52 protein-coding genes and 1 pseudogene (2 of these 53 only partly in view) are annotated in these 56,988 nt (G+C 70.6%); 35 read left to right on the forward strand and 18 right to left on the reverse strand.

All coding sequences use genetic code 11. The annotated features are described in order from the left end of the window. Both H4F70_RS08610 and H4F70_RS08615 read right to left on the reverse strand, forming a co-directional pair. Positions 1-450, reverse strand: the 5' portion of a protein-coding gene (locus tag H4F70_RS08610) for a DUF4411 family protein (RefSeq protein WP_182359843.1). The gene continues 12 nt to the left of window position 1, outside the view; the window shows 450 of its 462 coding nt (coding positions 1-450); the start codon lies at positions 448-450; its stop codon lies beyond the left edge, outside the window. Continuing rightward, complete coding sequence (locus tag H4F70_RS08615; RefSeq protein WP_182359844.1) at positions 447-1,580, reverse strand: XRE family transcriptional regulator; 1,134 nt, start codon at positions 1,578-1,580, stop codon at positions 447-449. The genes H4F70_RS08610 and H4F70_RS08615 overlap by 4 nt, the downstream gene beginning before the upstream one ends. A gap of 640 nt (positions 1,581-2,220) precedes the next feature. Here H4F70_RS08615 and H4F70_RS08620 point away from each other — a divergent pair. The 7 genes from H4F70_RS08620 to H4F70_RS08650 all read left to right on the forward strand — a co-directional run bounded on the left by H4F70_RS08620 (position 2,221) and on the right by H4F70_RS08650 (position 5,491). Beyond that, positions 2,221-2,751: a putative immunity protein gene (locus H4F70_RS08620; RefSeq protein WP_182359845.1), complete on the forward strand. Its 531-nt coding sequence runs from the start codon at positions 2,221-2,223 to the stop codon at positions 2,749-2,751. 83 nt (positions 2,752-2,834) lie between these two features. Next, on the forward strand, positions 2,835-3,077 hold the full coding sequence (locus H4F70_RS08625) for a type II toxin-antitoxin system Phd/YefM family antitoxin (RefSeq protein ID WP_182348256.1): 243 nt from the start codon (positions 2,835-2,837) through the stop codon (positions 3,075-3,077). Then, the gene (locus tag H4F70_RS08630) at positions 3,074-3,331 is read left to right on the forward strand and encodes a type II toxin-antitoxin system RelE family toxin (protein ID WP_182359846.1); all 258 of its coding nucleotides are present in this window, start codon (positions 3,074-3,076) and stop codon (positions 3,329-3,331) included. Before H4F70_RS08625 ends, H4F70_RS08630 begins: the two co-directional genes overlap by 4 nt. 248 nt (positions 3,332-3,579) lie before the next feature. Next, positions 3,580-3,813 (forward strand): FitA-like ribbon-helix-helix domain-containing protein, encoded by a 234-nt coding sequence (locus tag H4F70_RS08635; RefSeq protein WP_126986478.1) that lies wholly within the window; start codon positions 3,580-3,582, stop codon positions 3,811-3,813. Then, a complete protein-coding gene (locus H4F70_RS08640; RefSeq protein WP_182359847.1) occupies positions 3,810-4,235 on the forward strand; it encodes a type II toxin-antitoxin system VapC family toxin in 426 nt (141 codons plus the stop codon). The genes H4F70_RS08635 and H4F70_RS08640 overlap by 4 nt, the downstream gene beginning before the upstream one ends. Before the next feature lie 151 nt (positions 4,236-4,386). After that, positions 4,387-4,635, forward strand: coding sequence for a GNAT family N-acetyltransferase (locus H4F70_RS21140; protein WP_182359848.1), 249 nt, complete (start codon positions 4,387-4,389; stop codon positions 4,633-4,635). Between the two features lie 238 nt (positions 4,636-4,873). Next, complete coding sequence (locus tag H4F70_RS08650; protein ID WP_235681419.1) at positions 4,874-5,491, forward strand: class I SAM-dependent methyltransferase; 618 nt, start codon at positions 4,874-4,876, stop codon at positions 5,489-5,491. Here the strand turns inward: H4F70_RS08650 and H4F70_RS08655 are convergent. Together H4F70_RS08655 and H4F70_RS08660 are read right to left on the reverse strand one after the other, a co-directional pair. Beyond that, complete coding sequence (locus tag H4F70_RS08655; protein WP_235681420.1) at positions 5,469-6,764, reverse strand: MFS transporter; 1,296 nt, start codon at positions 6,762-6,764, stop codon at positions 5,469-5,471. The genes H4F70_RS08650 and H4F70_RS08655 overlap by 23 nt on opposite strands. Positions 6,765-6,859: 95 nt before the next feature. Beyond that, a complete protein-coding gene (locus tag H4F70_RS08660) occupies positions 6,860-7,204 on the reverse strand; it encodes a VOC family protein (protein WP_182359849.1) in 345 nt (114 codons plus the stop codon). Between the two features lie 182 nt (positions 7,205-7,386). On the opposite strand from H4F70_RS08660, the gene H4F70_RS08665 reads away from it, so the two are divergent. Beyond that, a complete protein-coding gene (locus H4F70_RS08665; protein ID WP_182359850.1) occupies positions 7,387-8,040 on the forward strand; it encodes a dihydrofolate reductase family protein in 654 nt (217 codons plus the stop codon). Here the strand turns inward: H4F70_RS08665 and H4F70_RS08670 are convergent. The 3 genes from H4F70_RS08670 to H4F70_RS08680 all read right to left on the reverse strand — a co-directional run bounded on the left by H4F70_RS08670 (position 7,979) and on the right by H4F70_RS08680 (position 9,350). Beyond that, positions 7,979-8,365 (reverse strand): hypothetical protein, encoded by a 387-nt coding sequence (locus H4F70_RS08670; protein WP_182359851.1) that lies wholly within the window; start codon positions 8,363-8,365, stop codon positions 7,979-7,981. The genes H4F70_RS08665 and H4F70_RS08670 overlap by 62 nt on opposite strands. Before the next feature lie 46 nt (positions 8,366-8,411). Continuing rightward, positions 8,412-8,822 (reverse strand): NUDIX hydrolase, encoded by a 411-nt coding sequence (locus H4F70_RS08675; RefSeq protein ID WP_182348265.1) that lies wholly within the window; start codon positions 8,820-8,822, stop codon positions 8,412-8,414. A gap of 111 nt (positions 8,823-8,933) precedes the next feature. After that, positions 8,934-9,350 (reverse strand): VOC family protein, encoded by a 417-nt coding sequence (locus tag H4F70_RS08680; protein ID WP_182359852.1) that lies wholly within the window; start codon positions 9,348-9,350, stop codon positions 8,934-8,936. 112 nt (positions 9,351-9,462) lie between these two features. Here H4F70_RS08680 and H4F70_RS08685 point away from each other — a divergent pair, with 112 nt between their 5' ends. Next, positions 9,463-9,762, forward strand: coding sequence for a thiamine-binding protein (locus H4F70_RS08685; RefSeq protein WP_182359853.1), 300 nt, complete (start codon positions 9,463-9,465; stop codon positions 9,760-9,762). Between the two features lie 20 nt (positions 9,763-9,782). Here H4F70_RS08685 and H4F70_RS08690 read toward each other — a convergent pair whose 3' ends face one another. Together H4F70_RS08690 and H4F70_RS08695 are read right to left on the reverse strand one after the other, a co-directional pair. Continuing rightward, positions 9,783-10,517 (reverse strand): PIG-L deacetylase family protein, encoded by a 735-nt coding sequence (locus H4F70_RS08690; protein WP_182359854.1) that lies wholly within the window; start codon positions 10,515-10,517, stop codon positions 9,783-9,785. Positions 10,518-10,556: 39 nt separating this feature from the next. Further along, positions 10,557-11,153: a histone deacetylase gene (locus H4F70_RS08695; protein WP_182359855.1), complete on the reverse strand. Its 597-nt coding sequence runs from the start codon at positions 11,151-11,153 to the stop codon at positions 10,557-10,559. Positions 11,154-11,268: 115 nt separating this feature from the next. On the opposite strand from H4F70_RS08695, the gene H4F70_RS08700 reads away from it, so the two are divergent. Both H4F70_RS08700 and H4F70_RS08705 read left to right on the forward strand, forming a co-directional pair. Then, entirely contained in the window at positions 11,269-13,284 is a 2,016-nt protein-coding gene (locus H4F70_RS08700; RefSeq protein WP_182359856.1) for an ATP-binding cassette domain-containing protein, read from the forward strand. Positions 13,285-13,348: 64 nt separating this feature from the next. Continuing rightward, positions 13,349-13,843, forward strand: a complete 495-nt coding sequence (locus H4F70_RS08705; RefSeq protein ID WP_182359857.1) for a nucleoside deaminase — start codon at positions 13,349-13,351, stop codon at positions 13,841-13,843. A 73-nt stretch (positions 13,844-13,916) separates the two neighbouring features. On the opposite strand, the gene H4F70_RS08710 is transcribed toward H4F70_RS08705, so the two are convergent. Then, complete coding sequence (locus tag H4F70_RS08710) at positions 13,917-14,852, reverse strand: cation efflux transmembrane domain-containing protein (protein WP_182359858.1); 936 nt, start codon at positions 14,850-14,852, stop codon at positions 13,917-13,919. A 112-nt stretch (positions 14,853-14,964) separates the two neighbouring features. Between H4F70_RS08710 and H4F70_RS08715 the strand changes: the two genes are divergently transcribed. The 18 genes and pseudogenes from H4F70_RS08715 (at position 14,965) to H4F70_RS08800 (ending at position 37,489) form a co-directional block, all read left to right on the forward strand. Continuing rightward, positions 14,965-16,317 carry a glutaminase gene (locus tag H4F70_RS08715; RefSeq protein ID WP_182359859.1) on the forward strand — a complete coding sequence of 451 codons (1,353 nt, stop codon included), beginning with the start codon at positions 14,965-14,967 and terminating at the stop codon, positions 16,315-16,317. A 99-nt stretch (positions 16,318-16,416) separates the two neighbouring features. Beyond that, positions 16,417-16,878: a hypothetical protein gene (locus H4F70_RS08720; RefSeq protein WP_372497574.1), complete on the forward strand. Its 462-nt coding sequence runs from the start codon at positions 16,417-16,419 to the stop codon at positions 16,876-16,878. A 236-nt stretch (positions 16,879-17,114) separates the two neighbouring features. After that, on the forward strand, positions 17,115-17,492 hold the full coding sequence (locus tag H4F70_RS08725) for an NADH-quinone oxidoreductase subunit A (RefSeq protein ID WP_182348273.1): 378 nt from the start codon (positions 17,115-17,117) through the stop codon (positions 17,490-17,492). A gap of 31 nt (positions 17,493-17,523) precedes the next feature. Further along, entirely contained in the window at positions 17,524-18,078 is a 555-nt protein-coding gene (locus tag H4F70_RS08730) for a NuoB/complex I 20 kDa subunit family protein (RefSeq protein WP_182348274.1), read from the forward strand. Then, a pseudogene (locus H4F70_RS08735) lies at positions 18,075-18,768 on the forward strand (NADH-quinone oxidoreductase subunit C). Before H4F70_RS08730 ends, H4F70_RS08735 begins: the two are co-directional and overlap by 4 nt. Next, on the forward strand, positions 18,768-20,078 hold the full coding sequence (locus H4F70_RS08740; RefSeq protein WP_182359860.1) for an NADH-quinone oxidoreductase subunit D: 1,311 nt from the start codon (positions 18,768-18,770) through the stop codon (positions 20,076-20,078). Before H4F70_RS08735 ends, H4F70_RS08740 begins: the two are co-directional and overlap by 1 nt. Continuing rightward, positions 20,075-22,264 carry an NADH-quinone oxidoreductase subunit NuoF gene (nuoF, locus tag H4F70_RS08745; protein ID WP_235681421.1) on the forward strand — a complete coding sequence of 730 codons (2,190 nt, stop codon included), beginning with the start codon at positions 20,075-20,077 and terminating at the stop codon, positions 22,262-22,264. The genes H4F70_RS08740 and nuoF overlap by 4 nt, the downstream gene beginning before the upstream one ends. After that, positions 22,261-24,753, forward strand: a complete 2,493-nt coding sequence (locus H4F70_RS08750; protein WP_182359861.1) for an NADH-quinone oxidoreductase subunit G — start codon at positions 22,261-22,263, stop codon at positions 24,751-24,753. The genes nuoF and H4F70_RS08750 overlap by 4 nt, the downstream gene beginning before the upstream one ends. Positions 24,754-24,767: 14 nt before the next feature. Then, the gene (gene nuoH, locus H4F70_RS08755; RefSeq protein WP_182360274.1) at positions 24,768-26,147 is read left to right on the forward strand and encodes an NADH-quinone oxidoreductase subunit NuoH; all 1,380 of its coding nucleotides are present in this window, start codon (positions 24,768-24,770) and stop codon (positions 26,145-26,147) included. Continuing rightward, entirely contained in the window at positions 26,140-26,670 is a 531-nt protein-coding gene (nuoI, locus tag H4F70_RS08760; RefSeq protein WP_182348278.1) for an NADH-quinone oxidoreductase subunit NuoI, read from the forward strand. The genes nuoH and nuoI overlap by 8 nt, the downstream gene beginning before the upstream one ends. Before the next feature lie 17 nt (positions 26,671-26,687). Then, positions 26,688-27,620, forward strand: a complete 933-nt coding sequence (locus H4F70_RS08765; RefSeq protein WP_182360275.1) for an NADH-quinone oxidoreductase subunit J — start codon at positions 26,688-26,690, stop codon at positions 27,618-27,620. Then, the gene (nuoK, locus tag H4F70_RS08770; RefSeq protein ID WP_182348279.1) at positions 27,617-27,916 is read left to right on the forward strand and encodes an NADH-quinone oxidoreductase subunit NuoK; all 300 of its coding nucleotides are present in this window, start codon (positions 27,617-27,619) and stop codon (positions 27,914-27,916) included. Before H4F70_RS08765 ends, nuoK begins: the two co-directional genes overlap by 4 nt. Before the next feature lie 70 nt (positions 27,917-27,986). Next, a complete protein-coding gene (gene nuoL, locus H4F70_RS08775) occupies positions 27,987-29,945 on the forward strand; it encodes an NADH-quinone oxidoreductase subunit L (RefSeq protein WP_182360276.1) in 1,959 nt (652 codons plus the stop codon). Continuing rightward, positions 29,942-31,564, forward strand: coding sequence for an NADH-quinone oxidoreductase subunit M (locus H4F70_RS08780; RefSeq protein ID WP_182359862.1), 1,623 nt, complete (start codon positions 29,942-29,944; stop codon positions 31,562-31,564). Before nuoL ends, H4F70_RS08780 begins: the two co-directional genes overlap by 4 nt. 5 nt (positions 31,565-31,569) lie before the next feature. After that, complete coding sequence (gene nuoN, locus H4F70_RS08785) at positions 31,570-33,201, forward strand: NADH-quinone oxidoreductase subunit NuoN (protein WP_182360277.1); 1,632 nt, start codon at positions 31,570-31,572, stop codon at positions 33,199-33,201. A 192-nt stretch (positions 33,202-33,393) separates the two neighbouring features. Then, the gene (locus H4F70_RS08790) at positions 33,394-34,719 is read left to right on the forward strand and encodes a hypothetical protein (protein ID WP_235681422.1); all 1,326 of its coding nucleotides are present in this window, start codon (positions 33,394-33,396) and stop codon (positions 34,717-34,719) included. Further along, the gene (locus H4F70_RS08795) at positions 34,716-36,137 is read left to right on the forward strand and encodes a lipase family protein (RefSeq protein ID WP_182359863.1); all 1,422 of its coding nucleotides are present in this window, start codon (positions 34,716-34,718) and stop codon (positions 36,135-36,137) included. The genes H4F70_RS08790 and H4F70_RS08795 overlap by 4 nt, the downstream gene beginning before the upstream one ends. Positions 36,138-36,166: 29 nt before the next feature. Then, complete coding sequence (locus tag H4F70_RS08800; RefSeq protein ID WP_220471791.1) at positions 36,167-37,489, forward strand: NAD(P)/FAD-dependent oxidoreductase; 1,323 nt, start codon at positions 36,167-36,169, stop codon at positions 37,487-37,489. A gap of 183 nt (positions 37,490-37,672) precedes the next feature. On the opposite strand, the gene H4F70_RS08805 is transcribed toward H4F70_RS08800, so the two are convergent. Continuing rightward, positions 37,673-39,370, reverse strand: a complete 1,698-nt coding sequence (locus tag H4F70_RS08805; RefSeq protein ID WP_182348282.1) for a fumarate hydratase — start codon at positions 39,368-39,370, stop codon at positions 37,673-37,675. Between the two features lie 212 nt (positions 39,371-39,582). On the opposite strand from H4F70_RS08805, the gene H4F70_RS08810 reads away from it, so the two are divergent. Beyond that, complete coding sequence (locus H4F70_RS08810; RefSeq protein ID WP_182360280.1) at positions 39,583-40,356, forward strand: CPBP family intramembrane glutamic endopeptidase; 774 nt, start codon at positions 39,583-39,585, stop codon at positions 40,354-40,356. 49 nt (positions 40,357-40,405) lie between these two features. Here H4F70_RS08810 and H4F70_RS08815 read toward each other — a convergent pair whose 3' ends face one another. The 6 genes from H4F70_RS08815 to H4F70_RS08840 all read right to left on the reverse strand — a co-directional run bounded on the left by H4F70_RS08815 (position 40,406) and on the right by H4F70_RS08840 (position 49,419). Next, positions 40,406-41,245 (reverse strand): lipase family protein, encoded by an 840-nt coding sequence (locus H4F70_RS08815; RefSeq protein WP_338064917.1) that lies wholly within the window; start codon positions 41,243-41,245, stop codon positions 40,406-40,408. 680 nt (positions 41,246-41,925) lie between these two features. Further along, positions 41,926-44,610 (reverse strand): multicopper oxidase domain-containing protein, encoded by a 2,685-nt coding sequence (locus H4F70_RS08820; RefSeq protein ID WP_235681423.1) that lies wholly within the window; start codon positions 44,608-44,610, stop codon positions 41,926-41,928. A gap of 122 nt (positions 44,611-44,732) precedes the next feature. After that, positions 44,733-46,175 (reverse strand): MFS transporter, encoded by a 1,443-nt coding sequence (locus tag H4F70_RS08825; RefSeq protein ID WP_182359865.1) that lies wholly within the window; start codon positions 46,173-46,175, stop codon positions 44,733-44,735. Between the two features lie 102 nt (positions 46,176-46,277). Beyond that, positions 46,278-47,549 carry a fatty acid desaturase family protein gene (locus tag H4F70_RS08830; RefSeq protein ID WP_182359866.1) on the reverse strand — a complete coding sequence of 424 codons (1,272 nt, stop codon included), beginning with the start codon at positions 47,547-47,549 and terminating at the stop codon, positions 46,278-46,280. An 83-nt stretch (positions 47,550-47,632) separates the two neighbouring features. Beyond that, positions 47,633-48,655: a GmrSD restriction endonuclease domain-containing protein gene (locus H4F70_RS08835; RefSeq protein ID WP_235681424.1), complete on the reverse strand. Its 1,023-nt coding sequence runs from the start codon at positions 48,653-48,655 to the stop codon at positions 47,633-47,635. Positions 48,656-48,702: 47 nt separating this feature from the next. After that, a complete protein-coding gene (locus tag H4F70_RS08840) occupies positions 48,703-49,419 on the reverse strand; it encodes an Rv1157c family protein (RefSeq protein WP_235681425.1) in 717 nt (238 codons plus the stop codon). Between the two features lie 537 nt (positions 49,420-49,956). Here H4F70_RS08840 and H4F70_RS08845 point away from each other — a divergent pair. Then, positions 49,957-51,225: a mannosyltransferase gene (locus tag H4F70_RS08845; protein ID WP_235681426.1), complete on the forward strand. Its 1,269-nt coding sequence runs from the start codon at positions 49,957-49,959 to the stop codon at positions 51,223-51,225. On the opposite strand, the gene H4F70_RS08850 is transcribed toward H4F70_RS08845, so the two are convergent. Next, the gene (locus H4F70_RS08850; protein ID WP_182359867.1) at positions 51,203-51,496 is read right to left on the reverse strand and encodes a 4a-hydroxytetrahydrobiopterin dehydratase; all 294 of its coding nucleotides are present in this window, start codon (positions 51,494-51,496) and stop codon (positions 51,203-51,205) included. The two genes, H4F70_RS08845 and H4F70_RS08850, sit on opposite strands and share 23 nt — an antisense overlap. Before the next feature lie 168 nt (positions 51,497-51,664). Here H4F70_RS08850 and H4F70_RS08855 point away from each other — a divergent pair, with 168 nt between their 5' ends. From H4F70_RS08855 to typA, 4 genes are all read left to right on the forward strand, one after another. Continuing rightward, positions 51,665-52,810: a thiamine ABC transporter substrate-binding protein gene (locus tag H4F70_RS08855; protein ID WP_182359868.1), complete on the forward strand. Its 1,146-nt coding sequence runs from the start codon at positions 51,665-51,667 to the stop codon at positions 52,808-52,810. Further along, complete coding sequence (locus H4F70_RS08860) at positions 52,807-54,510, forward strand: ABC transporter permease (RefSeq protein WP_235681427.1); 1,704 nt, start codon at positions 52,807-52,809, stop codon at positions 54,508-54,510. The genes H4F70_RS08855 and H4F70_RS08860 overlap by 4 nt, the downstream gene beginning before the upstream one ends. Beyond that, positions 54,494-56,197, forward strand: coding sequence for an ATP-binding cassette domain-containing protein (locus H4F70_RS20975; RefSeq protein WP_182359869.1), 1,704 nt, complete (start codon positions 54,494-54,496; stop codon positions 56,195-56,197). Before H4F70_RS08860 ends, H4F70_RS20975 begins: the two co-directional genes overlap by 17 nt. A 267-nt stretch (positions 56,198-56,464) precedes the next feature. Continuing rightward, a protein-coding gene (gene typA / locus H4F70_RS08870; RefSeq protein WP_182359870.1) for a translational GTPase TypA crosses the window boundary here: on the forward strand, positions 56,465-56,988 show its beginning. It continues 1,378 nt past the right edge of the window; 524 of the gene's 1,902 nt are visible here — the first part of the coding sequence; its start codon is at positions 56,465-56,467; its stop codon lies beyond the right edge, outside the window.

The following is a 56,988-nucleotide window of genomic DNA, read 5'->3' on the forward strand; positions in this document are numbered from 1 at the left end:
GCCTTGTGCCTTGACGAATCCGAAAAACTTCATAGTGGCTACCCCATGTTCCAATGCAACATTGGGGATCCTCTGGTTCCGGTCCGGGGTATTGGGTCCCTTTAGGTTCTCCTCGGTAACCACCACCCGTTGCTCTTGAAGTCCATGGGCAATGACCCAGGGGTCGGCATCGTTCTGTGTTCCGCTCACCCACTCGGGGTGGGCCTGAGTGATGTTGGCCACGGTCAACACCTCATCTTGATGCGTTGCGCATAGGAACCCGTGGAGATTCTTTGCCCAGGTGTGGAGGTCGTCGTCACCTCGCTCCAACTCGCGGAGGACTGCTTCGCAGATGCAGGCCTCTCCCTGGCTCACGAGGTCTTCGATTGAAGCCCATAGTGACGGGAAGATGTCGCGGGGGTAGAGCCGCTCCATGTTAATGAGAATGTTTGAATCGAGGGTGTAGCTCACTGGGTACTCCCCTCAGTCCGGTAATACTCCTCAAACATCTGTCTGACCATGGGAATTCGTGCGTTCAGGAGGTAACTGGCGTCCATCCAGTCAACTCGGGAGTCCTCCACGGCGCGCGCCACGGTTCCGATATATGTACTGCCAAGGTCTCGGTAACGCACGCGCCAGGGGGCAGGCCCGCCGGTCTTTGCCTTCTGGTCCGCTCGGCTCTTGGCCCAGACCGCGTCACTCTCCTGCCAGATGAGTTCCAAATCGCCGTCATCGATTACATCCAATGTCCGGAGGCGGATGCCTGCGGCCAGGAAGCTGACCTTGAAGCGCGCCGCTACCTTGGATGCTAGGTCGCTGGGCTCTCCATCCAATGTTCGCACCAACGCCGTGACCTGCTTGTAGGGCATGAGGAAGTTCGCCGCGAACGCATTAGCGATTGCCTCTTCATTCACATCCTCATCCAGATCGCACAGCCCGCTGGTTCTGTTGGCAAGGTGCGCTACCTCATGGAAGAGGGTGAAAACTTTGCCGTTGTTGGAATCGGATCCGTTAAGGATGATTACGGGCAAGGAATCGTGCTGGATGGACAGGCCTCGGAATGTGCTGAGAGGCACCTTCGTCGTCTGGAACACGAGGTAGCCATGGTGCTCCAGCAGTCCTCGCCAAAAGTTCAGTACCTGGTTCTGGCCATTTTCGGGGGGGACAAACTCTTCGCGGAGGCCGAGATGGGTACGGAGCTCGCTGGCACGCTTGCGGTAGGTGTCCCAAGTGATGGAACCCACTCGGGCTGTCTGCTCCGGCGCTCCCTGGAGATCTAACACTGTGTCGCGGTGCTGCTCCGCGCGACGCATTTCGCGCGCAAGAAGGGGGGGAAGGGGTTCCGCTCCACGCCCACGAAAGTCAGGGGTCTGTGGAACGTCCGTGGACGTTGGTGGAGGAGCGAAGAAGAAGGCCATTGTCCGGTCCAACTTCTTAGCAATCTTCTCTAGCTGCTTCAAGGTCGGCTGCTCGTCGCCGGACTCAAACGCAAGTGTCCGTTCGAGGGTTGTGCCAGCGGCGCTGGCCACGTCCTGGGCATCCAGGTGCATGACGGAGCGCGCCCAAGTCAGTGTGGCCCCGTTGATGGGTGCGCGTGCCATGGCGTTGCTCCTCCCTGAGTGACGGTGAGCGGCGGCAGGTCGAGTCTGAGTAATCTTGTCCCAATCATATGGTCAGGCACTGACCCTCAAGTGCTATCTGTCCGACGCCCCCTTCGTGTCAACGCTAGCGTCGCTGATGACTGTCGTTGCGGAGCATGGGGCGATCCTGCGCCGGTAGTCCCGGCGATGCCGCGTGGGATCATGGACCCATGGCTACTGATGACGCCGAGCGCACGCGGAAGATCATCCGCTGTGAACACTGGTCTGAGGAGCTTGGCCGCTTCGGCGGCTGGCACCACCACGAGGGTCCTCACGCGTGCGACTGGGGAACCACGATGGCGAGTGTCCGTACTGGGTCAGCGTTGGCGGTAGGCCAAACCTCCCGTCTCGGTAGAGGGAGTCGTGTAGCCATGCCAAGCCTTCCAGTGGAGCGCCCGCTGGTACGCTCACGACTCTGCCATGACCCCGGCTGATAGCTTGATTCCTGGTCATGTGGCAGCCCATCGGACAGCCTTAGCACCAAAGGTTTCGCAATCACCGGAACGCGGTGGAGTTCCGGTTCAACGTGTGAGTCGGGCTCCGGGTCGTCGTCCGTCCGTCGTGACCCCGGTGCGGTGATCGTGCCGAATATGCTCATTGCATGGCGTCGATTCAGACCTTGAGCGATTCGGACCGGCGGGTGCTCGCTCGGTGGGCGCTGTCATGCGCTGAGCGAGCGCTTCCGCAGTTCGATGCTGACGCTGCGGCGCACGCTGAGATCTGCGATGCGGTGGACCGTACCCGTGCCTACAGCGCCGGGGAGAGCAGCGCCGGCGAGGAGATCAAGAAGCGTTTGGTCGCTGTGAAGGCGGCCAAGGCCGCGACGACTCCGGCCGGTGCTGCCGCAGCGCGGGCGGTGGGTCAGGCGGCCGCGGTCGCGCACATGGGGGCCCACGCGCTGGGGGCTGCCGCCTACGCTGCCAAGGCCGTCTCGCTGGCTCACCCGGATCGACCGGAAGCCGTGCAAGAAGAAGTGCGATGGCAGGTCGCGAACCTCACAGATCGTGAGCGTGAGGCGCTGCGTCGGCTCCCGTCTCTCGGGGCTGACTCGTCTGGACCGCTCGGGGAGGGTCTTCTGTCGCGTGGCGTGCTCGGTTCAGTGATCCGACAGATCCAGGCGGATATTGGGTAGCGATCGCGCACGGAGCCTCGGGCAGCGTCAGCAGTGATGTCTCCGCCCTCCCGAGAATGTACATTTCGGGGTACTCTTGAATCATGGAGATCACCGCAACCAAGGCGCGCGACCAGCTCGGTCGGCTCATCGACCGGGCGCACAGCGAGCCCGTCTACCTCACTCGCCACGATCGGCGGGTGGGCGCGATCGTGGATGCCGACACCCTCGATCGGCTGATGGAAGCGGCCGAGGAACTCGAGGACATTGCGGCCTATGACGCGGCGAAGGCCGAAGGTGGGGAGAGCGTCACACTCGATGAGCTCCGTCGCGAGCTCGGCCTGTGACCTATACGGTTCGAATCGCGTCCGCCGCACGTCGTCAGATCCGCAAGCTCCCGCGTGACGGTCAGGAGCGAGTCAGTGCCGTACTTGTCCTGCTGGCTGACGAGCCTCGGCCGCCAGCGTCGAAGAAGCTCACTGGCCGTGACGCCTGGCGCGTTCGTACGGGGAACTGGCGAGTCATCTACGAGATCCACGATGACGAACTCCTCGTCATGGTCGTCGCGGCGGGGAACTGGCGTGACGTCTACCGAGGCTGACGAGCCTCTGGATCGGGATCGAATGTCGGAGACCAGTGTCATGAACCAGAGGTTGGTCCGTGCCGGAACGCGGTGGAATTTCGCTTTAACGTCTAGCGTTATTGACGCTCTCGATCGTTGATCCGAGCATCGCCCCGGTTGCCTCGTCATGAGGGGACCGGGGCAGTGTCGTACTAGAGGGTCCTCGCCTGTAGCAAGGTTGCGACGCACGCTGATATCATAATTGATATCAGGGGAGGTGGCCGTCGATGTCATCCATCATCGTTCGCGGTCTCGACGACGCCGTGAAACAGCAACTCGCCGCGCAGGCGAAGGAGCACGGTCGGTCCATGGAAGCCGAGGTTCGCGCCATCCTTACCAAGGCTGCACGCAGGCCGCACATCGGAATCGCTCTGCTGGCTGCCGCGCAGGATGTCGGTGGAGTCGAAGATCTGCCGATTCCGGTGCGCGATGACGTCGCGCGGGCGGTGGACTTCGAGTGATCATTCTCGACACGAACGTGATCTCGGAGATCTTTCGACCGCTGCCTGAGCCACGCGTGGTGGACTGGCTCGCGTCCCTGGAGGGGGACGTCGCGATTACGTCCGTCACGCTCGCGGAGCTCTTGGCGGGTGTGCGACGGTTACCGGATGGTCAGCGCAGGGGTGAGCTGACCAGGCGCATCAACGCGGCGCTCGCACCGTACCGGGGCGGCCGCGCTGTGCTGCCGTTCGATGACGTGGCGGCCGACCGCTACGCCGACGTGCTCGTGGCTCGAGAGAGCACGGGAGCGCCGATCAGTACCGCCGACGCGCAGATCGCCGCGATCTGCCTGACGCACGGAGCAACCTGCGCTACGCGCAATGTGCAGGACTTCCAGCACACCGGCGTCGAACTGGTGGACCCGTGGAAGGTCGACGCGTGAAGCACCATTCGATCGAGATCCTCGCCCACCAGGAACGCACTGAGGCCGATCTGGGTGAGCTTCGACAGCTCTTCGACGGCGAGTATCTCAAGGAGTTCGGAGGGGGGATCCACAACAGCCCTACGGCTACGCGTCACATGATGTCCACGTTATGGCGCGGATCGAAGGTCGCGTCGTCGGCCACGTGGGATGGGCGCGCCGCGAGATCGCTGTCGGTACGGAGATCGTCGCGATCGCGGGAGTAGGCGGTGTCTTGATCTCCGCTGACGCGAGAGGGCTGCGTCTCGGGGGTGAACTCATGGGGTGTGCAGAGCAGTCGATGCGCGATCGCGGCCACCTCGCGTTCGGCTACCTGGGCTGTCGAGAGCAAGTCGTCCCGATCTACGCTTCATGTGGTTAGCATCGGATCTATGCCCGCGAGAAGTCGCGGCCACCATCGCTGAGTGGTCGCTGACTACCGGCGAGCCGGAACGTCCACAGGCTCACCCCGGCCGCGCAACGGGATCTGTCTTCGATCGAGGACTTGACCGCAGCGCGCTGGATCGTCGGTCAGGGGGAAAGAGACATCCGCGAGATCCAGGCGTCGGTCGAGCGGGCCGTGCGCGGAACCTCGCTCCGCCGGAGAGGAAGCGTTCCCCGTGCCTGATACACGAAGTGTGGTCCACGCGGTGCGCACTGCCTACGGGGCACGCGCCCAGGAGTACACGGAGCTGCTCGGTGCGATGGAGTCGATTTCGCTGAGCGACGTGGCGGCGATCAACGGCTGGGCCCGCCACGTCGACGGCGCGATTCTCGACGCGGGCTGCGGCCCCGGACACTGGACGAAGCATCTGCGTGATCGTGGCGCCGACGTCGTGGGTGTGGACATGGTCCAGGAGTTCGTCGAGCTTGCACGCGCGCGGTTCGCCGGCGTGCCGTTCAGCGTCGGCCGTCTCGAGGCACTGCCGGTGGAAACGGACGCACTGACGGGCCTGCTCGCGTGGTACTCCGTGATCCACAGCCCGCCGAGCATCGCCGCGGAGATTCTCACCGAGTTCGCACGATGCCTCAGGCCCGGGGGTTCCCTCCTACTCGGGTTCTTCACGGGTTTGCGGTTCGAACCGTTCGATCACGCGGTGGCCACCGCCTACTTCTGGCCGGTCGATGCAATGGCACGGCTATTGCGAAGCTCAGGATTCGACGTGGTGGACGTCCAGACTCGGGAGGATCCCGGCGTGCGGCCGCACGCGGCCATCACCGCCGAGTTCCGCGGCTGATCGTCCGGACATAGGGCGCCCTGCGCACCAGCAGGACGGGGATGAGCGCAAGCGCGAGTACGCCTCCGCCGAGCGCCAGCCCTTGGTAGCCGGTGGAGGACATGACGATCCCGGACATGGTGCCGCCGCCCGCCCCGGACAGTGCGATGAGAACGTCGATGGTGCCCTGCGTCCTGGGCCGGTTCTGCGGAACAGTCGCGTCGACCACGAGCGCGGTCCCGGAGACCAGGCCGAGGTTCCAGCCGAGACCGAGCAGCATGAGTGCGAGGATCAACAGGCCCAGGGAGTCGCCCGGGGCGGTGGCCGCGACGATCCCGGCCAGCAGCAGCGTGACCCCCGAGGCGATGGCCATCGGCATGCGGCCGAGCTTGTCGACGAGGGTGCCGGTGACGAGCGAGGGCAGCCACATCGCCCCGATGTGCATGCCGATGACGAGCCCGACGGCCGCCAGATCGAAATCGTGCGCACGCATGTGCACGGGTGTCATCGTCATGATCGCGACCATGACGAGCTGGGTCAGCACCATGACCGTCGCGCCCGCATACGCGCCGGGCCCGACCCGGGGCGTCGTCCCCGCGGCGGCCGCACCGTCACTGTCGTCCTCCGCGCCGACCTCGGCGATGCGCCGCGCGAGCAGGTACGGGTCGGGGCGCAGGAACACGAAGAGCACCAGCCCGGCGGCGACATAGGCGGCGGCGGCCAGGATGAACGGACCCGCGAGTGTGGGCACGCCCAGGGCGTCGGCGAGGCTGCCGAGCGGGTCGATGAGGTTCGGCCCCGCCACGGCGCCGACGGTAGTGGCGACCATCGCCATGCTGCTGCCGAAGCCGCGCCTGTCGGGAGGGGCGAGATCCGCGCCCGCGTAGCGCGCTTGCAGGTTGGTCGCGGTCCCCGCCCCGTAGACGAAGAGTGCGACGAACAGCAGCGGCACATTGCCGGCCATGGCTGCAATCACGACACCCAGCGCGCCGATTCCGCCGGCGATGAATCCGAATGCCAGGCCGAGGCGGCGGCCGAAGCGCTGCGTGGAGCGCCCGACCAGGAACGCGGCCAGTGCGGACCCGAGAGTGAACAGCCCCGTCGGAAGCCCCGAGAGCGTGTCCGAGCCGAGCATGTTCTCCGCCAGCAGCGCGCCCACCGAGATGCCCGCGGCGAGACCGGCCCCGCCGAGGATCTGGCTGATGACGACGACGGTGAGGGTCCGCTTGTGCACTCGCGCGCGCTGGGCCTCGGCTGCAGCGGCGCGCTCGGAGAGGAGCGGATCAGTATACACCGGAATCGGTCTCCTTGCTCACGCGACGGCGCGATGAGCGCGCTGGCGACGTCGACGGTAACCCAGTGGGACGAAGGCGATCCAGGCGGAGTCGTTCAGACGTGGGTCCCGACGTTGACGACGCGTCCCGACGTGTCGCGGTAGAAGAACCGGCGCACGCCCCACGGTTCCGTGGACAAGGGGTGGACGATCTCCAGCCCCGAGGCCACGGCGGCGGCATGGGCCGCCTCGACGTCGTCGACGAAGACGGAGACATCGGGGTTGACGGGTGCGGTCGCTTCGGTGGTCATCAGACCGATCTGCCTGCCGTCGTCGTCGGCGAGGAACGCGATCCACCCCATGTTCATCACCACCCGCATCCCGAGGACGGATGCGTGCTCGGCTATCGCGGTATCGACGTCGTCGACGGTGAGGATGGGCGCGATCCGTTCGACCTTCATACGTGCAACGGGAGCATCCCGAAAGCGCCCGGTCAAGAGGCACGCACTTTTGTACCCGCTTTTGCATATGGCGCGGGGTGGTGACGCTGCTACCGTGGATTCCGCGCGCCCCGCACCGGCGTGTGAGCGCGGTGCCCGAGCCTCCGCCGACGGGCGGCTCGGGCGAGGAGGTCCGATCCGCCATGGGAACCCTCAGCTACGCGGCGACTGTGTCCATCGACGGCTACGTCGCCGACTCCGACGGCGACTTCCAATGGACCGCCCCGGACGATGCGGTGTTCGCCGCCCATCTCGAGCGTATCGCCGGCGTGTCCACCGAGGTGCTCGGGCGCAGAACGTACGAGTTGATGGGATTCTGGGACACCTATCCGGACTCGGCGGACAGTCCTGCGGCGGAACGGGAGTTCGCCCGGCTGTGGCGGGACATCGACAAGGTCGTGGTGTCGTCGACGATGACGCCGGAACTGCTCACCTCCGAACGGGCCCGCATCACGCCGACGGTGAGCCTGATCGAGCTGCAGCGGATCGTGGAACGGGCAGAAGGCGCGGTCGAGGTCTTCGGGCCCACCACGGCGGCGGAGGCGATCCGTGGGGGGCTCATCGACGACTACCACCTCTTCGTGGTGCCGAGGATCGTCGGCGGCGGCCTTCGGGCTCTGCCTGACGGCGTGCGACTCGACCTGAGGCTCGCCGAACACCGGGTCTTCGACGGCGGCGTCACCTACTCGCGGTACCGGCGCGGCTGCGCCGGCCCGCGGCCCGCGCACCGGTCGATCATGACCGCGAAGCGAGCCCGCGGCGCACAGCGTCGAGCGTCGTCTCCGGAGAATCGTTGAAGCAGAACGGGACGCCCGGCTGAATGGCGGCCACCGTGTTGACGACCCGCTCGAACACGAGCGTGTACTCGTGCGACGTCCGCAGTCCCGATCCGATCTCGACCACGTCGAACGGTTCGGCGTCGACGATCTTCCGCACCGTCGACTCGGCGGCGTCGACGTCGTCGGGTAGCACGCACATCGTCACATCGACACCGGCGTCACGGAGCGCCGCCTCGGCCTCGCCGAGGCGGGCGCGCAGCGCGTCGGCATCCTGGCCCGGCCACGGCGAGAAGTCGATCACGTCCGGGTCCATCCCGATCTGCAGCACTCGGGCACGGGGCATTTTTTCACCGTACGGGCTGGGACCACATCAATCCAGGGGCAAGTGGCTACCGAGGCCCATCGGCCGCAAGGAGCAGAGCGGGAAACACTGCGTCGCGAAGGAGCGGGGCGATCCGCCGGCTCCGTTCCCGCGGGTCGATCCACTCGATCCGGTCGATCTCCGCCCGTGGGGAGGAGGCCTCCACCCAGGGGTGTTCGAACACGGTGGCGACGACTGTGCATCCGGGCTCGTTGGCCGCCGGAGCTGTGAACGTGTCGATCGGCCGCAACGCGTTCTCGTGGAGGTCGACCCCGAGCTCTTCCGCGGCCTCGCGCACAGCAGCCTGTTGCGGCGACTCGCCTGGTTCAGGCTTTCCGCCGGGGAACATCAACTGGTCCGTGCCGCGTTTGCGCACGGTGAGCACCTCGCCGGAGTCGTTTCTGATGACGACCGCACTGACAGTGATCCGCCGTGGCATGGTGGCTCCTTCCTCCGCGACCTGGTCGAGTATGCACGGCGCGCCGAGTCGGCCGTCTCTCGGTGCTCCGCGCAGCGTCGACCACCGGGGACGACCGGCTCGGGGCCGCAGCTATGCCGGCGCCACCACCGACCACTTCACGCCGAACCGGTCGACCACCTGCCCGTAGGTGTCGCCCCACGGTGCCACCTCGAAGGGCATCGCGACCTCCCCGCCCGTCGCCGTCACTTTCGCGATGAATGCGCGGCCGTCGTCGGCGGAGTCCATCTCGAGCAGGAACGAGTACACCTCCGAACGCAACGGGGGGTTGTCCGAGCCCATGGCGTCCCCGCCGCTGATCGCGATGCCAGGGGCAGTGAGCTTGGCGTGCGCGACGGCCTCGGGGGGAGGCGTGAACGGCAGCCCGTCGAGGTCGGCGCTGCCGTAGGTGAGCAGTTCCAGTTCGCCGCCGAAGAGCTCTTCGTAGTAGGGGAAGGCCTCGGCGGCATTGCCGGGAAAGCTGATGTAAGTGCTGCTGGAGAGCGACATGGCGCACCCTTCGTCGAGTAGTCCGTGGAGAGCGGTTCTCCTGCCAGGTGCTGACCGGGCCTCGCCCGGAAACTCATCGCCGGCGGTTCCCGCGCGTGCGTAGCCTGGGGGCATGTTGTTCGCATTCTCCGTGGCCCCCACCGTCAGCGACGCAGAGGACGGCTCGGTGAGCGAGGCGGTGGCCGCCGCGATCGGGGTCGTGCGCGCGTCGGGGATCCCGCACCGCACCGACTCCATGTTCACGGCGCTCGAGGGCGAGTGGGATGAGTGCATGGCCGTGGTGAAGAGGGCGTGCGAGGTGGTCGGGGAGTACGGCCCACGGGTGAGCCTGGTGCTCAAAGCGGACCTGCGCCCCGGCCGCACCGGAGAACTCGACGGCAAGGTGGCCAGGGTCGAGCGGCTGCTGGAGTGAACACGGGCTTGAAGCCGGTGTCACCCCATCCGGAAGGCACGTACCGGCAGCGCCCGCTCGACACCGGCCGCGGCACCGCCGTCGGTGGTGATCCCGGTGATCATCTCGCCGGGGGCCATGTGGTCGGGGAGCGCGGCCAGGTACACCCTGTGCGCCTCCAGCGACGCGATGCCCTTGGCGACGGACTCCTCGCCGAGCGGGATCGCGTGCGTCGCTCCGGGCCCGGGGACCAGTAGCCACTTCGTCGACCATGCGTCGAGCCCGCCCTCGGTGATCTGGTCGCGGAAGACCCAGGGGTTGTCCGCGTCGCGGATCGCGTCGATGGTGGCGATGCCCGTGTGGCGGTGGTCCACGTGGTTGAGTCCCCAGCCGGGTTCCAGCTCCCAGGTCTGCCCCATGATGGCGTCGGGCCGGAACTCGCGGATGCGTCGTGCGATGGCTTCGCGCACGGTGTGGTCGGCAGGGACGAGCCCGTCGGGGAAGTCGAGGATGGTCACATCGTCCACGCCCACGATGGCGCAGGCGTCGCGCTGCTCTTCGGCGCGCAGCGGCCCGACCTCCTCCGGCGGCCTGTCGCGGATGCCGGCCTCGCCGGCGGTGATGAGCAGGTAGGCCACCTCCACGCCGCGGGAGCTCCACTCGGCCACCGCTGCCGAGCCTCCGTACTCCATGTCGTCGGGATGGGCGACGACGCACAGCACACGGTGGATGTCGGCGTCGTCGAATACCTCGAGTGGTGCGTGCGGAGCAGTCATGGGCTCAACATACAGGCGGGTCGGGTGCGTCGGCAGTGATCAGCGTGGCTGCTGCGGGACGCGCATGCGGAAGTACTCGTCGCTGCGTGCACGGTCCCAGCCGCGCGACTCGCGAAGCCCCTGCGCGAGGGTCGCCAGGTAGGGCTCGCCGGGCGCGGCATGCGGTACGGCGGCACAGGCCTGCGATGCGGTGATGGTGAGCATCGGCGTGCCGTCGAGGCGGCCGACCTCGATGACGGTCTCGTAGTGCCCCGGTCCGGAGGCGTGCCGCCCGCCGGGGAGCCCGGCGAGCACTACGGCTTCCAGCGGGTCGTCGGGCTGCGGCCGCCGGTGCATCTCCTGCGCGGCGATGTCGACGAACTGTCCCACGGTGACCAGGAAGGCCCGGGCCGGTGTGGGGCCCGGAGTGTCGTGGTCGTAGAAGGCCATCCCGCCGCCCCACGTGCGCGATTCGCCCGCGAAGTAGACGCGCCCCGGGAGTGTGACGGGCGCATCGCGCACCGGTGGGGTGCGATCGCGTGCGCCCACGTGGTGCACGCGGCCGCCGCGGGGTCGGCCGCCCTCGAGGTAGCACCGCAGCCGGGCGGCGCTCATGTTCGAGCCGTAGCTGACGTACCAGATCAGATCCTGTGCCATCGCCGCCATTGTGCCCGCCGCACGGTGTCCCGCACGCGCGGCCGGGTAGTGGTGGGGCGCGGCCGGTCCCGTACATAGGGCGCGGCGGCCGGGCGGACGGGAGTAAGGTTCGTCCATGGAACCTGACCCGGGCGCTGATCCTGACCCGGGAGCAGGGCCGTCCGGTCCCGAGCGCGTCATCGTGCTCGGCGGGGATCGGGTGCGGATCGGCCGCGGCACGGACAACGACGTGGTGATGCACGATCTGACCGTCTCCCACCGGCACGCCGAGTTGCGTCCGCGCCCGGGGGAGGGCTCCGGCTTCTGCTACGAGATCGTCGATCTGCACACCGACGGCGGAACCTACCTCAACGGCGGCCCCGTGGACCGGGCCCTCGTCCGCGACGGCGACGTGATCGGCATCGGGTACGCCACATTCGTCCTCGACGGCACGCGCCTGGCGGAGTTCGACGATGCGGCGGGGGTGTGGCTGGAGGTCGAGGGGCTGGTGGTCACCGCCGCAGACGACGGCCACCGCCTGCTGGACTCCGTGTCCTTCCCCGTCCCCGAACGCTGCCTGGTGGGCGTGATCGGACCGAGCGGTGCGGGCAAGTCGACGCTGCTCAGCGCCCTCACCGGCCAGTTGGACGTGGATGAGGGGCGCGTGCTCTACGACGGCCGCGATCTGCACCGCGACTATGCGGAGCTGCGCCACCGCATCGGCGTTGTGCCGCAACAGGACATCCTGCACGTGCACCTGCCGCTGCGCCGGGCGCTGGGCTTCGCGGCCCGCCTGAGGTTCTCGCGCGACACCACAGCGGCGGAGCGTGACCAACGCGTGGACGCGGTGATCGCCGCGCTCGGCATCACCGGCCGTGAGGAGCAGCGCATCGTCACGCTCTCCGGCGGCCAGCGCAAGCGGGTCAGCGTTGCGCTGGAGCTGCTGACGAAGCCGTCGCTGCTGCTGCTGGACGAGCCGACGTCCGGGCTCGACCCGGGCATGGACCGGTCGATGATGATGCTCCTGGCGGAGCTGGCGCACGAGGGCCGCACGGTCATCGTGGTGACACACAGCGTGCTCAACCTGCAGTTCTGCGACCGGCTGCTGGTGCTGGCGCCGGGCGGCCGGGTGGCGTATTACGGGCCGCCGGAGCGGACGCTGCGATTCCTCGGCTTCGACTCGTGGCCGGAGGCGTTCGACGCGTTCCAGAACGACGGGGCCCGCGACTGGGCGGGGGAGTACCGCGGCTCGGAGATGCACGCCGGCTACGTGAGAGGCCCAGGGGGGCGCGGCGAGGGCGCCGCGGTGGGCGCGCCGGAGCGCCGGCTCACGGTGCGCAGATGGATCGGACTGGTCCGCACACTCGTCACTCGCTATGCGGCGGCGATCGCGTCGGACCGGACGTTCCTCGCGATCATGGCGGCGCTGCCGATTGTGCTCGGCGCGATGGCCAGGGCGTTGGCGGGCGGGGCCCTCGACGCGGAGCACACGGTGAACACGGTCCTCATCATCTGCGTCGGCGCGGTGCTGACGGGCACGGCCAACTCGGTGCGCGAGCTGGTGAAGGAGAGACCGATCTACCGCCGTGAACGCGCGGTGGGGTTGCCGAGGTCCGCGTACCTCACCTCCAAGGTGCTGGTGCTGGGGACGATCAGCGTCGTCCAGGCGCTGGTACTCACCGCGGTCGCCCTGGCCGGGGTCGAGGTCGACCCGCGGGGCTTCGACGGCGTGTGGGGGCAGGTGCATCTGGAACTGCTCATCATCGCGGCGGCATTGGCGTTCACCGCGATGATGGGCGGGCTGGTCGTGTCGGCGCTGGTGGGTCGCGAGGAGGTGACGATGCCGCTGCTGGTGCTCATCGCCATCGTGCAGGTGATCTTCTGCGGTGCACTGCTGCCGTTGTATTCGATCCCCGGGCTGGCGGAGATCTCCTGGTTCGTCCCTGCGCGGTGGGCGCTCGGCGCGATGGCCGGCACGCTGCACCTGCAGGAGCTCCTGCCCGGCAAGTTCGGCGACGACCCGCTCTTCGGCTCCGACGTGGGCTCGTGGGTGATGGACGTGGGCGTCCTCGCGGGGTTGTCGGTGACGGCGGGAGGCGTGGTGTACTGGTTGTTGCGCAGGCAGGAGCCTGCGGTAATGCGGCGCAGATGATCGCGGTCGGTGCGGATGATGCGGATGACGGACGGCTGCCGGATCCGGTGATGGAGGGGCTGACATGACGGACGTGGACGCGGACGACCTGCGGCACCTGCGGCGGTGCGTGCAGTTGGCCGCCGAGGCGGTGGACGCCGGCGACGAGCCGTTCGGGTCGGTGCTCGTCGGAGCGGACGGCGTGGTGCTCGCGGAGGACCGGAACAGGGTGTCAGGCGGCGACGCCACGCAGCACCCGGAGTTCGCGTTGGCCCGCTGGGCGGCGCGGAATCTCCCAGCGGAGCGGCGCGCCACGGCGACGGTGTACACCTCGGGCGAGCATTGCCCCATGTGCGCGGCCGCGCACGCCTGGGTGGGCCTGGGCCGGATCGTCTTCGCCACGTCCACCGGGCAGCTCGGCGGGTGGCTTGCGGAGCTGGGCGTGCCGGCGCCTCCCGTGGCGCCGCTGCCGATCGCGCAGGTGGCGCCGGGAATCGACACCGTTGGTCCCGTGGAGGAGCTGGCAGGGGAGATCCGGGACCTGCACGCCCGCGCACGCGGGTCGTCCGCCCGGAACTGAGGGCCGGGGACCGCGGACGGGGCGGACACGACGGTGCCCGCCCCTCCGTGGATCACCGGCTTTCCGACCGCGGTCAGCCGAGCAGTCGGCGATCGAGAGTGATGATGACGCTCGCGACCACGTCGTAGTCGAGTGCGGACAGTTCGGCATGGATGTCCGTTCGCACTTCGTCCTCGTCGGTGATGTCCCAGTCGCGATCCGTGATGGCGAAGCCGACATCGACGTAGAGGCGCCGTCCGAGTTTGGTCGCGCGCACCAGCGGGGCGGGCAGGCTGAAACGGTCCTGCACGCGCCGTGCCGTGGCGGAGACGGCGTCGGCGATGTGCGGTGGCGGTGCCGCCTCGAGCAGTTCGCGTCCGCCGTCGCGTACGAGCCCGAGCGCGGTGGGCAGCAGGGCCATGGATGCGACCAGGACCAGGGCGGGGTCCAGGTAGCCGGCGGCGGTCGCCATCCCGCGCGAGGTGAGGACGATCCCCGCGACGCCCCCCGCAGTGACGACGCCGCTAAGGCAGGCGCCCGCACGCCACGAGACCAGCTCGGCGCGTGCCAGGGGGGAGGCCTTCGCATAGTGCGAGAGAACGGCGGTCATGGCGAGGCTGACGATGGTCGCCATCGCCCCGTACACCGCGACGACGGTGCCGGCGGGGTCTGTGCCGCCGGCGGCCATCGTCGCGGCGGCGCTGCCGGAGCCGTATGCCAATGCCCCCAGCAGTGCCGCGCCTTGCACGGCGACCGCCAGCGGGGTCGCGGCGTGACGGCCGTAGGGGAATTCGGTCGTAGGGCTCGACGCGGCCACGCGCGATGCGATCACGGAGACGAGCACGAGCAGGATGCCCGCCAGCGTGACCATGCCGTCGAAGAGCACGACGTCTGCTCCGGTGACGACGCCTGCGGCCACCCCTGCGAGGCCGACTCCTCCGGATCCGAACATGCTCAGCAGCAGCGCCCTGGCCTCGGTGCGCGGGGTGGACGCCACCGGCGGTCGAGGAGGGGACGGCACTCCGGTCATGACGCGGATACTAACGGGTACATAGCCGCCCGCGGCCGGAAAGGCGGACCCCACCGTGTGGCCGGAGAACGGGGACAGCGCGCCGACCGCGCTGCGGCGATAGTCTCGGCGCATGCGTTCGCCGATCCACGACTACCTGACCGAGCTCCTGCAATCGTGCGCGGTCGTCGAAGGCGGTGCGCCCGCCTCGTATATCCCCGAGCTCGCAGAGGTGGACCCGACGTTGTTCGGGATCGGCCTCTCTGCCGTGGACGGCGCGGTGTACTGCGCGGGAGACGCGGACGTGGAGTTCACGATCCAGTCGATATCCAAGCCGTTCGTCTACGGTTTCGCGCTCGAGGACCTGGGCCCGGAGATGGTGTGGGAGGCGGTGGACGTGGAGCCGTCGGGCGACGCGTTCAACGAACTGTCGCTGGAGCCGGAGACCGGCCGGCCGATGAATCCCATGATCAATGCCGGTGCGCTGGCCACCCACGCGTTACTGCTCCCCGGCGGAGGGGTGGACGCGCGCGTGGAGCGGATCCGCGCTGGCTTGTCCGCTCTTGCGGGGCGTGAGCTGGAGATCGACGAGCAGGTCTACCACTCCGAGATGGAGACCGCGTACCGCAATCGTGCGCTGGCCAACATGCTGCGCAGCGCGGGCAATGTGGATCTGGAGCCACTGCAGCTGGTCCGCGGCTACACCCGGCAGTGCGCAGTGCGGGTGACCACCCGTGACCTGGCGACCATGGCCGCGACGCTGTCGAACGGCGGGGTGCAGCCCAGGACCGGCGAGAGGGTGTTCTCGGCGCGCGTGGTACGCCAGGTGCTCACGATCATGACGACCTGCGGGATGTACGACTCGGCCGGCGACTGGCTCTCCACCGTGGGCATCCCCGCGAAGAGTGGCGTGGGCGGCGGCATCATCGGGGTGCTGCCCGGCCAGGCGGGGATCGCGACGTTCTCGCCGCCGTTGGACACGCACGGCAACAGTGTGCGGGGGGTCGGCGCGTTCGAGCGGATGACCGAGGACATGGGACTGCATCTGATGTCGGTGCCGCCGCCGGCCCGCTCGGTGCTGCGCGACGACGGCGAGGTGACGACGGCCGATGGTGGCCGGGTGGGCATCTATGCGCTGCAGGGCGCCATCCAGTTCGCCGGCGCGGAGTGGATCGCACGGCACCTCGAACAGTTTCCGCCGGAGTCGCCCACGGTGGCCTGGGACCTCTCGCGGACCTACTCCGTCAACAAGGTGGCGCGCAGGCTGCTGCTGGAGATCGCACGCGGGCTCGAGGACGACGGCCGTACCGTAGTGCTGATCGACCCGGACGGGGTGATCGCGGATCCGGTGATCGGCGAGGGGCGGCGGCTGCGCGTGGTGGATTCGCTGGCGGGGATCGTGGGGGAAGAGGCCCTGCGCGTGCCCGCGTTCTACACGAGCCCCAGTGTGGACACCCCGACGCCCGACGTCACCACGGTGGAGTAGCCGGAGGCTCGCACGGCGCGCCGGCGGGGAATAGCGAGGGCCTCCGCCGGTTTCGGTATTCGGGTCGGCGATCGCCGTTGCGTGGGTAGCATCGGCGGCGTGAAGTGGAAGCGCGGCGCACGGGCCTCCGCCTGCGGCGCAACGGACGCGGTCGCGGGCCGGCGCCCCGCACGCGTGCTGGTCTATAGCAGCGACCACACCACGCGTGCCGCGGTCGTGGACGCGATCGGCGCCCGGCCGTCCCCCGATCTGCCCGAGGTCGACTTCCTCGAGGCCGCCACGGCGCCGATGGTGCTCCGGCACATGGATGCGGGCGGCGTAGACGTGGTGATCCTCGACGGTGAGGCGTCGCCGGCGGGCGGGCTCGGCCTGGCGCGTCAGCTCAAAGACGAGATCGACCAGTGTCCGCCCGTGCTGGTGCTGCTGGGGCGGCGTGCAGACGCCTGGCTTGCCGAATGGTCGCACGCCGAGGCGGCGGTGGTGCATCCGCTGGACCCTTTCGACGTCGCGGACGCGGCGCTGCGGCTGCTCCGCTCGATGGTCGGCTCCGCGGCCGACTGATCCCCGCGGACGCGCCCGTCCGCCCTCCGCACACGCCGTGCCGTGGAAAACGAAACACGTCGGCAGGGTTCGTGAGTAGGGTGAGTTTCACGTCACAGGTGAGTCCCGGGTCACAGTGTTGATCCGCCTTCCGCGCAATCCGGACCTCGCGGGCGCGGATCCGCCGGAGGAGCGGAATCTAGTGCGGCCCAGGGATTTCCGGTGAGTTGCGGCGGAGCGAGAGGAGCTGTCGGACGATGAACGCATACGTGCCGATCCTCGTGATCGGGGCCATCGCGCTCGCCTTCGCGGTGTTCTCGGTGGGCGTGGCCTCCTTCATCGGCCCGCGGCGCTACAACCGGGCCAAGCTGGAGGCCTACGAGTGCGGCATCGACCCCCTCTCGCATCAGTCCGGCGAACCGGGCGCGGCGGCGGGCCAGCGGGTGTCGGTGAAGTTCTATCTGACGGCCATGCTCTTCATCATCTTCGACATCGAGATCGTGTTCCTCTACCCGTGGGCGGTGCACTTCGACGCGCTCGGGTACTTCGGGCTCGCCGCGATGGCGCTGTTCGTCGTCAACGTCTCGGTGGCCTACGCGTACGAATGGCGGCGCGGCGGGCTCAAGTGGGCGTGACCGGGATGGGAAAGGACGGAGGCGTCTGCTGATGGGACTCGAGGAACAGCTGCCCAGCGGAATCCTGCTGTCGACCGTCGAGGCGGTGGCGGGTTATGCGCGCAAGGGCTCACTGTGGCCGGCGACCTTCGGGTTGGCCTGCTGCGCCATCGAGATGATGGGCACCGCGGCAGGCCGCTTCGACATCGCCCGCTTCGGCATGGAGCCGTTCCGCGCGTCGCCCCGGCAGGCGGACCTGATGATCGTCGCCGGGCGGGTCAGCCAGAAGATGGCCCCGGTGCTCCGGCAGGTGTACGACCAGATGCCCGAACCCAAGTGGGTGCTGTCGATGGGCGTGTGCGCCTCGTCGGGCGGGATGTTCAACAACTACGCGATCGTGCAGGGCGTCGACCACGTGGTTCCCGTCGACATCTACCTGCCGGGCTGCCCGCCGCGCCCCGAGATGCTGCTCAACGCCATCATCACGCTGCACGAGCAGATCGGCCGCATGCCGTTGGGCGTGCACCGCGAGCAGGCGGTGCGGGCCGCGGAGGAGGCGGCGCTCGCCTCGCCCACCACGCTCGAACTGAAGGGGAAGCTCCGTTGACCGGCGGGCGGCTGCCCGGCGGCGCGACCGGCGGGGGCATCGGGGCGGAGCGTCGTGGGCTGTTCGGCGTGCGCGGGTCCGGCGACACCTCGGCTACGGGCGGTTGGTGCGCAGGGTGCCGGAGCCGCCCGCCGCCCGGCGCCCGTACGGCCGGTGGTTCGCGACGCGGCCGACGCGCTCGCCGCGGGCCTCGAGCGCGTGGGGGGCGCGTTCGACGACGCGGTGGAGGCCGCGACGACGGAGTTCGGCGAGCTGACGCTGTATGTGCGCCGCGACCGCCTGCCGCTGGTGGCGCAGCTGCTGCGGGACGACCCGGCCCTGCGGTTCGAGCTGTGCCTGGGAGTGTCCGGCGTGCATCACCCGGAGCAGGCGGGGCGCGAGCTGCATGCCGTCTACCACCTGCTGTCCATCACGCACGATCGGCGCGTGCGCCTGGAAGTGGAAGCGCCCGATTCCGACCCGCACGTGCCCACGCTGACGGGTGTCTATCCGACCACCGACTGGCACGAACGCGAGACATACGACTTCTTCGGCCTCATCTTCGACGGGCACCCTGCCCTGACCCGGATCGAGATGCCCGACGACTGGGAGGGGCATCCGCAACGCAAGGACTATCCGCTGGGCGGCATCCCCGTCGAATACCACGGCGCGCAGATCCCTCCCCCCGAGTCGAGGAGGTCCTACAACTGATGTCCGACGGGGCGACCACGCACAAGTCCGGTCCCTTCACGTCCGCCGGCGGTGATTGGGACGAGGTGGCGGACGCGATCCGCGACTCCGGCGACGAGCACATCGTGGTGAACATGGGCCCGCAGCACCCGTCCACGCACGGCGTGTTGCGGCTGATCCTCGAGCTCGACGGCGAGACGGTGGTGGAGGCGCGGTGCGGGATCGGGTATCTCCACACCGGGATCGAGAAGAACCTCGAGTTCCGGAACTGGACACAGGGCGTCACCTTCGTCACCCGCATGGACTACTTGTCGCCGCTGTTCAATGAGGCCGCCTACTGCCTGGGGGTGGAGAAGCTCCTCGGCGTCTCCGGCGACATCCCCGAGCGCGCGAACGTGCTGCGGGTGCTGCTCATGGAGCTCAACCGGATCTCCTCGCACATGGTGGCCCTGGGAACCGCAGGCATGGAGATGGGCGCGGTGACGGTCATGGTCTTCGGGTTCCGTGAACGCGAGCTGGTCATGGACGTCTTCGAGGAGATCACCGGACTGCGGATGAACCACAACTACATCCGCCCGGGCGGGGTCAGCCGGGACATGCCGGAATCCGCGGTGCCGCTGATCCGCCGACTCATCGAGACCCTTCCCGGCCGGATCGATCAGCTCGAGAAGCTGCTCACCGACAACCCCATCTGGCGCGGCCGCAACGAGGGCATCGGATACCTGGACCTGGCCGGGTGCATGGCGCTCGGCATCACCGGGCCGGTGCTGCGGTCGACGGGGCTGCCGCACGACCTGCGCCGCAGCGAGCCTTACTGCGGGTACGAGGCCTACGAGTTCGAGACCGTGACCGACCGCGGCTGCGACTGCTTCGGCCGGTACCTGATCCGCATCGGCGAGATGCGCGAGTCGCTCAAGATCATCGAACAGTGCCTGGACAAGCTGCGACCGGGGCCGGTGATGATCGAGGACAAGAAGCTGGCGTGGCCCGCGGACCTGCAGGTGGGCGACGACGGCATCGGCCAGTCCCGCGAGCACGTGCAGCACATCATGGAGTCGTCCATGGAGGGCCTGATCCACCATTTCAAACTGGTGACGGAGGGGTTCCGGGTGCCCGCGGGGCAGGTGTACACGGCGGTGGAGTCGCCGCGCGGCGAGCTGGGGGTGCACATGGTCTCCGACGGCGGCACCCGTCCGTACCGGGTGCACTTCCGCGACCCGTCTTTCACGAATCTCCAAGCGGTGGCGGCGATGTGCGAGGGCGGGATGGTCTCCGACGTCATCGCGTCCGTCGCCAGCATCGACCCGGTGATGGGGGGTGTGGACCGATGACGATCCAGCACCGGTCCTACGTGGACCGTTCCGCGGCCGCGGCGCCCGCCGGCGCCGCCCCGCCGGGGCGCAGCTCCTACGCCAGCGGCTCCGCACCGATGCGCGGGCCGGTGCCGGTGCGCATCGGGCGCGCGGCCTCCGAGGACGGCCGGCTGGTCAAGCCGGGCGCGCGCGAAAGCTACGACGCGCAGACCCTGCAGCGCCTCGACGCGGACGCCGCGACGATCATCGCCCGCTACGCCGACCCCGCCGCCGCGGATCCCGGGGGCGGCATCGTGCCCGAGCGTTCGGCGCTCATTCCGCTGCTGCACCTGGTGCAGTCCGAGGACGGCCACCTCACGCCGGCGGGCATCGAGTTCTGCGCCCGCCACCTGGGCCTGGCCGCCGCCGAGGTCACCGCGGTGGCGAGCTTCTACTCGATGTACCGCCGCAACCCCACCGGCACCTACCTCGTGGGCGTGTGCACGAACGCGCTGTGCGCCACGCTGGGGGGCGACGAGATCCTCGCGGCGCTGCGGCGGCACCTCGGCGTGGGCGCGGGCCCCGGCGACACCACGGACGACGGTGCCGTCACCGTCGAACCCATCGAATGCAACGCGGCCTGCGATTTCGCCCCCGTCATGACGGTCAACTGGGAGTTCTTCGACGACCAGACGCCGCGCTCGGCGATCGACGTGGTCGACAGGCTCCGCGCGGGGGAGACCGTGACCCCCACGCGCGGTGCGCCGCTGGGCGATTTCCGTGCCACCTGCCGCACGCTCGCAGGGTTCGCCGATGAACGGCCCGGCGCCCTCGCGGCGGGCGGCGCCGCCGGGCACGCGTCCGTGGCCGGGCTCCGGCTGACCCGCGACGGCGACGGTGCGGGGACGACGAGCCTGACGCCGGTGCTCAGCGAGGGCTGGGACGACGAGGCCCCCTGGACGCTGGACGGATACCGGGAGCGCGGGGGGTACGAGGGCCTGCGCGCCGCCTTGGCGATGACGCCCGACGAGGTCGTCACGACGGTGAGCGACTCGGGCCTCCGCGGGCGTGGCGGCGCGGGATTCCCCACCGGACGCAAGTGGTCGTTCATCCCCCAGGGCCCCGGGCCGGACGGCCGCACCAAGCCGCACTACCTGGTGGTCAACGCCGACGAGTCCGAACCGGGCACGTGCAAGGACATCCCGATGATGCTGGCCAACCCGCACGCGCTGGTGGAGGGGGCGATCATCTCCTGCTACGCCTTCCGCGCGCAGCGCGCGATCATCTACCTGCGCGGCGAGGTGGTACCGGTGCTGCGCCGCCTGCGCGCCGCCGTCGATGAGGCCCACCGGGCCGGGTACCTCGGCGGCGACATCCTGGGCAGCGGCTTCGATCTGGAGCTGATGGTGCACGCCGGGGCCGGCGCCTACATCTGCGGCGAGGAGACGGCCCTACTGGACTCGCTCGAGGGCAAGCGCGGCCAGCCGCGGCTGCGCCCGCCGTTCCCCGCGGTGGAGGGGCTGTACGCCTGCCCCACCGTGGTCAACAACGCCGAGTCCATCGCGTCGGTGCCCGCGATCCTGCGCCGCGGCGTCGACTGGTTCCGCTCCATGGGCAGCGAGAAATCGCCGGGCTTCACGCTGTACTCGTTGTCCGGCCACGTAGCGCGGCCGGGGCAGTACGAGGCGCCGATGGGCATCACACTGCGCGAACTGCTCGACTACGCGGGCGGCGTCCGGGACGGGCGGCGGCTCAAGTTCTTCACCCCCGGCGGATCGTCCACGCCGATCCTCACCGCCGAGCACCTGGACCTGCCGCTGGACTACGAGGGCATGGCGGCGGCCGGTTCGATGCTGGGAACCAAGGCGCTGCAGATCTTCGACGACACCACGTGCGTGCTGCGCACCGTGCTGCGCTGGTCCGAGTTCTACAAACACGAGTCCTGCGGCAAGTGCACACCGTGCCGTGAGGGCACCTATTGGCTGGTGCAGCTGATGGAGCGGCTCGAGGCCGGGCGCGGCACGGAGGAGGACCTGGACAAGCTCCTCGACCTGTCCGACAACATCCTCGGCCGCGCGTTCTGCGCGCTCGGCGACGGCGCCACCAGCCCCATCACCTCGTCGATCCAGTACTTCCGGGACGAATACATCGCCCACCTCACGCACGGCGGCTGCCCGTTCGACCCGGCCGACGCGACGGTCTACGGCGGGGGTGATCGGGCATGACGGCACCGCACGACGGCGCGGGCGGCGGCGACCGCGCTCCGACGGTCACCCTCACCATCGACGGCCGAGAGTTGACCGTGCCGAAGGGCACGCTGGTGATCCGCGCAGCCGAGACCATCGGGGTCGATATCCCGCGGTTCTGCGACCACCCGCTGCTCGACCCGGTCGGAGCGTGCCGGCAGTGCCTGGTGGACGTGGAGGGGCAGCGCAAACCGCTCGCGTCGTGCACCACCGTGGCCACCGACGGCATGGTGGTGCGCACGCAGGCGACCTCGCCGGTGGCGGACAAGGCGCAGCGCGGGGTGATCGAGTTCCTGCTCATCAACCACCCGCTGGACTGCCCGGTGTGCGACAAGGGCGGCGAGTGCCCGCTGCAGAACCAGGCACTGGAGCACGGTGACCCGGAAACGCGCTTCGGCCTGGTCAAGCGCGAATTTCCCAAGCCGATCAACCTGTCCGCACAGATCCTGCTGGACCGTGAACGCTGCGTGCTGTGCGCACGGTGCACGCGGTTCTCCGAACAGATCGCGGGCGACCCGTTCATCGACATGCTCGAGCGGGGCGCGCTGCAGCAGGTGGGGGTATACGGAAAACAGCCGCTGGAGTCGTACTTCTCCGGCAACACCGTGCAGATCTGCCCCGTCGGGGCGCTCACCGACGTGGACTACCGATTCCGGTCGCGCCCCTTCGATCTCGTGTCCACGCCATCGGTGTGCGAACACTGCGCGTCGGGCTGCGCGCAGCGCACCGATCACCGGCGCGGCACCGTCCTGCGCCGGTACGCCGGCGAGGACCCGGACGTCAACGAGGAATGGAACTGCGACAAAGGCCGGTTCGCCTTCGCCTACACCGCGGAGCCGGACAGGATCACAGGTCCGCTGGTGCGCGGAGACGACGGAAGACTGGCCCCCGCCTCCTGGCCTGCGGCGGTGCGCGCCGCGGCCCGGGGGCTCGCGGGGGCGGCGGCCGCGGGCGTGCTCGTGGGCGGGCGCAGCACGTGGGAGGACGCCTACGCCTACGCCAAGTTCGCGCGGGTGGTGCTGGGCACCGACGACATCGACCACAGGGTGCGCGTGCACAGTGACGAAGAGGCGGACTTCCTGGCGGAGCGTGTCGCCGGGCGCCGGCTCGAGGTCACCTACGCCGACCTGGCCGCGGCCCCCGTGGTGGTGCTCGCAGGGTTCGAGCCGGAGGAGGAATCGCCCATCGTGTACCTGCGGCTGCGCAAGGCCGCACGCACGCGGCGCATGCCGGTCTACTCGCTCGCGCCGTTCGCGTCGGCCGGTCTGCGGCGGATGGACGGGCGGCTGCTGGAGACGGTCCCCGGCCGTGAGGCCGTCGTGCTCGACGGCATCGCGGCGGGCGCCTACGACGACGTCGGCACGCTGCTGCGCAGCCCGGGGGCGGTGATCCTCGCCGGCGAGCGGCTGGCGTCGGCGCCGGGCGCCTTCACCGCCGCCCGCCGCCTGGCCGATGCCACGGGCGCGCGTCTCGCCTGGATTCCGCGGCGCGCGGGCGAGCGCGGCGGCGTGGAGGCGGGGACCCTGCCGGGCCAGCTTCCGGGCGGCCGCAGGCTGGCCGAGCCCGAACACAGCCGACGGGTGGCGGAGACGTGGGGGGTCGACGAACTCCCCGCCGGCCCCGGCCGGGACACGGCAGGGATCCTCGCGGCGGCACACGCCGGCGACATCGACGCGCTGCTGGTGGGCGGCGTGGACCCCGACGACCTGCCGGACGCGTTCGGCGCCCGCGATGCGCTGGCGCGGTGCGGATTCGTGGTCAGCCTGGAAATGCGGCGCACCGCGGTGACCGACGTCGCGGACGTGGTGCTGCCCGTCGCGCCCGTGCAGAACAAGGCGGGGACGTTCCTCGACTGGGAAGGCCGGGGCCGACCGTTCGACGCGGCACTGCCGGAGCCGGGCCTGCTCTCCGACCTGCGGATCCTGCACGTCCTCGCAGGCCGGATGGGGGTGGACCTGGGACTGCCGCACGTGGCGGCCGCGCGCGCCGAGATCGCGGCGCTGGGCACAGCGAAGCGGGGCGCCGCGACGCGGGGTGCCGAGAAGCAGGGGGCTGCGGCACAGGGCGCTGCGGGCCCGGACGCGGGCCCGTCGACCGCTGCGCGGGCGAGCGGTGAGAGGGCCGGGCGCGGAGTCGACGCGCCGGCGGCGGGCCAGGCGGTGCTGTCGACGTGGCGGATGCTGCTGGACAGGGGAGCGATGCAGGACGGGCGCCCCAACCTCGCGGCCACGGCACGCCGCCCGGTGGTCCGGTTGTCCGCGGTCACGGCCCGGGAGATCGGCGCGGCCGACGGCGACGCGGTGACGGTGACGACCCCGCGCGGTGCGGTGACGCTGCCGCTGGCGGTGACCGCGATGCCCGACCGCACAGTGTGGCTGCCGATGAACTCGCCCGGCAGCGCCGTCTACTCCGCGTTGGGCGCGGCGTCCGGCAGCGTCGTCGGGATCGAGGGAGGAGGTGCGGCGTGACCATCATCGCGGCCATGGCCGCCGATGCGGCGCGGGTACGCGCGGCGGACGAGTTCACCGACCTGTCCGACTTCGGCCGCGACCCCTGGTGGCTGATCCTCGCCAAGGCGATCGTCGTCTTCGCGTTCCTGGTGCTCACCGTGCTGGTGGCCATCTTGATCGAGCGCAAGATCATGGCCTACATGCAGAACCGGGTGGGCCCCAACCGCTGGGGCCCGTGGGGTTCGCTGCAGAGCCTCGCCGACGGCATCAAACTCGCGCTCAAGGAGGGCATCGTCCCGGCGATGGTGGACCGGCCGGTGTACTTCCTGGCGCCGATCATCGCGGTGGTGCCGGCCATCATGGCTTTCGCGGTGATCCCCTTCGGCCCCGCAGTGTCGGTGTTCGGGCACAGCACGCCGCTGCAGCTCACCGACCTGCCGGTGGCCGTCCTCTACATCCTCGCCGTCACGTCGGTGGGCGTGTACGGGATCGTGCTCGCCGGGTGGTCGTCCGGATCCACCTATCCGCTGCTGGGCGGGCTGCGCTCGACGGCGCAGGTGATCTCCTACGAGATCGCGATGGGACTCACCTTCGCGGCGGTCTTCCTGGCCGCGGGCACGCTGTCGACGTCCGGGATCGTCGCCGCGCAGGGGCGCTTCTGGTACGTGCTGCTGCTGTTCCCGTCGTTCGTGATCTACCTGGTGTCGATGGTGGGCGAGACCAATCGCGCGCCGTTCGACCTGCCCGAAGCCGAGGGCGAGCTGGTCGGCGGTTTCCACACCGAGTACTCGTCGCTGCGCTTCGCGATGTTCATGCTGGCCGAGTACATCAACATGACCACCGTCTCGGCGCTGGCGATCACGATGTTCCTGGGCGGGTGGCAGGCACCGTGGCCGCTGAGCCTGTGGGCCGGTGCCAACAGCGGCTGGTGGCCCGTGCTCTGGTTCGTCATCAAGATCTGGCTGCTGCTGTTCCTGTTCATCTGGCTGCGATCCACACTGCCCCGGTTCCGCTACGACCAGTTCATGAACCTGGGCTGGAAGGTCCTCATCCCCGCGGCGCTGCTGTGGGTCATGCTCGTCGCCGCCTACCGGGCGCTGCGGGACGACGGCAGGGACGGTGCGGCCATCGTGCTCATCGTGTGCGGGATCGCGATAGCGATCGCCGTCGCAGTCGGAGTGCGCAGGCATTTCGCGGCCGCGCGAGCCGAGGTGCGGGCGGGTGGTCCACCGGATCCGGCCGGGCCGCCGGGCGCCGGTCCGGAGTCCGGAGGCTTCCCCGTGCCGCCGCTGCCCGAACAGCGCGGCGGCCGGGCGCTGACCGGCCGGGCCGAGGGCGGTCCCGGCTCCGGCGACCGTCGTGGACCCGGTGGCGGGGACTCCGAGAACCGGAAGGAGAGCAGCGATGTCTGACCTGGGCGGGATGTTCGAAGGCCTCGGCGTCACCTTCGCGACGATGTTCGCGGAGCCCAACACCGAGTTCTATCCGGAGGAGAAGCGCACGTTGGCCGCCGGATACCACGGCCGCCACCAGCTCAACCGGTACCCGGACGGGCTGGAGAAGTGCATCGGCTGCGAGCTGTGCGCGTGGGCGTGCCCGGCCGACGCGATCTACGTGGAGGGCGCCGACAACACCGACGAGGAACGCTATTCGCCGGGGGAACGCTACGGCAGCGTCTACCAGATCAACTACCTGCGCTGCATCGGATGCGGTCTGTGCGTCGAGGCCTGTCCCACGCGGGCGCTGACGATGATCTCCGACTACGAGATGGCCGACACCGATCGCGGCTCGCTCATCTACGGCAAGGACCGTCTTCTGGCGCCGCTCGAGGAGGGGATGGAGCAGCCGCCGCACCCGATGGCCCCCGGTGCGACGGACGAGGACTACTACCGGGGCGCAGTCGGCCCCGCGGACGGGCCGGAGGCGCAGCGGTGACCCCCGGCCAGGCCGCGGTGCTCGCCGCCGGGACGGGCGGCGCCGGATCGCCGGCCGGCGACGTCGCGGCCACCACCTCCACGGGCGAGGCTGTGCTGTTCTGGATTCTCGCCACCGTCGCGGTGATCGCCGCGCTGGGCGTCGTGGCGTCGTCGCGTGCCGTCTACTCGGCGTTGTTCCTGGCGCTGACGATGATCATCATGGCCGTGTTCTACATCGCCCAGGGGGCGCTGTTCTTGGGCGTCGTCCAAGTGGTGGTGTACACGGGCGCGGTGATGATGCTGTTCCTGTTCGTGCTCATGCTCGTGGGCATCTCCTCCGAGGAATCGCTGGTGGAGACGCTCAAGGGGCAGCGCGTGGCGTCGATCCTGGTGGGGATCGGCTTCGGGGCGCTGCTGGTCGGCGGCATCGGACACGCCGTCGCCGCCATGGGGCCCGGCGGCACCGGCGCGCCCGGCCCGGGCGGCGACGGACACGTCGACGCGCTCGCCGAGCTCATCTTCGATCGCTACCTCTGGGCCTTCGAGCTCACCGGGGCGCTGCTCATCACCGCGACGGTGGGCGCGATGATCCTGGCCCACCGCGAGCAGCTCGGACCCGTGCGCACTCAGCGGGAGCTCTCCCGCGAGCGGATCCGCACGGGGCGGCACGTCACCCCCATGCCCCCGCCGGGCGTCTACGCGCGCAACAACGCCGTCGACTCGCCGGCCCGGCTTCCCGACGGGACCTATTCGACGCTGTCGGTCAGCCCGGCCCTGCGCGCCGGGCACACGATCGTCGGCCCGCGCCCCGGCGTCGAGGCGGGCCCCGCGGCGCCCCCGGCCGCATCCGCCGGCGAGTCCTCCGGCAGGGCGCGGGCGGTGGACGGCGCGACCAGGGCGCTGGACGGACGTGCCGGGGACGAGCGCTACGGGGACGAAAGCGACGGGGGACGGGGGCCGGCGTCGTGAACCCCGACAACTACCTGTACCTGTCAGCCATCCTTTTCACGATCGGCGCGGTGGGCGTGCTGGTGCGGCGCAACGCCCTGGTGGTGTTCATGTGCATCGAGCTCATGCTCAACTCCGCCAACCTCGCGTTCGTGACGTTCTCACGCCGGCTGGGCAGCCTCGACGGGCAGGTGCTGGCCTTCTTCACCATGGTTGTCGCGGCGGCCGAGGTGGTGGTGGGCCTGGCGATCATCATGACCGTGTTCCGGACGCGCCGCAGCACGTCCGTCGACGAGGCCGACGAGCTGAGGGGGTGACGGCACGATGACGGTGATCGACTCCGCAACCGGCGACGGCGCGGCGGTGGCCGCGGGCCTGGCCGGCGGGATGTCCGGCGGCGCCGCGTCGGTGCTGTGGCTCGTGCCCGCGCTACCGGCGGCGGGCGCGCTGCTGCTGCTCGTGGTGGGCCGGCGCAGCGACCGGTGGGGCCACCTGCTCGGCTGTGCCACGGCGCTCGCGGCGTTCGGACTGGGCCTGGCGCTGTGGGCGCAGATGCTCGGCCAGGATACGGCGGCGCGCACTGCGGACCAGGACCTGTTCAGCTGGGTTCCGGTGGCGGACTTCCACGTCGATTTCGGGCTGCTGCTCGACCCGCTTTCGCTGTGCTTCGTGCTGCTCATCACCGGTGTGGGATCGCTGATCCACATCTACTCGATCGGCTACATGGCGCACGGCCCCGACCCGGCCGGCCGGTTCGCCGGGGACGCGCCCGGGCGGCGGCTGTTCTTCGCCTACCTCAACCTGTTCCTGGCCGCGATGCTCGTGCTCGTGCTCTCCGACAACTACCTGGGGCTCTACCTGGGCTGGGAGGGGGTGGGCCTGGCCTCGTACCTGCTCATCGGGTTCTGGCAGTACCGGCCCACCGCGGCCACCGCTGCCAAGAAGGCGTTCGTGGTCAACCGCGTCGGCGACATGGGGATGGTCATCGCCATGATGATCATGTTCGCCGTGGTCGGATCGGTCGGTTTCGGCGACGTGTTCGGGGCGGCCGGCGCCATGGGCGAGGGCACGCTCAACGCGATCGGCCTCATGCTCGTCGTCGCTGCGTGCGCCAAGTCCGCCCAGGTGCCGTTGCAGTCGTGGCTCGGCGACGCGATGGAGGGCCCCACGCCGGTGTCGGCGCTGATCCACGCCGCGACGATGGTCACGGCGGGCGTGTACCTCATCGTGCGTTCCGGCCCGATCTTCGACCTCGCCGAGGGGGCCCGCACCGCGGTCCTCGTGGTGGGGACGGTGACGGTGCTCTTCGGCGCCGTGATCGGCTGCGCCAAGGACGACATCAAAAAGGCGCTCGCCGCGTCGACGATGAGCCAGATCGGCTACATGGTGCTGGCCGCGGGGCTGGGCCCGGCCGGCTACGCCTTCGCCATCCTGCATCTGCTCACACACGGATTCTTCAAGGCCGGGCTGTTCATGGGCGCCGGCTCGGTGATGCACGGGATGCACGACGAGGTGGACATGCGACGGCTCGGCGGCCTGCGCACGGCCATGCCCATCACGTTCATCACCTTCGGTCTCGGATACCTCGCGATCATCGGAATACCCCCGCTGTCCGGGTTCTTCTCCAAGGACAAGATCATCGAGGCCGCCTTCGCCCACGGCGGCGCGGCGGGCACGGCCTTGGGCGCGGCCGCGATCGTGGGCGCCGGGCTCACCGCGTTCTACATGACGCGCGTGATGCTCATGACCTTCTGCGGCGAGCGGCGCTGGCAGCCCACGCTCAAGGAGTCCACGGGCGAAGTGAGCATGCCCGAACCGGAGGAGGCGCCGTCGTCGATGACCGTGCCGATGATCGTGCTCGCGCTCGGGTCGATCTTCGCGGGCGGGCTGCTCACCATCGGCGACAGGCTGGAGCACTGGCTCGAGCCGGTGGTGGGCACCGCGCACGCAGAGCCGCCGATCCCCGTCTGGGCGATCACGGTGATCACACTGGCCGTGGTGCTCGCCGGCGTCGGCGCCGCCTACCGCGCCTACGCGCTGCGGCCGGTGCCCGTGACCGCGCCCGCCGACGTCTCCGCGCTGACGACGGCGGCCCGCAAGGACCTCTACGGCGATTCCTTCAACGAGGGCGTGTTCATGCGTCCCGGCGCGGCGCTCACCGACTCGCTCACCGTGGTCGAACGCGGCGGGATCGACAGGTTCGTCGACGCATGCGCGGCAGCGGCCATGGCGCTGTCCCGCGCGGCCCGGAGGGTGCAGACGGGGTTCGTGCGCGGCTACGCGCTCACCATGTTCGCGGGCGTCGCGATAGTGCTGGCCATCGTCGTGCTGGGGAGGGTGTGGTGAACGGATTCCCCTGGCTCACAGTGCTGTGGGCGCTGCCCGCGGCGGGCGCATTCGGCGTGTTCGCGGTGCCCCGCGGGCGGCCCGCCGTGGCCAAGGCGGTGGCGCTGGCCGTCGCGGTGGCGACCTTCGCCGTGGCCGTGGTCGTGGCGGTGGGCTTCGACACCGGCGGGGCGCGCTACCAGTTCGTCGAGCAGCACGAGTGGATCCGCTCGCTCGGGGTGGGCTACCACCTGGGCCTCGACGGCATAGGCCTGGCGCTGGTGCTGCTCACCGCAGTACTGGTGCCGCTGCTGCTGCTCGCCGGCTGGCACGACCCGGGCGCAGGAGGCCGCCGGGCGCACACCTACGTGGCGCTGGTGCTGGCGACCACGGCCATGGTGATGATCTCCTTCACCGCGCTGGACGTGTTCCTGTTCTACGTGGTGTTCGAGGCGATGCTGGTGCCGCTGTACTTCCTCATCGGCGGCTACGGGCAGGACGCGCGCGAGGCCGGCGCGCGCTCGCGCGCCGCCGTGCGGTTCCTGCTGTACAACCTGCTGGGCGGCTTGATCATGCTGGCAGCGGTGATCGGGCTGTACGTGGCCACGGCCGGCGACGACAGCCCGTTCGCCTCCGGCACCTTCGACCTGCCCGCCATCGCGCGGGCGGTCTCCTCGGGGGATCTGGCGATCTCCGCCCCGGTGGCCAATGCGCTGTTCCTGGGCTTCATGTTCGCGTTCGCGGTCAAGGCGCCGCTGTGGCCGCTGCACACCTGGTTGCCGGACGCCGCCGTCTACACCACGCCCACCGTCGCGGTGCTGATGATGGCGGTGGTCGACAAGGTCGGCACTTTCGCGATGCTCCGCTTCGCCGTCGAGCTGTTCCCCGACGCGGCACGGACCTTCGCGCCGTGGATCGTCGGGCTCTCTGTGGTGGCGGTGGTCTATGGCGCGATGCTCGCCATCGGGCAGCGCGACGTGATGCGACTGATCGCCTACACCTCGATCTCCCACTTCGGCTTCATCATCCTGGGCATCTTCGCGCTCACCAGCCAGGGGCAGTCCGGCTCCACTCTGTACATGGTCAACCACGGTCTCTCGACCGCGGCGCTGTTCCTCATCGCCGGGTTCCTCGTCACCCGCCGGGGTACGCGCGCCATCGCGGCGTACGGCGGCATCCAACGGGTGGCTCCCGTACTGGCGGGGACCTTCCTGGTGGCGGGGATGGCGACGCTGTCGCTGCCGGGGCTGGCGCCCTTCATCAGCGAGTTCCTAGTGCTCATCGGCACTTACACGCGATACGGTGCCGCGGCGGTCGTCGCGACGGCGGCGCTGGTGCTCTCCGCTGTCTACATCCTGTGGCTCTATCAACGCGTCATGGGGGGCAGGACGGACGACGGCAACAGGCATGTCCGCGACCTGCGGCCCCGGGAGGTCATCGCGGTGGCGCCGCTGCTCGTACTGCTGCTGGTGCTGGGGCTCTACCCCAAGCCGATCCTTGACGTGATCGATCCGGCGGTGGAGTCCACGCTCACGTCGGTGCACTCGTCCGATCCGCCGCCGACGGTGCGCGGCGGTGTTCCCGGGGTGGCAGAGGGGCCGGGCGACGGTCCGGCCGGCGGGGAAGGGGGGCATCCGTGAACGCGGTGGAACTGCTCGCGGCGCAGCCGGCGCCGCACATCGACTACGCGGCGCTCTCGCCCATGATCGTGGTGTTCGCCGCCGCGGTGGTGGGCGTGCTCGTGGAGGCGTTCGCACCGCGCCGCGGACGCTTCACGGCCCAGGTCGCGCTCAGCGGGGCGGGGCTGATCGGCGCGTTCGCGGCCGTGATCGTGCTGGCCCTGCGCGGTACCGGGCGCACCGTGATGGCCGGTTCCGTGACGGTCGACGGGGCCGCCCTGTTCCTCCAGGGGACGATCCTCGTCGTGGCGTTCCTGTCGCTCATGCTCTTCGTCGACAGGCGACTGACGCTACGCCGCCCGGCGCGTGAGACCGCCGCGGCGGGCGCGGGTGCACCGTTCTTCGCCCCGCAGGCGTCCGCGGTGCCCGGGGGCGCGGCCGAGGCCGTGGCGCGGCGCGCGGGCATCGTCCAGACGGAGATCTTCCCGCTCGCGATGTTCTCCGTCGGCGGCATGATGCTCTTCCCCGCCTCCGCCGACCTGATCACGATGTTCATCGCCCTCGAGGTGCTCTCGCTCCCGCTGTACCTGTTGTGCGGGCTGGCGCGACATCGCCGTCTCCTCTCGCAGGAGGCGGCGCTCAAGTACTTCCTGCTGGGCGCGTACTCGTCGGCGTTCTTCATCTTCGGCGCGGCGCTCCTCTACGGCTACGCCGGCACCGTGTCGCTCGACGGCATCGCCGAAGCCACGCGGGCGAGCGTCGAAGCCGACGGCCCGGGCGGCGCGACGCTGCTGGCGCTCGTGGGTGCGGGTCTGCTCGGCATGGGCCTGCTGTTCAAGGTGGGCGCAGTGCCGTTCCACTCCTGGATTCCCGACGTGTACCAGGGTGCTCCGACGCCGGTGACCGCGTTCATGGCGTCGGCGACGAAGATCGCGGCCTTCGGCGCGCTGCTGCGGGTGTTCCTGGTGGCGCTGCCGGCCCTCCACGACCAGTGGCGTCCGGTGCTGTGGGCGGTCGCGATCGCGACGATGGTCTTCGGCTCCGTCGTGGCGCTGACGCAGACCGACATCAAACGGATGCTGGCGTACTCGTCGGTGTCGCACATCGGCTTCATGCTCACTGCCGTGGTCCCGGCATCCGATGACGGGCTCTCGGCCGTCCTGTTCTACCTGGCCGCGTACGGGGTGAGCGCGGTCGGTGCGTTCGCGCTGGCGGGCCTGGTGCGCAGCGCTGCGGCGGACGTATCCGGGGACGGCCTTGCGCCCGAGGCGCCGGACACCGCGCAGTGGGTCGGTCTGGGCCGGCGGCATCCGGTGTTCGGCGCAGCTCTGGCGCTGTTGCTGCTCGCCTTCGCGGGGATACCGCTCACCAGCGGATTCGTGGCGAAATTCGTGGTGTTCTCCGCGGCGCTCGGCGGCGGCGAGACGGCCCTGGTGATCGTGGGGGTGGTGTGCAGCGCCATCGCGGCCTTCTTCTACATCCGCGTCATCGTGCTGATGTTCTTCGCCGAGCCCGGCGGTGGCACACCCGTCGTGGCCGCGCCCGGCGCGTTGACCGCCGTCGCCGTGGTGGTGAGCGTGGTCGTCACGGTCGTGCTCGGGGTGGCGCCGCAGCCGCTGCTCGATCTCGCGGACACGGCGGCGCCGTTCCTTCACTGACGGAATCGCGACCAGGCGCCGCACGCGATGGATTCTGCAAAGGTCGCGAATTACGGGGAGTGTCGTTACGGTATTGAGGCGATATTGATGCGACGATGCGTTACGGCATTGCCGGACCCGTGGGAGAGGGCCATGGAATGCGGGGCGTGGGGCATGTCCACGGGAGGGGCGAGTGTGAGTTCGACGACGAGTATGACAGGCACGGGGCCGGGGCGGAAGGCACCGGGGAGGACGGCGCGCGCGATCGCGGCTCCGTCGGCGGCGCTGCTGCTGGTGACGGGCGTGTCGGCGTCGACTGCGGTGGCAGTCGGCCTTCCGGGTGTGGCGGCCGCGGCCCCCACGTCCGGGGCCGTGTCGCAGGACCTGCAGCAGTATCTGGACCTGCCGCTGGTGAACCGGGACGCCGCGCACGGCCCGGGCGGGGTCAACCCGGCGCTGCCCTACGACGAACAGCGGCTGGGCGCGCTGCTCGACCAGGCCCGCGCCGCGGGCGTCGAGCCCACCCGCTACGCCGCGCTGCTGTACCAGTATTGGCTGGTCGACGTGAGCAACGCCGCCGGAATCGACCTTGCGCAGTGGGATCCGCGCGCGGGTGCGGAGGCGAACCGCCAGAACCTCATCGACTCGTACAAGTACTACGAGAAACTGCAACTGCAGCACCGTGAGCTGCAGTGGGCGGGAATGGGCGGCCTCGTCGGCGGCGACTTCGGCGGGGGGCTGCTGGACTTCGAGCTGCTCACCGACGTCTACGAGTACCCCGGGCTCTCGCAGGCGGCCAACGAGGTGGTGTCCCGGGTGCTGCAGGCCGGCGGCGCGGAGGCGGCGGCGCAGCTCCCGGACGGACTACGTGCACTGGCGGAAGTGGGCGCCACGGTGACGCCCCAGGACCTGCACTGGGTGCTCGGGATGATCCTGGTGATGCAGAAGAACATCTTCTCCGACCTGATGCCGATGCACCAGGCGTACGTCACCGAGGGGCTTCCGGCGCTCGAGGAGATGCAGCGCGCCGGGCTGTTCGGCGCGGACATCATGCAAGCTTGGCGCGACGTCGCCTCCGGCGATCCGGGCCGCATCGCCGCCGGCAACGGGGCGCTGCTGCGGCGCGAGCAGTACACCGTGATCGCCGAACAGTGGGACCAGGTGCGCGACTACAAGGGCGCGGTCGGTGAGGCGATCACCTACGCCACCACCATCGCGGCCACGCCGTCCGTGGCAGGCGTGGTGCCGCCGCGTGAGTTCCACCCCATCGAGATCACCCGGCCGCTGCCGGACGGGCGCACCGTGACGATCACCACGCCATTGCCCGGCTGGAACTGGTCGGTGTTCGACGAGCGCTGGGAGTACATCAACGCCCAGCTGCTGCCCAAGTACAAGGCGATGGTCGAGAACGACTGGCCGGGGCTCGCCGCGCAGCTCAGCCGGCCGTACGCCGACCAGCTGCGGCGCGGACGCCCCCTCCAACACATTCCCGAGCTGCTCTCCTCCGCAGCCGCCGCGACGAAAGTGACGGTCTCATGACGGTATCCGGAACGATCACACGGAATCGCCGTGGCGGTGCGGGCGCGGGAGCCGGGCGTGCGCGCCGATGGCTGGCGGTGGCGGGCAGCGGGCTGGTTCTGTCCGGAAGCGCGGCGCTCGGTGGCGCCGCGCTGGGCTCCGGGGTTGCCGCAGCCGACCCTCCGGTACGCACCCCGGGCCTCGACGAGGTTTTCACGCCCTACATCGAGAGCACCTTCACCGACGGACGCCTCGCCACGCCCGGCGAGGTGATCGACGGCCTGCGCGCGGACGACCCGTTCTACGAAGAGCCGCCACTGGACGGAGAGGTGGCGCCGGGCACGCTGCTCAAATCGAAGCCTGTCCAGGTGATGTTCGGGGGCGTGCGCCCCGCGCATCTGGACGCGCACAAGGTCATGTACGTGACCCGCGGCGTGCAGGGGCAGCAGGTGATCAGTACCGGAATCCTCATGATTCCGCGCCCGCCCGGGTCGGGAGGCCCCGAGTCGCTGATCGGCTACCAGGAGGCCAATGACAGCGTCGGTCCCGGCTGCCATCCGAGTACGCAATGGACCGGCGGAGACCAGCTGGACCCGGCCGCCTATTCGGCCCTCGGCCCGCTGGCGCTCATGTTCGACCGCGGCATGGCGGTGATGATCAGCGACGTGGGCAACGACGCCGACCAGGACCCGCACGGGGTCTTCGCAGGGCAGTTCAGCGGGCGCGCCAACCTGGACGGCCTGCGGGCGGCGCTGCAGGTGCCCGGCACGGGGTTGGCCGACGACGTCCCCATCGGTGTGTTCGGCATCGCCGGCGGCGGCGTCGGCGCGGCGATGGCGGCCGAACTGCAGCCGACCTACGCCCCGGAGCTCAATGTGCGTTCTGCAGTGCTCGAAGGCATGGTGGTCGACCAGCGCAACTTCATGCGCGTCGCCGACGGCTCGGTGGGCTCGGGATTCGCTTTCGCCAATCTGCTGGGGCTCGAACCCTGGTACCCGGAGATGAAGATCGACGAGAAGCTCACCCCGCTGGGCCGGCAGATCGCCGACTTCTACCGCGACCAGTGCCAGCTCTCCTACTTCTCGATGCCGTTCGTGCCGCTGAATCTGCTGTTCGAGTCGGGCCTGAACCCCGCGGACATCCCGGACTTCCAGCACGCCTACGACGACAATGTCCTCGGGCGTTCGGCGCCGGAGGCGAAGGTCCTCATCACTTCCTGCGGCGCGGATGATTCGCCGATGTCGCTGGTGCCGGCCAAGGACTCGCGCGAGCTCGCGGAACAGTACCGGGCAGGCGGGACCGACGTGACCTACGCGCCCAGCGACTGCTCCATGGCAAAGCTGCTCAGCGACCCCTACGGCTGGGGCACGGACCTGTTCGGGATGCAGACGATCGATTGGCTGGCGGAGTCCGTCGGCCTCGGCGGTTCGGAGGGCTGAGCGGCGACCGATCCACTACGGTCGTAGGCGTGGTGGACGATGTGCAGGCCGATGACGGCACCTCGGACGGAAGCGGTTCCGCGCAGGCGTCACGCTGGGACGTGATCGTCGTGGGCGGCGGCTTCGCGGGTGTCGCCGCGGCGCAGCAACTCGGTCAGGCGGGCGTGGACGTGCTGCTGCTCGATGCCAACGACTACCACCAGTTTCAGCCGCTGCTCTACCAGGTGGCCACGTCCCAGATCGGCATCACCGAGGTGGCGCGCCCGTTGCGGTCGATGTTCCGTCGCCAGGAGACCGTCCGCGTCGCCATCTCGGAGGTCACCCGCATCGACGCCGCGGCGCGCACCGTGACGCTCGACGACGGTTCCGTGTGCACCGGACGGGTGCTGGTGGTCGCGACCGGGGCCCAGGCGAACTTCTTCGGCATCACGGGCGCCGCCGAGCACTCGTACCCTCTGTACTCGCTCGACGACGCGGTGCGGCTGGCAGGGGCCATGCTCTCCGCGCTCGACGAGGCCGACAAGCTCTCCGCGCCACGCGACCCCATCGACCTGGTGGTGGTGGGCGGCGGTGCGACGGGTGTCGAGTTCGCCGGTGCCGTGGCGGAGAGTCTCGCATCGGCGGTCGCGGCGGTGTTCCCCGGCGACCTGGCCGCACGCACCACCGTGCACCTGGTCGACATGGTGCCCACCGTCTTGGGCCCGTTCTCCGAGAAATCGCAGAAGTACGCCCGCGGTGTGCTGGAGGGCGCGGGCGTCCGGCTGCACCTGGGCAGGGGCGTCACCGAGGTGCGCGGCGACGGCGTCACCCTCGACGACGGCACGCGCGTGCCTGCACGGATGGTGGTGTGGGCCGGCGGGCTCAAGGGGCGCGACGTGCTCGCCGACTCCGGCCTGCCGCTGGGCCGGGGCGGCCGCGTGGACGTGGCCCCGGACCTCACCGTCGACGGCCTGGACGGGGTGTACGCGCTGGGCGACTCCGCGAACATCACCGACGGGAAGGGCCGCGCCCTGCCGCAGCTCGGGTCGGTGGCGCAGCAGTCGGGCAAGTGGGCGGCCCGGAACATCCTGGCCGACCTGTCCGGCCGGCCGCGCACGCCGTTCGCCTACCGCGACAAGGGCATCATGGCGATGATCGGCCGCGGTGCCGCGGTGGCCGAGGTGGGGCCGCGCCGCTGGCAGTTCAAGGGGCCCCTCGCTTTCATCGCATGGCTCGGCGTGCATGCGGCGCTGCTGTCCGGCGTGTGGCAGCGGGTGGGGGCCGCCGCGTCGTGGAGCGTCGGATACTTCACCAAGTACCGTCCGCAGGCGATGATCGCGCACGTGGCGCAGGACCTGCGGCGGGGGCGGTAGACGGGCCGGTGCGGCGTGGGGCCGGTCAGCAGTCCGGCGCGCGAAGGGGGATCGGCCCGCGCGACGGGCGGGATGCACTCGCGGCCGGGTGATGCGCTCGCGCACAGTGGACCGGCCCGCGAGTCCAGCACCCGGCCCGGGCTGCCGCCGTCACCGACAGCAGCAGCCTCGCCGGCCCGGCCCTTACAGTCCGGGCCGCTTGCCGATGGTGAGCGTCACCTCACCGCTGTGCGCGAAGAAGTCGTTGCCCTTGTCGTCGACGACGATGAACGCGGGGAAGTTCTCCACGTCGATCTTCCAGACCGCCTCCATGCCGAGCTCCGGGTACTCGAGCACCTCGACCTTCTTGATGCAGTCCTGCGCCAGGCGCGCGGCCGGGCCGCCGATGGATCCCAGGTAGAAGCCGCCGTGCTGCTCGCAGGCGTCGGTGACCTGCTTGGACCGGTTGCCCTTGGCGAGCATCACCATCGAGCCGCCGGCGCCCTGGAACGATCCGACGTACGAGTCCATGCGTCCCGCGGTGGTGGGGCCGAAGGAGCCGGACGCCATCCCGTCGGGCGTCTTGGCCGGTCCCGCGTAGTAGACGGGGTGGTTCTTGAGGTATTCGGGCATCTCCTCGCCGGCGTCCAGGCGTTCCTGGATCTTGGCGTGCGCGATGTCGCGGGCCACCACCAGCGGCCCGGTGAGGGACAGCCGGGTGCTGACCTTGTGCTTGCTGAGCTCGGCGAGGATCTCCGGCATCGGGCGGGTCAAGTCGATCTGGACGGCGGCGTTCTTGCCTGTGCTGGCGACGCCGTCGGTGTCTGCGTCGAGCTGCTCGTCGGTCACCTCCGGCAGGAACCGTCCGGGATCGGTGACGAGCTTCTCGAGGAACACGCCCTCCGGGGTGATCTTGGCCTTGGCCTGGCGGTCGGCCGAGCACGACACCGCGATGGCCACCGGCAGCGACGCGCCGTGGCGCGGCAGGCGCACCACGCGCACGTCGTGGCAGAAGTACTTGCCGCCGAACTGGGCGCCGATGCCGATCTTCTGGGTGAGCTCGAAGACGTCCTTCTCCAGTTCGGTGTCGCGGAACCCGCGGCCCGTGATGGCCCCCTCGGTGGGCATCTCGTCGAGGTAGTGCGCCGAGGCGTACTTGGCGGTCTTGAGCGCGAACTCGGCCGAGGTGCCGCCGATGACGATCGCCAGGTGGTACGGGGGGCACGCAGCGGTGCCGATCGAACGGATCTTCTCCTCCAGGAACTGCATCATCTTGTCCGGATTGAGGATCGCCTTGGTCTGCTGGTACAGGAAGGACTTGTTGGCGCTGCCGCCGCCCTTGGCCATGAACAGGAACTTGTACGCGTCCTCGTGGCCGACGGCGGTGTCGGCGTACAGCTCGATCTGCGCGGGCAGGTTGGAGCCGGTGTTCTTCTCCTCCCACATGGTCAGCGGGGCGTTCTGCGAGTAGCGCAGGTTGAGCTTGGTGTAGGCGTCGAACACGCCGCGGGAGATGTGGCGCTCGTCGTCGCCCTCGGTGAGCACGTGCTGGCCGCGCTTGCCCATGACGATCGCGGTGCCGGTGTCCTGGCACATCGGCAGCACCCCGGCCGCGGCGATGTTGGCGTTCTTGAGCAGGTCCAGTGCGACGAACTTGTCGTTGTTCGACGCCTCGGGGTCCTCGAGGATCTTCGTCAGCTGGGCTAGGTGATCGGCGCGCAGGTAGTGGGAGATGTCGTGCAGCGCGGTCTCGGTGAGCAGACGCAGGGCCTCGGGGCCGACGGTGAGGAAGGTGCGGCCGTCGGGGCCGGTGGCCGTGCCGACCCCTTCCTTGGTCAGCAGCCGGTACTCGGTGCGGTCCTCACCGGTCGGCAGCAGGTCCTCGTAACGGAAATCGGCCATTATCACTCCAGGTCCGAAGAATTCTATGGTTTCGCCTCCAGGTTAACGACCGCCGATCCGGAGCCCGCCCGCGGGAACCCGTGATGTGCCGCACGGCCCGTTCTGGGCTCCGGCGTTGTCGCGCGGCCGCCGCTACCCTGGAACAGGTGACAGTGATGGACACAGGTGCGCCGGGCTCTGCAGGTGCCCGCCCGGGAGGGCTCCTCGGCCCGATGCGACGCGGCGTGACGGAACCCGCCCCTAGTGCATCGTCGGACGCGGCCCCGTCGGTGGTCGGCGGGGTGCGGGCGATCCGCGCGTGGGTGGACGTGGCCATCGTCGTGGTGGTGCTGGTGTCGACCAATCTGGTGGCGCACTTCACCACCGTGTGGGCGTCGATCGCCGCGGTGCCGGTGGCGGCGGTCGTCCTGCTGGGGATGATGCGCGCGCGGGGCATGGCGTGGTCGGAGCTCGGGCTTTCCCCAAGGCACTGGAAGCGCAGCACCGTCTACGCGCTCGCCTGTGTCGTCGCGGTCGCCACCGTGGTCGTCGTCGGGGCCGTCCTGCCGGTGACCCGCGAGTTCTTCATGGTGGACCGTTACGCCACCGTGTCGGGGGCGCTTATCGCGGCGATGGTGGTGATCCCGCTGCAGACGGCCATTCCGGAGGAACTCGCATTCCGCGGGGTCCTGCACGGCACGCTCAGCAGGGCCTCCGGAGTGCGGGGCGTGTTCGTTTTCGGGTCGTTGCTGTTCGGCCTGTGGCATGTGGCCTCGTCGCTGGGGCTCACCGCGGGCAATGAGGGACTGTCCGCGATCTTCGGCTCCGGGGTGCTGGGCCAGATCGCCGGTATCGCGGGGGCCGTGGTGGCCACCGCGCTGGCGGGCGCGCTGTTCACGTGGCTGCGCCGCCGTAGTGGCAGTCTTCTGGCGCCGATCGCGCTGCACTGGTCGCTCAACGGGGCCGGTGCGCTCGCGGCCGCGCTGGCGTGGCATCTGGTGGCCTGAATCGTCGCGTGGCCTGACGCGCCGCCGGTGCCGGATTCCTCAGGTGTGGTCAGCTCCCGGCCCACTGCTGCCGGCTGCAGCCCGGCGCTTGCGGAACGCCGTCGAGCCGGTCGGACAGGTATTGCACCACCATCGGGAAGGAGGTGAACCCGCCCGAGAGATGCTCGCCGGGGACCGGCGCGTAGATGACGTCGGCACCCTGGTCGCACCACTCGTGGAAAAGATCGATCACCCCGGACTCGGGTATCCACTCGTCGCCGAGGAACACCGAGCTCGAGGCCTGGAAGAGTAGCACCGGCGCCGCGGGCGGCATCCCGCCGAGCCTGTTCTCGGCCATCACGGCGCGCACGTCGGGGGAGTCCAGCACGCCCGGGTAGGTGAACGTCTCGATCCTCTGCATCGCGATGCCGGACGCCATGAGCGCCTTGGCGCACAGGTCCTTGGCGGGGGAGCGCGCCATCGTCTGGCCGAAGTCGTTGAGGCTGGTCAGCAGCCGCGGGTACTCGCGGGCCAGGCCGAAGGACGCGGCGATGAACAGTCCGCTGCCCAGGGTGCCGTCCATCGTGGCGGGCAGCAGCGCGAAATCGGCGGGCACACCGCCGATGGCGGCGCCGGCGAATTCCACTTCGGGTGCGTAGACGGGCTGTAGCTGGGCGGCCCACCCGGCGGCGATGGCGCCACCGCTGTAGCCGGTGAGGGCCAGACGCGAGTCTTCGCCGACGCCGGTGCGCGGCAGCGCGGGCAGTTGCCGCATCGCGCGGACGGAGTCGAGGATGATCTTTCCCGCCAGGATCCCGGCCGCGTAGGCCATGTCCGGTCCCTCGTGATCGGGGAGGAGCACGGCGTATCCGCGGTTGAGGATCGTCGCGGTGAACGGGGGGATCTCGATCTCGAACGGTTTTGTGCACCAGGGCGTAGCTCGGCGTGCAGGTGGCGCCCAGGCTGTCGATGGCGGCGGCGTTCACGACGACGGGGCGTGGGCCGGTGCCGCGCCAGGGGCGGTCCGGCACGAGGAGGCTGGCCGTGGCCGCGATCGGCTCGCCGTGCGAATCGTTGGAGCGGAACATGAACTGGTGCAGACGGTTGCCGGGCAGGCCTATCTGCACCGTTCCGGCGCGGCGGTGCCGGATGAGCTCCCCGTCGTCGCGTCCGGCCAGTCGTTCGGGGTCGTCCGGGTAGGCGAAGAACGGGTCGTCCCGGATGGGCGTGGGCATCACCGCGGCGATCCACGGCGGCGGGCTGTCACCGGGCTGTGCTCCGGTGGAGGCGAACCCCGCCTCGGCGGACCCGTCCCCGCCGCCGGCGGAGCCGGACCCGGCCTGCGCCGCGACGGACCCCGCACCGCCCGGGGGCCCGGCGGCGGCGGGGGACGCCGTGGCCGTGAGTGCGAACAGGAGGACGGCGGCGCAGGTTACGGCAAACCGGGATCCGCATCGAACCGGACGCATGACCCGATGATGCGCCGCCGTGTCGCCGGGTATGCGGAGGCGCGCCGCGACGGTCGTCAGGCGGTCGTGACGTCGCTCCGCGTCCGGAACGCTGTCGTCGCTCCGTGACAGTCCTCTGTCGTCACTCCGTGACGACGATCCGCCCCCGCGCGCCCCTCTCCGCATCGCTCATCACATGGTCGACGAAGCTGTAGGTGCAGGGTTCGGTGAACGTCATCTCGACGAAGCCGCCCTGCGCCGGGCTCAGGTCGAGCACCTGCGCGCCGCCGTGCAGCGAGTTGTCCGGACGCAGAAGGTACGCGCCCTCCTTGTAGACGGTGTCGAACTGCGTGCCCACGACGTGGAAGGCGGACGGCAGGTTGGGGCCGGCGTCGACCACCCAGATGCGGATGCGGTCGCCCACCTTCGCGTGGAGAGGGCGGGCCACGTACTGATCGGCGAAGCCGTTGAACACCACGAGGTCGGGGGTCTTGGCCGCGACCTTGGCATGGTCGACCTTCCCGCCCTCGGGCCCCAAGTACACCTCGGACTGTTCGAAGAGGTACTCGGCGTCGACCGGGGCGAGCCCCGGTGGGTCGATGATGACCGCACCGAACATGCCCGCGGCGATGTGGTCGGACATGGGCGCGGTCGAGCAGTGGTAGAGCCACGCCCCGGTGTGCTCGGCGGTGAATCGGTAGACCAGCGACTCGCCCGGGTTGATGGTGCGCATGGTGGCGTCGGGCGAGACCATGCCCGCATGGAAGTCGATGGAATGCCCCATCGTGCCATGGTTAACCAAGGTGATCTCGAACGTGTCGCCCAGCCGGCCGCGCAGTGTCGGCCCGCCGACGGTCCCGTTGTACGTCCACAGCATCTGCGAGATGCCCGGGGCGACCCCTCCCCGCTGCTCCGTGATGTCGAAGGTGTACCGGTGCACGGTGCCGGGCGGTGCGGGAGCGACCACGGGGTCCGCGGCGCGGAAGTCGCCGGGCAGTGGCGTGTGCAGTGACCGGGCGGCATCGTCCGGGGTGAGCGGATCGCCCGCGTCGTCCCGGTGGCCCGTGGCGGATCGGTCGGTGTTGCCGGCCTTCCCGGTACTCGCATTCTCGGTGCCAGCGCCGCCGATGGGCGTGATGGTGAGTGTCATGCCCTGCTGCCGGTGGCCCACGATCGAACACCAGCCGTCGACGGTGCGGCCCACCACGCCCACGTCGACCGTGGCCGTCTCACCGGGGTTGAGCCGCCCTGACGAGGCGCCAGTGTCCAGCACCAGGTCGTGCACCATGTCGTCGGTGTTCGTCACGGTGATCACCAGTCGGTCGCCGGCCGGGACCGTGATGTCCGACGGGGTGAAGCGCATGTTCGCGGCGGTCACCTCCACCCGGGTGGTGTTGCCCGTCGCAGTGATCCCCTGGTCGGGCGACGCGGTCTGCCCGGGGCCGGAGATCGCGGCGCCCACCGCCACCACCAGACCCAGACAGGCCAGCGCGGCGGTGATCTGCGTGCCGCTGCCGCGTTGCGCCATGGGACCCGCCGGCATGGGCGCCGTGGGCCGGCCGCCCGCGGCGATCGCCCGCCGCGCGGCCATGGCACGCCGCGCGCTGACGATCATGATGGGCAGGAATGCCACGAACGCGGCCATGACGAGCGCGGAAAGCGCCACCCGCGCCCAGCTGGGCAGAGGCAGCAGCCACAGCAGTAGCCCGCCGTTGATGACGACGATCCGCCACACGGCCCAGCGGTTCATCGCCTGCACGCCGATGTCGGTGACGGTGCCGCCGGAGCCCATGAGGCTCGGCAGCAGCCGGCTCATCACGCCGAGCAGGAGCTGCGCTGCGAACCCCGCGACCAAGGGGATCGTCAGCGGGGCCAGCCTGGCCGGGGCCACGGGGCCGGTCGCGATGATCACGGCCAGCGCGATGAGCGAGCCACCGAGCCAGAGCAGCGCTGCGGACACGGACAAAGCGTCGTACCAGGGCCGCAGCCGGACGCCGGGGGTGCGGAACGCACGCACCACCGTGGGCGCGGCGACCGCCGCCCAGCCGAGGAGGTAGAGCACCGTGCCGGCGGCAGCGAGCGGTGCGATCCCGGCCAGCGCCCCGGCGACGATCGCGGCCAGGCCGCACAGCAGCGCCGCGAGCGTGGGGAGCGTGCGGCGGAGTGTCCCGCCGGAGGTGGCGCCGTCGTCGATCCCCAGCATCCGCGGATAGACGACGAGGAGCGTCCCCGCCGCAGCGAGGCCCAGGAAACCGAGCAGGTTCGTCGCCTCGTGGGCGAGGATCAACCGGGCGTGCCACACGTCGGACAGGCCGGATGCGAGGGCGGCGCCGAATCCCGCGCCCACCGGGAGGAGCAGCGCCGAGCAGACGTAGAACCAGACGCCGTCGGCGTGCCAGGCGGTGCCGCCGGCGCGTGCCGCGCACAGCTGCCGGAGCAGCCCGACGGCGTGCCAGGCGACGACCGCGCCGACGAGGACGGAGCCGGCCAGGGCGACGGGCCAGATCCCGCCCGCCACCCCCACGATGGTGACCACGATCGCGGCGTTGAGCGTGTAGATGCGGGCGAGCTGCATTCGGCGGGTGCGCGGGGAGACCTCGCCGCGCAGGAAGCGCTCGGTGAAGTGCTGCGACCACACCAGGATGGAGTTGGTGACGGCGCCGAGGGTGAACATGTGCACGAGCAGCCAGCGGGACTCGGGGAGGAACCGGTGCAGGACGCCCGCGAGGACAAGCAGGACCAGCCACACGCGCACCGGCATGCCGGCGCGCTGATGCCAACTGCGCGGGCGCCGGGGGCGACCCGGCTGCGCATCGGTGGTGCTCACGCGGGAATCGTAAGCCGCGAAACAATTTCACGCATCATTGACCGCGATATGAGACGGACGTCATGGTTCTCTCGTGCGCGGAACGTGCGGGCGCGGGTCAGGACCGCTCCTGCGTCGTCAGGTCACGCGCTTTCGGGCGCGGTCCGCGTGGCGCGCGCCCGGGACGCGCGCGGCACGCACGCTGTCAGGGCCGTGGACACGAGCGCGGCGGCCAGGCAGACGGCGGCGGCGGTCGTGAAGCCGGCGGCCGTGGGTGCCACGAGCTCCTGCGTACCGCCGGCGGAGTCGCCCACGGCCACCGTCACCGTCATGGTCGCCAGGACGGCGCTGATGACTGCGGAGGACGACGAGGTGCCGATCGAGCGCATGAGTGCGTTGAGCCCGTTGGCGGCGGCGGTCTCGCCTACGGGGACGGCGGCGATGATGAGCGCGGGCATGGCGGCGTAGGCGATGCCGATCCCGCCGTTGACGACGATGCTGGCGATGAGGATCTGCACGGCCCCGAAGGGCGCGGCGAGCACGACGAGGTAGCCCGCGGCGATGACGATCGCGCCGCTCATGAGTGTGACACGGGGGCCGTAGCGGTTGCTGATCCGCGCCGACAACGGCGAACAGAAGAACATCACGATACCGCTGGGCGCGATGAGCAGCGCCGTCTGCGTCATCGTCAGGCCCAGCCCGTAGCCGGTCTCCTCCGGCGCCATGAGCAGTTGCGGCGGTATCAGGGCCATCCCGAACATGGCGAAACCCACCGCGACGGAGGCGAGGTTGGTGAACAGCACCTGGGGTCGGGCGCTCACGCGCAGGTCCACGAGCGGGGCCTGCACCCGGAGCTGGTGCACCGACCACAGCGCGAAGACCGCGGCGGCGGCGCCGAAAGCGCCGAGGGTGCGGGCCGACGACCAGCCCCACACCGCGCCCTCGGTGATGGCGAGAAGGAATGCGGCCAGGCCCGCCGCCAGGCCCAGTGCGCCGACCGCGTCGAACCGCCCGCCGGTGCGGACCGGTGATTCGGGGACCAGGCGCAGTACCGCAACGAGGGCCCCCGCCGCGAGCATGCCGGTGGCGGCGAAGACCACGTGCCAATCGGCGCGCTCGGCCACGATGGCGGCGGCGGGCATGCCGATCGCCCCGCCGATACCGATCGTCGCGCTCATCATCGCGATGCCGCCGCCCACCCGCTCCTCGGGCAGCTCGTCGCGCATGATGCTGATGCCGAGGGCGATCACGCCCATCGACACCCCCTGCAGCCCGCGGCCGATGGTCACGGGGATCAGCGACGACGTCAATGCACACAACGCGGAGCCGGCGATCAGCGAAAGCAGGCATAGGGCCAGCACCCGGCGCTTGCCGTACATGTCGCCCAGGCGTCCGGCGATGGGGGTCATGATGGCTCCGACGAGGAGCGTGGCGGTGACCGCCCAGGAGGCGTCGGCGGGGCCCGCATCCAGCAGCTCCGGCAGCCGCGGCACGAGCGGAATGATGATGGTCTGCACCAGCGAGGCGAGGATGCCCGTCGTGCACAGAACCGTCACCACCACTGCGGGGCGGCTCTGTGTGGGCATCGGGGGAGTCTCGTTCCGTGGTCGACGGCGTGCTGCGCGCAGTGGCGCGGCCCGCCCCGGCGGTGCCGGAGCGGGCCGCGTCGTCCGCAGTCTAGGGAACTTTCAGGCGGCGGCGAGGGTGTGATCCCGCCGACTGCGACCGCGCGCGATGCGGCGCACGATCCCGCGCCGGGAGCCCTTGAGCGCCGAGGCCAGGCCGCGCCGGCGGCCGGTGGCGGGGTCGATGAGCGACGTGGTGCTGCCGTCGAACCTGTGCTCGGAGTTGGTCTCCGGCGCCGCGTCCACGGTGTCGCGCAGGTACTTGTTCGGCAGTGACAGCTTGGCGATGGTGCGCCAGGACTGCCCGTACTGCACCAGCAGGGGGCCGGTGGTGTACGGCAGGTCGTACTTGTCCGCCAGCTCGCGCACGCGCACCGCCACTTCGGCGTAGCGGTTGCTGGGCAGGTCGGGGAACAGGTGGTGCTCGATCTGGTAGCTCAGGTTGCCGGTCATGAAGTCCATGGCGCGGCCGCCGGAGATGTTGGCACTGCCGAGCATCTGGCGCAGGTACCACTCGGCGCGGGTCTCGGTGTCGACGTCGCGCTTGGTGAACTTCTCGGCCCCGTCGGGGAAGTGCCCGCAGAAGATCACCGCGTTGGTCCAGACGTTGCGGGTCGCGTTGGCGGTGAGGTTGGCGGTGAGGGTGCTCTTCCACCGGCGGCCGGACAAGGCGGGGAACAGGACGTAGTCCTTGAGGATCTGCTTGCCCATCTTGCGCAGCGCGGGCGTGAGCTGCGCGCGGAACTTCTCCTTGGGCACCCGGCCCTTGGCCACCTTGCCCAGTTCCAGGGCCTGGATGGCCACGCCGTACTCGAACAGCAGCTGCAGGATCGCGTTGTAGGCGACGTTGCCGGCGTAGAAGGGCGACCACCGCTGGTCGCGGGTCACGCGCAGCAGGCCGTAGCCGATGTCGTCGTCGATGCCGAGCACGTTGGTGTACTTGTGGTGGATGTGGTTGTGCGTGTACTTCCAGTTCTCGGAGGTGCCGACGATGTCCCACTCCCAGGTGGAGGAGTGGATCTCGGGGTCGTTCATCCAGTCCCACTGGCCGTGCATGACGTTGTGGCCGATCTCCATGTTCTCGATGATCTTGGCCGTGCCGAGGATGGCGGTGCCCGCGAGCCAGCCCGCCTTGCGGTCGCTGCCCAGCGCCAGGGTCAGCCGGCCGGCGAAATCGAGCGCGCGCTGGGCCCGGATCGTGGTGCGGATGTAGCGTGCATCGCTCTCGCCGCGGGACTCCTCCACATCGCGACGGATCGCGTCGAACTCGCGCCCCAGCGCCTCGACGTCCTCGTCGGTGAGGTGTGCGTACTCGACTACGTCGGTGATTGCCATACGGCTACGTTACCGTAAGTTACGGCTCCGTAGGTAGGGGTTCGTCGGTGAGACCTATGTCACAGTATGACCTCGGGGGCGGCTCATTCGCACGCTACGCCGTCCCGGTCGCCGTCGAGACCGGGCCGATAACCGGGGTCCCCGGCATGCAGCGGCGCGGCGCCCGCCGCCCGTGCCTGGGCGCAGTTGCGGAAGTGCACTCCGGTGCCGTCCGCGGGTGCGCTTCCGCCTGCGGCGGGCGCGGTGCCGGCGGAGTCGGCGGGGGGCGGGACGGCCGCCGCGGGGGCCGTGCCCGTTCCGTCGCAGCCGTCGAGGATCCGGTTGATCGCGTCGCGCTCGGCCGCGGTCACCCACAGGTCGTAGCGGTCCTTCACCCGAACCTGACGGCTGACGTAGGTGCAGCGGTACTGCTTCGACGGCGGCAGCCACGTGGCCGCGTCGCCCGCACCCTTCTGCTGGTTGGCGGGGCCGTCCACCGCCTGCAGGTTGAGCGGATCGTTGGCCAGGTTCCGGCGGCGCTCCGGGGGCAGCTGCTGCGCCCCCTTCTGCCACGCGTCGGACAGCGCCACCACGTGATCGATCTGCACGTCACGGGAGGTGCCCTGGCCGCGGGTGAACGCGATGCGCTTGCCCGTGTACGCGTCGTCGAGCACGCCCGTGAGCACGGTGCAGCCGTGGGAGCCCGGCCGGAAGGTGAGTTCGGTGAGGTCGCGGCGCAGGATGTCGTTGCGCGTGTCGCAGCCATTGTGACCGCCGTCGACGGTGACGTCGTCGCTCCACGCCTGCCCGAACTTGTCGCGGCTGTAGCCGGTCTTCGGCGCGCGGCCCTTGACCGGAAGGCCGGCGAGCAGCGTGCGGACCTCGGCCACGTCCGGGGCGGCGCCGGCGTCCGTCGCGGCAGAGGTGGACGGGCCCGGCGCGGGGGACTGGACGGTGGGGATTTCCACCGCCGTCCGCGTGTCCGGACCGGCGGATTCGGCGGCGTTCGTGACGGGGGCGGCCTCGGGCCCGGTGCCGGCGGCCGAAGCGCAGCCGGCTGCGAGGGTCGCGACGCCCGCGATCAGGGTCAGGGCCGCGCGGGATCGTGCCGGTCGCGCACCGGACACGGGAGGCTCCGCGGCGACCGGAGCGCCGCGGAACATCCGTGGACGCATCAGACGACGCCGAGGCCTATCGTCGGCAGTACCGTGCACTGGATCGGCGGTGCACCGTCCTCACCCTTGCTGACCACCGAACCGTAAATGGTGGAGACCACGCGCCCGGTGCCGGTGTCGGCGATGGTGGTGAGCGTGGTGGGGCCGTCCTGGTTGATGCCGGACTCGTTCGTCAGCGGCTGGGTGCCCTGCTTGCCGGTGTCGACATTGATCCAGGACACCATGAGCTGCTGGGCGGGGCCCGGCTGGGCGCCGGAGGTGCCCAGTGCGGTGAACACGAAGCCGGCCTGGCCGGGGCCGGGTCCGGGGGCGGGCGCCGGCTGCGGGCCCGCCGTCATCAGCGCCATGCCGACGGAGTCCTGGCCGCCGGCGATGCAGCCCTGGCCCACGGTGGGGAAGAGGAATTGCTGGATGACGGGCTTGTCGCCGCCTTCGGGGATATCCGGCCCGCCGCCCTTGCTGCCGTCGAGGAAGGCGATGGCGGCGCCGAGCTTGTCTTTGACGTCCTGCGGCAGCGGCGACTGGTCCACGAAGGCCTGGGCCTGCGCGAGCATCGCGTTGTTCGGCGTGCCGGCCGCGGGCTGGATGAGCGTGCCGATGAACGCCGGGAAGAGCGCTTGCACCGCGGCGAGCTCATCCGGGGTGGGCATCCGGGCGTCGTCCGGGAACATCGCGGCGATGTCCGAGAGCGCCTGCGGGTCGGTGAGCGGTGCCACCGGGGACGCGTCCTCCGCGGCTGCGCCCGTCGGCAGGACCAGGGCCGCGGCGACGGCGGCCGCCAGTACTGCGAATGGCTTTCGCGTTCGACGAATCAGTTGCACCGTCACATCCGTTCTCTTGGGGGGCATCCGCGTGCGATGCGGCGGGGTCGCCCGCCGTATCGCACCGCTCGCGCCGCAAGTCGGTCCGCTCGACAGCAAGTTACTCGACTGTCCGCCGCCGTGGCCAACCGCGCTCGGTCTGAAACCATAGCGGCCGGGTCCCGGGCGGCGGCGCGCTGTAACAGTTGTGATTGATGTTCTTATTGTTGCAAGTGTTACCAAAGTGGACGCCCACGGTCAATGGGATCGGGCAAACCCGGCATGCTTGGAGACGGAGGCGACGCGAGCGCCGGCCGGTCGTCCGGACCGACGGGCTCGGCGGCGCGGCGGCGGGGCGACGCCCTGATAGTCTCCCTCGGGGCCTTCGGACGGGCAGGCGCGCGGGTCGTCGGCGTCATGCGCAGCCGAATCGACGTCGAGAGAATCGGGGGCATGGGTCGGATGGCGCAGTCTGTGTCCCCTGAGCGCGGGGCGGCGGGTCCGGGGGCCGGCCGCACCGGGCGGCTGCTCGTCGCGGCGGCCCCGTGGGCGTGGCCGCTGCTGGCGGTGTCGGTGTTGGCGCGTGTCGGAGCCACCCTCACCGGCGGTTCGCTCGGACGCCTGCTGGACCTGCACGTCTATGTCGACGGTGCGGCGACCACCTTCTCCGGCAACCTCTACGGGTTCGTCCTGCAGGACGGCGCCGAGGGGGCCGCATTGCCGTTCACCTACCCTCCCTTCGCCGCGGTGCTGTTCTATCCGCTGCACCTGATCCCGTTCACCGTTCTGGGTGTGGCCTGGCAGGTGTTGTCGGTGGCCGCGCTGTACGCGGTGGTGCGCATCGCCCTGCGGATGGCGCTGGGCGACGGCGCCGACGCGCCGCACATCCGCACTGCCGCGGTGCTGTGGACGGTGATCGGCATGTGGCTCGAGCCGATGCGGGTGACGATCAACTTCGGCCAGATCAACATCTTCCTGGTGCTGCTGGTGATGGTGGCCGTGCAATCGCGCAGGTCGTGGTGCGCGGGCCTGTTGGTGGGCATCGCGGCGGGGATCAAGCTGACGCCGGCCGTGACGGGGCTGTACTTCCTCGCCCGGCGGCGCTGGGCCGCGGCGGCGTGGTCGGCGGTCGCATTCGCGGGGACGGTGGCCGTCAGCCTCGCGCTGATCGGTGACGAGACGCGGCGGTACTTCGAGGACCTGCTGGGCGACGCCGACAGGATCGGCCCGGTCGGTGCTCCCATCAATCAGTCGCTGCGCGGCGCGCTGAGCCGCATCGCGGGCCACGACCTGGGCGACCACGGGATCGTCATCGGCGCGGTCGTCGTGTTCGCCGCTCTCAGCGTCGTCGCCTGGCGTGCGCTGGACCGTGACGACCGCCTGGGCACGTTGATCCTGGTGCAGCTGCTGGGGCTGCTCGCCTCGCCCATCTCCTGGAACCACCACTGGGTATGGGTGCTGCCCATGATCATCTGGCTGCTCCACGGCGCCGTCTCCCGGTACCCGGGCGCGCGCACGCTCGCCGTCGTATGGACGGCGGTGATGCTCGTGGGCGTGTCGTCGGTCCTGCTCAATCCGCGGACCGCGGCGGGGGAGGTGATCGGCGGGTCGCCGGCCGAGGTGGTGCTCGGGACCGTCGACGTGGCCCTCACCATCGTCACCGTGGGGTGGACGGCCTGGGCAGGGCGGCGCAGCCGCGTCAGCCCGGCGCGCGCCGGTTGATCTCGGCGGCGAGCTCCACGTCCTTGTCGGTGACGGCGCCGTCGGAATGCGTGGAACAGCGGAAGGTGACCGTCCGCCACCGGATATCGATGTCGGGGTGGTGGTCGACCGATTCCGCGTACTCCGCGACCCGGCGCACCCACTCGACCCCCTCGGGGAAGGTCGGGGCTTTGGCTTCGAGGACGAGTGCGGGCGGCCCGGGGTCGTAGGTCCAGCCGGGGAGGTCCTGCAATGCGGACGCGACGGCGTCCGCGGACAGTGCTGTGCTCATGCCTCCGATGCTCCGCGTTGCGCGCCGATACCGCCACCCGGCGGGCCGGCGGGGGCGGCTAGGATGCACGGTGCAAGGCCGGGGTGCCCGCTGCGGGGCCAGGAGACCGCAGGGCTGAGAACACACCCGAAGAACCTGATCCGGATCATGCCGGCGCGAGGGAGCCAGATGAACGCACATGCGATCGCCCAGTCCGGATTTCTCCGGCCGATCCGGCGATCGCGCCGCCCGCTGGCGGCGCTGATCATGGTCGTGGCTTTGGCCGCGGCGGCCGGATGCTCGCTCTCCGGCGGCGGGGGCGACGGGGACGGACCTCTGGTGCTCGTCACGCACGATTCCTTCGCTCTGTCGGAGGGGGTGCTCGACGGTTTCACTGCGCAGACCGGCGTCGACGTGGAGGTGCGCAACAGCGGAGACGCGGGCAGGCTGGCCAGTGAACTGGTGCTCACCAAGGGCGATCCGCTGGGCGACGTGGCCTTCGGGATCGACAACACCTTCGCGTCCCGGGTGATCGGGCAGGGCGTGTTCGAGCCGTACGTCTCGCCCGCCGCGCAGGACGGTGCCCAGGACTACGCCGTGCCCGGCTCGGACGAGCTCACCGCCGTCGACTACGGCGACGTGTGCCTCAACATCGACACCGGGTGGTTCGCGCGGCACGGGATCGCGGCGCCGTCGTCGATCGCCGATCTGACCCGTCCGGAGTACAAGGGCCTCACCGTCGTCGAGAACCCGGCCACATCGTCGCCGGGACTGGCGTTCCTGCTGGCCACGATCGTCACGCAGTCCGGCGGTCCCGGGCAGTCGGAGGCGACGACGCAGGCCGATCGGCCCGCGCAGGACGGGGGCTGGCAGGACTACTGGCGGGCGTTGCGCGACAACGGCCTCAAGGTGGTCGACGGCTGGACGCAGGCCTACACGGTCGAGTTCTCGGGGTCCAGCGGTGCCGGACCGCGCCCCATCGTGGTGTCCTACGCGTCCTCCCCGCCGGCGGAGGCCGGGGCGGACGGGTCGGCGCCGCCGACGCGGGCGCTGGCGGGCAGCTGCTTCCGGCAGGTCGAGTACGCGGGCGTGCTCAGCGGCACCGACCGGCCGGAGGCGGCCCGCGAGCTGGTCGATTTCCTGCTGTCCCCGGAGGTCCAGCAGGACCTGCCCGGCCAGATGTACGTGTTCCCGGTCCAGCGCGGCACGCCGCTGCCGGCGGTGTTCGCCGAGTACGCTGCCCGGCCGGCCCATCCGCTGACCATGGATCCGGCGCGTATCGGCACCCACCGTGACGCCTGGATCCGGCAGTGGCGGGACATCGTTCTGGGGTGAGCGCGCATCCTGGGGCCGAGGAACGCCGCGGCGTACGCCGTCCGGCGGTGACGCGTGGCGGAAGCGCGACGGGCCGTGCCCGGCGCGGCGTGTCGTGGCCGCTGGTGCTCGGTGCGGTCCCGGTCGGATTCACCGCGGTGTTCTTCGCCTGGCCGGTCGTGGCCATCGTGCACCGCGGACTCGTCGACGACGCCGGCCGCTTCGACCCGGCCGCGATCCTGGCGCTGTGGTGGACGCCCGAGGTGGGGCGTCTGGTGGCGTTCACGCTGGGGCAGGCCGCGGCCTCCACCGCGTTGACGCTCGCCCTGGGGATGCCGGTCGCGTGGCTGCTCGCCCGCGTGCAGCTGCCCGGCAAGGCGCTCGTGCGCGTGGTGGTGACGGTGCCGTTCGTCCTGCCGACGGTCGTCGTCGGTGTCGCCTTCCGGATGCTGCTGGGCGAGGGGCACCTGCTGGGCTGGACGGGGCTCGACGGCACGGTGTGGGCGATCATCCTGGCCCACGCGTTCTTCAACATCGCCATCGTCGCCCGGACCGTCGGCGGCGTGTGGGCGCGGATGGACCCCCGCCCGGAACAGGCGGCGCGTGCGCTGGGAGCGGGCCCCGCGCGCGTCTTCGCGACGGTGACCGCGCCGCGGTTGCTCCCCGCCGTCGCCTCCGCATCGGCGGTGGTCTTCCTCTTCTGCGCCACCAGCTTCGGCGTGGTGCTCGTGCTGGGCGGAACGCGCTTCCGCACGCTGGAGACGGAGATCTACCTGCAGACGGTGCAGGTGTTCGACCTCCGGATGGCCGCCGCGCTGTCCGTCCTGCAACTCCTTGCCGTGACGGCGGCGCTCGCGGTGGCGGCCGCGGCCCGCCGCCGGGTCCGCGGTACGCCGGCCTCGCCGGCGGCCGCGCGCGTCGCACGGCCGGCGCGCGGGCCGCGGCGCCTCGGGGCCGCGGCGGCGCTGGCCATCGTGACGGTCGTGCTGGTGGTCCCGCCGGCGAGCCTGTTCGTACGTTCATTGCGGTTCGACGGCGGATGGAGTCTGCACGCCTACCGGATTCTCGGCACCGAGATCGCGGGCATCCGTCCCCTCGACGCCGTGTCCACGTCTCTGCGCACGGCGGTCGACGCGGCACTGCTCGCGCTGGTGTTGGGCCTGCTCGCGGCGGTGGCGCTCGACCGGGGCCGCGGGCGGGGCAAGGAACTGGCGGACGGGTTCATGATGCTGCCGCTGGGGGTGAGCGCGGTGACCGTCGGCTTCGGCCTGCTCATCACCATGGGGGCACTGCCCGGCGACCTGCGCCGCTCGCAACTGCTGGTGGCGATCGCCCAGGCGATGATCGCGATGCCGCTCGTCGTGCGCACCCTGTTGCCCGCGATGCAGGGGATCGATGACCGGCTGCGCCATGCGGCGGGGGTGCTCGGGGCTGCTCCGCTGCGGGTCTGGTTCAGCGTCGATCTGCCGCTGGTGGCACGCTCGCTGGCGGCCGCCGTGGGCTTCGCCTTCGTGGTGGCGCTGGGCGAGTTCGGCGCCACGTCATTCCTGGCGCGCGCCGATGAGCCCACGCTGCCGGTGCTCATCGGCAAGCTGATCTCGCGGCCCGGCGCGGACAACCTCGCGGCCGCACTGGCGAGCTCCGTGCTGCTCGCGGTGGTGACGGGCGCGATCGTAGCGGTGATCGAGGCGGTGAGGGTGGCCGATGTCGGCGAATTCTGAGGCGCGCCTGCAGGTGCGCGGACTCACGGTGGACTATCCGGGCGTCCGCGCGGTGGACGGCGTGGACCTGACCGTGGGCGGCGCCGGACGCGGCGTGGTGGCGCTGCTGGGGCCGTCCGGGTGCGGCAAATCGACGCTGCTGCGCGGCGTGGCGGGCATCGAACCGCTCACGTCCGGTGCGGTGGTGTTCGACGGCGAGGACGTGACCCGGCTGCCGGCGCACCGGCGCGGGTTCGGACTGCTGTTCCAGGACGGGCAGCTGTTTCCGCACCGCACCGTCGCCGGGAACATCGGCTACGGGCTGCGCGGCGCCTGGGGACGGCCGCGCGGAACCCGCGCGGCGCGCGACGAGCGGGTCGAGGAGCTGCTCGTGCTCGTGGGACTCGAGGGCCTCGGCGCGCGGCGCGTGGGCGAGCTGTCCGGCGGGCAGGCGCAGCGCGTGGCCCTCGCGCGGGCGCTGGCGCCGCGGCCGCGGATGCTGCTGCTGGACGAGCCGCTCTCCTCCCTCGACAGGGAACTGCGCGACAGGCTCGCGCTCGACATCGGACGGATCCTCGCCGCCACCGGGACCCCCGCCCTGGTGGTCACGCACGACCACGGCGAGGCGTCGACGCTGGCGGACACGATCGCGGTGATGCGCGAGGGGCGGCTCGTCCAGGAGGCGGCGCCCCGGGAGCTGTGGCGGCATCCGCGCGACGAGGCGACGGCACGCTTCCTGGGATACCCGCTGGTGCTCGACGGGGACGTGCGCGACGGCATCGCGACGTGCGCCCTCGGGCGGGTGCCGGTGGCGCATGCGGACGGGTCGGTGCGGCTGGGCCTGCGCGCGGAGTCCGTGCGCGCCAGTCCGGTGTCGGGCGGGGGCTGCGGCGCGGACGGCGACGACGGCACACGTGGCGCGGCCGGGATCGTCGAATCGGTGACGGTGCTCCCGTCCCGCACGCTGGTCTCCGTCGCGACCCGGGGGAGTGCCGCCGGTACTGCGGACCCGGGTGCGGGACGCTCCGGGGCTGCAGGCTCGGGCACCGCAGACCGCGCTGCGGCCGGCACCGGTTCCGTCGTCGCCACCTGGACCGCGAAACCGGACGGCGGACCCGGACGGGGCGACGTCGTCGGGCAGGGCGACGTCGTCGGGCAGGACGACGCCGCCGGGCATGACGACGGAATCGGTGCTCCCGCGACGACCTGCCACGGCGCACGGGGGCGGGACCCGGTGATCGGCGAGCGGGTGGCGCTGCGTCCGGTGCCGGGGAGGGTCGCGGTGATCACGGAGGGATCGGTCCGCGAGGTGGCGGCCGGCGCGGTGCTCCGCGGCGGCCGGGTGCTGCTGGCCCAGCGGGCGCACCCTCCCGCGTTGGACGGCCTGTGGGAGTTCCCCGGCGGCAAGGCGGAACCGGGGGAGTCCGGACGCGAGGCGCTGCGCCGCGAACTGCACGAAGAGCTCGGCGTGGCCGTCCGGGTGGGGGCCCGGCTGGACGGCGAGGTGGAGCTGGCGTCGCCCGGCCGGTCCGGCCGCGGAGGGCCGATGCTGCTGCGCGCCTACCTGGCCACGGTGGAATCGGGAGAGCCGCAGGCCGCGGAACACCGCGCCCTGCACTGGGCGGGCCCGGAGGATCTGGACCGGATGCCGCTGGTGGACAACGACCGCCTGTGGATACCCGCCTTGCAGGAGCTGCTCCGCCGGTGACCCGCGCCGGCGGGACGACCGGTGATATCCACCACAAGAACGGCTCTTCGCCGGTACGGACCTCGGGGCTCGACCGTCGGCCGAGTACTCTGACTCAGGTTGTGTGGCCCCGCGGGCGCCGAGAGGTGCCGTGGCACGCCGCCGACGACGCAGACGGTGCCGCCGGATCCCGGACGGCGCCGCGGGCGGCGCAGCCGCCGTTGCGTCAACCCGTCCCGGACCGTTCAGCACATCCGGCCCGACCGATCAGCCAGGAGTACGCCCCGCGTGAGCACGCCCCGCACCGATTTCCGCAATGTCGCCATCGTCGCGCACGTCGACCATGGCAAGACCACCCTCGTCGACGCCATGTTGCGCCAGTCCGGGGCGTTCGCGGAGCGCGCGGAGCCGATAGACCGGGTCATGGACTCGGGCGACCTCGAGCGTGAGAAGGGCATCACGATCCTCGCCAAGAACACGGCGGTGCACCGTCATCACGAGGACGGGACGATGACGATCATCAACGTGATCGACACCCCCGGCCACGCCGACTTCGGCGGCGAGGTCGAGCGCGGCCTGTCGATGGTCGACGCCGTCGTCCTGCTCGTCGACGCCGCAGAGGGGCCGCTGCCGCAGACGCGTTTCGTGCTGCGCAAGGCGCTGGCCGCGGAACTGCCGGTGATCCTCGTGGTCAACAAGACCGACCGGCCGGACGCGCGGATCGCCGAGGTCGTCGAGCAGTCGCACGACCTGCTGCTGGACCTGGCCGCGGACCTTCCCGAGGAGTCGGCCGCGGCGGCCGAGCTGGCGCT

Origin of the sequence: Tomitella gaofuii (assembly GCF_014126825.1) — a bacterium.
Lineage (GTDB): Bacteria > Actinomycetota > Actinomycetes > Mycobacteriales > Mycobacteriaceae > Tomitella > Tomitella gaofuii.

Bases quoted from the DNA above. Each gene is read 5' to 3' on its own strand.
- H4F70_RS08615 (WP_182359844.1), bottom strand. From the start codon at position 1,580: ATGGCACGCGCACCCATCAACGGGGCCACACTGACTTGGGCGCGCTCC.
- H4F70_RS08620 (WP_182359845.1), top strand. From the start codon at position 2,221: ATGGCGTCGATTCAGACCTTGAGCGATTCGGACCGGCGGGTGCTCGCT.
- H4F70_RS08625 (WP_182348256.1), top strand. From the start codon at position 2,835: ATGGAGATCACCGCAACCAAGGCGCGCGACCAGCTCGGTCGGCTCATC.
- H4F70_RS08635 (WP_126986478.1), top strand. From the start codon at position 3,580: ATGTCATCCATCATCGTTCGCGGTCTCGACGACGCCGTGAAACAGCAA.
- H4F70_RS21140 (WP_182359848.1), top strand. From the start codon at position 4,387: ATGGCGCGGATCGAAGGTCGCGTCGTCGGCCACGTGGGATGGGCGCGC.
- H4F70_RS08660 (WP_182359849.1), bottom strand. From the start codon at position 7,204: ATGAAGGTCGAACGGATCGCGCCCATCCTCACCGTCGACGACGTCGAT.
- H4F70_RS08665 (WP_182359850.1), top strand. From the start codon at position 7,387: ATGGGAACCCTCAGCTACGCGGCGACTGTGTCCATCGACGGCTACGTC.
- H4F70_RS08670 (WP_182359851.1), bottom strand. From the start codon at position 8,365: ATGCCCCGTGCCCGAGTGCTGCAGATCGGGATGGACCCGGACGTGATC.
- H4F70_RS08675 (WP_182348265.1), bottom strand. From the start codon at position 8,822: ATGCCACGGCGGATCACTGTCAGTGCGGTCGTCATCAGAAACGACTCC.
- H4F70_RS08680 (WP_182359852.1), bottom strand. From the start codon at position 9,350: ATGTCGCTCTCCAGCAGCACTTACATCAGCTTTCCCGGCAATGCCGCC.
- H4F70_RS08685 (WP_182359853.1), top strand. From the start codon at position 9,463: ATGTTGTTCGCATTCTCCGTGGCCCCCACCGTCAGCGACGCAGAGGAC.
- H4F70_RS08690 (WP_182359854.1), bottom strand. From the start codon at position 10,517: ATGACTGCTCCGCACGCACCACTCGAGGTATTCGACGACGCCGACATC.
- H4F70_RS08695 (WP_182359855.1), bottom strand. From the start codon at position 11,153: ATGGCACAGGATCTGATCTGGTACGTCAGCTACGGCTCGAACATGAGC.
- H4F70_RS08700 (WP_182359856.1), top strand. From the start codon at position 11,269: ATGGAACCTGACCCGGGCGCTGATCCTGACCCGGGAGCAGGGCCGTCC.
- H4F70_RS08705 (WP_182359857.1), top strand. From the start codon at position 13,349: ATGACGGACGTGGACGCGGACGACCTGCGGCACCTGCGGCGGTGCGTG.
- H4F70_RS08710 (WP_182359858.1), bottom strand. From the start codon at position 14,852: ATGACCGGAGTGCCGTCCCCTCCTCGACCGCCGGTGGCGTCCACCCCG.
- H4F70_RS08715 (WP_182359859.1), top strand. From the start codon at position 14,965: ATGCGTTCGCCGATCCACGACTACCTGACCGAGCTCCTGCAATCGTGC.
- H4F70_RS08725 (WP_182348273.1), top strand. From the start codon at position 17,115: ATGAACGCATACGTGCCGATCCTCGTGATCGGGGCCATCGCGCTCGCC.
- H4F70_RS08730 (WP_182348274.1), top strand. From the start codon at position 17,524: ATGGGACTCGAGGAACAGCTGCCCAGCGGAATCCTGCTGTCGACCGTC.
- H4F70_RS08740 (WP_182359860.1), top strand. From the start codon at position 18,768: ATGTCCGACGGGGCGACCACGCACAAGTCCGGTCCCTTCACGTCCGCC.
- nuoF (WP_235681421.1), top strand. From the start codon at position 20,075: ATGACGATCCAGCACCGGTCCTACGTGGACCGTTCCGCGGCCGCGGCG.
- H4F70_RS08750 (WP_182359861.1), top strand. From the start codon at position 22,261: ATGACGGCACCGCACGACGGCGCGGGCGGCGGCGACCGCGCTCCGACG.
- nuoH (WP_182360274.1), top strand. From the start codon at position 24,768: ATGGCCGCCGATGCGGCGCGGGTACGCGCGGCGGACGAGTTCACCGAC.
- nuoI (WP_182348278.1), top strand. From the start codon at position 26,140: ATGTCTGACCTGGGCGGGATGTTCGAAGGCCTCGGCGTCACCTTCGCG.
- nuoL (WP_182360276.1), top strand. From the start codon at position 27,987: ATGTCCGGCGGCGCCGCGTCGGTGCTGTGGCTCGTGCCCGCGCTACCG.
- H4F70_RS08790 (WP_235681422.1), top strand. From the start codon at position 33,394: ATGACAGGCACGGGGCCGGGGCGGAAGGCACCGGGGAGGACGGCGCGC.
- H4F70_RS08795 (WP_182359863.1), top strand. From the start codon at position 34,716: ATGACGGTATCCGGAACGATCACACGGAATCGCCGTGGCGGTGCGGGC.
- H4F70_RS08805 (WP_182348282.1), bottom strand. From the start codon at position 39,370: ATGGCCGATTTCCGTTACGAGGACCTGCTGCCGACCGGTGAGGACCGC.
- H4F70_RS08810 (WP_182360280.1), top strand. From the start codon at position 39,583: ATGCGACGCGGCGTGACGGAACCCGCCCCTAGTGCATCGTCGGACGCG.
- H4F70_RS08825 (WP_182359865.1), bottom strand. From the start codon at position 46,175: ATGCCCACACAGAGCCGCCCCGCAGTGGTGGTGACGGTTCTGTGCACG.
- H4F70_RS08830 (WP_182359866.1), bottom strand. From the start codon at position 47,549: ATGGCAATCACCGACGTAGTCGAGTACGCACACCTCACCGACGAGGAC.
- H4F70_RS08845 (WP_235681426.1), top strand. From the start codon at position 49,957: ATGGGTCGGATGGCGCAGTCTGTGTCCCCTGAGCGCGGGGCGGCGGGT.
- H4F70_RS08850 (WP_182359867.1), bottom strand. From the start codon at position 51,496: ATGAGCACAGCACTGTCCGCGGACGCCGTCGCGTCCGCATTGCAGGAC.
- H4F70_RS08855 (WP_182359868.1), top strand. From the start codon at position 51,665: ATGAACGCACATGCGATCGCCCAGTCCGGATTTCTCCGGCCGATCCGG.
- H4F70_RS20975 (WP_182359869.1), top strand. From the start codon at position 54,494: ATGTCGGCGAATTCTGAGGCGCGCCTGCAGGTGCGCGGACTCACGGTG.